General features: G+C 65.8%; 49 protein-coding genes (2 of these 49 only partly in view). 36 read left to right on the top strand and 13 right to left on the bottom strand.

Features of this window, described 5'->3' with window-relative positions:
• The 4 genes from HV681_RS22445 to HV681_RS22430 form a co-directional block, all read right to left on the bottom strand.
• Nucleotides 1–849 carry the 5' portion of an HlyD family secretion protein gene (locus tag HV681_RS22445; RefSeq protein WP_175125074.1) on the bottom strand. 345 nt of this gene lie to the left of the window's left edge, so 849 of the gene's 1194 nt are visible here — the first part of the coding sequence; the start codon lies at nucleotides 847–849; its stop codon lies beyond the left edge, outside the window.
• A 21-nt stretch (nucleotides 850–870) separates the two neighbouring features.
• Complete coding sequence (locus HV681_RS22440) at nucleotides 871–2286, bottom strand: efflux transporter outer membrane subunit (RefSeq protein ID WP_175125073.1); 1416 nt, start codon at nucleotides 2284–2286, stop codon at nucleotides 871–873.
• Between the two features lie 94 nt (nucleotides 2287–2380).
• Nucleotides 2381–2905 carry a MarR family winged helix-turn-helix transcriptional regulator gene (locus HV681_RS22435; RefSeq protein WP_175125093.1) on the bottom strand — a complete coding sequence of 175 codons (525 nt, stop codon included), beginning with the start codon at nucleotides 2903–2905 and terminating at the stop codon, nucleotides 2381–2383.
• Between the two features lie 31 nt (nucleotides 2906–2936).
• Entirely contained in the window at nucleotides 2937–3824 is an 888-nt protein-coding gene (locus tag HV681_RS22430) for a DMT family transporter (protein ID WP_175125072.1), read from the bottom strand.
• A gap of 69 nt (nucleotides 3825–3893) precedes the next feature.
• Here HV681_RS22430 and HV681_RS22425 point away from each other — a divergent pair, with 69 nt between their 5' ends.
• On the top strand, nucleotides 3894–4871 hold the full coding sequence (locus HV681_RS22425) for a DMT family transporter (RefSeq protein ID WP_175125071.1): 978 nt from the start codon (nucleotides 3894–3896) through the stop codon (nucleotides 4869–4871).
• A gap of 50 nt (nucleotides 4872–4921) precedes the next feature.
• Nucleotides 4922–5911 carry a quinone oxidoreductase family protein gene (locus HV681_RS22420; RefSeq protein ID WP_175125070.1) on the top strand — a complete coding sequence of 330 codons (990 nt, stop codon included), beginning with the start codon at nucleotides 4922–4924 and terminating at the stop codon, nucleotides 5909–5911.
• 114 nt (nucleotides 5912–6025) lie between these two features.
• Here HV681_RS22420 and HV681_RS22415 read toward each other — a convergent pair whose 3' ends face one another.
• Together HV681_RS22415 and glnE are read right to left on the bottom strand one after the other, a co-directional pair.
• The gene (locus HV681_RS22415; protein WP_063956977.1) at nucleotides 6026–6700 is read right to left on the bottom strand and encodes an epoxyqueuosine reductase QueH; all 675 of its coding nucleotides are present in this window, start codon (nucleotides 6698–6700) and stop codon (nucleotides 6026–6028) included.
• Nucleotides 6701–6748: 48 nt separating this feature from the next.
• The gene (gene glnE, locus HV681_RS22410; RefSeq protein WP_175125069.1) at nucleotides 6749–9544 is read right to left on the bottom strand and encodes a bifunctional [glutamate--ammonia ligase]-adenylyl-L-tyrosine phosphorylase/[glutamate--ammonia-ligase] adenylyltransferase; all 2796 of its coding nucleotides are present in this window, start codon (nucleotides 9542–9544) and stop codon (nucleotides 6749–6751) included.
• A 103-nt stretch (nucleotides 9545–9647) separates the two neighbouring features.
• Here glnE and HV681_RS22405 point away from each other — a divergent pair, with 103 nt between their 5' ends.
• Entirely contained in the window at nucleotides 9648–13280 is a 3633-nt protein-coding gene (locus HV681_RS22405; protein ID WP_175125068.1) for a YhdP family protein, read from the top strand.
• Nucleotides 13281–13343: 63 nt separating this feature from the next.
• Here HV681_RS22405 and rho read toward each other — a convergent pair whose 3' ends face one another.
• Both rho and trxA read right to left on the bottom strand, forming a co-directional pair.
• Nucleotides 13344–14603: a transcription termination factor Rho gene (gene rho, locus HV681_RS22400; protein ID WP_043541410.1), complete on the bottom strand. Its 1260-nt coding sequence runs from the start codon at nucleotides 14601–14603 to the stop codon at nucleotides 13344–13346.
• Nucleotides 14604–14719: 116 nt separating this feature from the next.
• Nucleotides 14720–15046: a thioredoxin TrxA gene (gene trxA / locus HV681_RS22395; RefSeq protein WP_006218534.1), complete on the bottom strand. Its 327-nt coding sequence runs from the start codon at nucleotides 15044–15046 to the stop codon at nucleotides 14720–14722.
• A gap of 323 nt (nucleotides 15047–15369) precedes the next feature.
• On the opposite strand from trxA, the gene parE reads away from it, so the two are divergent.
• The 4 genes from parE (at nucleotide 15370) to HV681_RS22375 (ending at nucleotide 21594) form a co-directional block, all read left to right on the top strand.
• Entirely contained in the window at nucleotides 15370–17331 is a 1962-nt protein-coding gene (parE, locus tag HV681_RS22390; RefSeq protein ID WP_175125067.1) for a DNA topoisomerase IV subunit B, read from the top strand.
• On the top strand, nucleotides 17331–17930 hold the full coding sequence (locus HV681_RS22385) for a YcxB family protein (protein ID WP_175125066.1): 600 nt from the start codon (nucleotides 17331–17333) through the stop codon (nucleotides 17928–17930). The genes parE and HV681_RS22385 overlap by 1 nt, the downstream gene beginning before the upstream one ends.
• A 45-nt stretch (nucleotides 17931–17975) precedes the next feature.
• Nucleotides 17976–20312 (top strand): DNA topoisomerase IV subunit A, encoded by a 2337-nt coding sequence (gene parC, locus HV681_RS22380; RefSeq protein WP_175125065.1) that lies wholly within the window; start codon nucleotides 17976–17978, stop codon nucleotides 20310–20312.
• A gap of 79 nt (nucleotides 20313–20391) precedes the next feature.
• Nucleotides 20392–21594, top strand: coding sequence for a DUF418 domain-containing protein (locus HV681_RS22375; protein ID WP_175125064.1), 1203 nt, complete (start codon nucleotides 20392–20394; stop codon nucleotides 21592–21594).
• 52 nt (nucleotides 21595–21646) lie between these two features.
• On the opposite strand, the gene HV681_RS22370 is transcribed toward HV681_RS22375, so the two are convergent.
• On the bottom strand, nucleotides 21647–22987 hold the full coding sequence (locus tag HV681_RS22370) for an aspartate aminotransferase family protein (RefSeq protein ID WP_175125063.1): 1341 nt from the start codon (nucleotides 22985–22987) through the stop codon (nucleotides 21647–21649).
• A gap of 47 nt (nucleotides 22988–23034) precedes the next feature.
• Nucleotides 23035–23967: a MurR/RpiR family transcriptional regulator gene (locus tag HV681_RS22365; protein ID WP_175125062.1), complete on the bottom strand. Its 933-nt coding sequence runs from the start codon at nucleotides 23965–23967 to the stop codon at nucleotides 23035–23037.
• 272 nt (nucleotides 23968–24239) lie between these two features.
• Here HV681_RS22365 and HV681_RS22360 point away from each other — a divergent pair, with 272 nt between their 5' ends.
• The 6 genes from HV681_RS22360 (at nucleotide 24240) to HV681_RS22335 (ending at nucleotide 29109) form a co-directional block, all read left to right on the top strand.
• Entirely contained in the window at nucleotides 24240–24788 is a 549-nt protein-coding gene (locus HV681_RS22360; protein ID WP_246282994.1) for a MarR family winged helix-turn-helix transcriptional regulator, read from the top strand.
• Nucleotides 24785–25345 carry a diaminobutyrate acetyltransferase gene (ectA, locus tag HV681_RS22355; protein ID WP_175125060.1) on the top strand — a complete coding sequence of 187 codons (561 nt, stop codon included), beginning with the start codon at nucleotides 24785–24787 and terminating at the stop codon, nucleotides 25343–25345. Before HV681_RS22360 ends, ectA begins: the two co-directional genes overlap by 4 nt.
• A gap of 124 nt (nucleotides 25346–25469) precedes the next feature.
• Nucleotides 25470–26777, top strand: coding sequence for a diaminobutyrate--2-oxoglutarate transaminase (gene ectB / locus HV681_RS22350; RefSeq protein ID WP_175125059.1), 1308 nt, complete (start codon nucleotides 25470–25472; stop codon nucleotides 26775–26777).
• A complete protein-coding gene (locus HV681_RS22345; protein WP_056571502.1) occupies nucleotides 26774–27172 on the top strand; it encodes an ectoine synthase in 399 nt (132 codons plus the stop codon). Before ectB ends, HV681_RS22345 begins: the two co-directional genes overlap by 4 nt.
• Before the next feature lie 15 nt (nucleotides 27173–27187).
• Nucleotides 27188–28114: an ectoine hydroxylase gene (thpD, locus tag HV681_RS22340; RefSeq protein ID WP_175125058.1), complete on the top strand. Its 927-nt coding sequence runs from the start codon at nucleotides 27188–27190 to the stop codon at nucleotides 28112–28114.
• Nucleotides 28115–28236: 122 nt separating this feature from the next.
• On the top strand, nucleotides 28237–29109 hold the full coding sequence (locus tag HV681_RS22335) for an MOSC domain-containing protein (RefSeq protein WP_175125057.1): 873 nt from the start codon (nucleotides 28237–28239) through the stop codon (nucleotides 29107–29109).
• A 67-nt stretch (nucleotides 29110–29176) separates the two neighbouring features.
• Here the strand turns inward: HV681_RS22335 and sugE are convergent, their stop codons facing one another.
• Nucleotides 29177–29494 carry a quaternary ammonium compound efflux SMR transporter SugE gene (gene sugE / locus HV681_RS22330; protein ID WP_175125056.1) on the bottom strand — a complete coding sequence of 106 codons (318 nt, stop codon included), beginning with the start codon at nucleotides 29492–29494 and terminating at the stop codon, nucleotides 29177–29179.
• 207 nt (nucleotides 29495–29701) lie between these two features.
• On the opposite strand from sugE, the gene panD reads away from it, so the two are divergent.
• The 14 genes from panD to HV681_RS22260 all read left to right on the top strand — a co-directional run bounded on the left by panD (nucleotide 29702) and on the right by HV681_RS22260 (nucleotide 46129).
• Nucleotides 29702–30070, top strand: coding sequence for an aspartate 1-decarboxylase (gene panD, locus HV681_RS22325; protein ID WP_039883066.1), 369 nt, complete (start codon nucleotides 29702–29704; stop codon nucleotides 30068–30070).
• A 69-nt stretch (nucleotides 30071–30139) separates the two neighbouring features.
• On the top strand, nucleotides 30140–31186 hold the full coding sequence (locus HV681_RS22320; protein ID WP_175125055.1) for a CDP-6-deoxy-delta-3,4-glucoseen reductase: 1047 nt from the start codon (nucleotides 30140–30142) through the stop codon (nucleotides 31184–31186).
• Nucleotides 31187–31313: 127 nt separating this feature from the next.
• The gene (locus tag HV681_RS22315) at nucleotides 31314–32570 is read left to right on the top strand and encodes a D-amino acid dehydrogenase (protein WP_175125054.1); all 1257 of its coding nucleotides are present in this window, start codon (nucleotides 31314–31316) and stop codon (nucleotides 32568–32570) included.
• Between the two features lie 4 nt (nucleotides 32571–32574).
• A complete protein-coding gene (locus tag HV681_RS22310) occupies nucleotides 32575–33915 on the top strand; it encodes an extracellular solute-binding protein (protein WP_175125053.1) in 1341 nt (446 codons plus the stop codon).
• A 211-nt stretch (nucleotides 33916–34126) separates the two neighbouring features.
• Nucleotides 34127–35038: a TrbG/VirB9 family P-type conjugative transfer protein gene (locus HV681_RS22305; protein ID WP_175125052.1), complete on the top strand. Its 912-nt coding sequence runs from the start codon at nucleotides 34127–34129 to the stop codon at nucleotides 35036–35038.
• Nucleotides 35035–36660 carry a hypothetical protein gene (locus HV681_RS22300; RefSeq protein WP_254595040.1) on the top strand — a complete coding sequence of 542 codons (1626 nt, stop codon included), beginning with the start codon at nucleotides 35035–35037 and terminating at the stop codon, nucleotides 36658–36660. The genes HV681_RS22305 and HV681_RS22300 overlap by 4 nt, the downstream gene beginning before the upstream one ends.
• Nucleotides 36661–36662: 2 nt before the next feature.
• Complete coding sequence (locus HV681_RS22295) at nucleotides 36663–38024, top strand: type IV pilus inner membrane component PilO (protein ID WP_254595039.1); 1362 nt, start codon at nucleotides 36663–36665, stop codon at nucleotides 38022–38024.
• A complete protein-coding gene (locus HV681_RS22290; protein ID WP_175125051.1) occupies nucleotides 38011–38505 on the top strand; it encodes a hypothetical protein in 495 nt (164 codons plus the stop codon). The genes HV681_RS22295 and HV681_RS22290 overlap by 14 nt, the downstream gene beginning before the upstream one ends.
• Nucleotides 38502–40277, top strand: coding sequence for an ATPase, T2SS/T4P/T4SS family (locus HV681_RS22285; RefSeq protein ID WP_239214630.1), 1776 nt, complete (start codon nucleotides 38502–38504; stop codon nucleotides 40275–40277). Before HV681_RS22290 ends, HV681_RS22285 begins: the two co-directional genes overlap by 4 nt.
• Nucleotides 40270–41406: a type II secretion system F family protein gene (locus tag HV681_RS22280; RefSeq protein WP_175125050.1), complete on the top strand. Its 1137-nt coding sequence runs from the start codon at nucleotides 40270–40272 to the stop codon at nucleotides 41404–41406. The genes HV681_RS22285 and HV681_RS22280 overlap by 8 nt, the downstream gene beginning before the upstream one ends.
• A 61-nt stretch (nucleotides 41407–41467) precedes the next feature.
• Complete coding sequence (locus tag HV681_RS22275; RefSeq protein ID WP_175125049.1) at nucleotides 41468–42085, top strand: type 4 pilus major pilin; 618 nt, start codon at nucleotides 41468–41470, stop codon at nucleotides 42083–42085.
• The gene (locus tag HV681_RS22270; protein WP_175125048.1) at nucleotides 42082–43155 is read left to right on the top strand and encodes a prepilin; all 1074 of its coding nucleotides are present in this window, start codon (nucleotides 42082–42084) and stop codon (nucleotides 43153–43155) included. The genes HV681_RS22275 and HV681_RS22270 overlap by 4 nt, the downstream gene beginning before the upstream one ends.
• Nucleotides 43156–43235: 80 nt before the next feature.
• Nucleotides 43236–45860 carry an alanine--tRNA ligase gene (alaS, locus tag HV681_RS22265; RefSeq protein WP_175125047.1) on the top strand — a complete coding sequence of 875 codons (2625 nt, stop codon included), beginning with the start codon at nucleotides 43236–43238 and terminating at the stop codon, nucleotides 45858–45860.
• Nucleotides 45860–46129 (top strand): sulfurtransferase TusA family protein, encoded by a 270-nt coding sequence (locus HV681_RS22260; protein ID WP_175125046.1) that lies wholly within the window; start codon nucleotides 45860–45862, stop codon nucleotides 46127–46129. Before alaS ends, HV681_RS22260 begins: the two co-directional genes overlap by 1 nt.
• Nucleotides 46130–46251: 122 nt before the next feature.
• Here the strand turns inward: HV681_RS22260 and HV681_RS22255 are convergent, their stop codons facing one another.
• On the bottom strand, nucleotides 46252–46833 hold the full coding sequence (locus HV681_RS22255) for a hypothetical protein (protein WP_175125045.1): 582 nt from the start codon (nucleotides 46831–46833) through the stop codon (nucleotides 46252–46254).
• A 481-nt stretch (nucleotides 46834–47314) separates the two neighbouring features.
• Here HV681_RS22255 and rpsP point away from each other — a divergent pair, with 481 nt between their 5' ends.
• The 8 genes from rpsP to HV681_RS22215 all read left to right on the top strand — a co-directional run bounded on the left by rpsP (nucleotide 47315) and on the right by HV681_RS22215 (nucleotide 53682).
• Nucleotides 47315–47575, top strand: coding sequence for a 30S ribosomal protein S16 (rpsP, locus tag HV681_RS22250; protein ID WP_008165084.1), 261 nt, complete (start codon nucleotides 47315–47317; stop codon nucleotides 47573–47575).
• Between the two features lie 126 nt (nucleotides 47576–47701).
• Complete coding sequence (gene rimM, locus HV681_RS22245; RefSeq protein ID WP_175125044.1) at nucleotides 47702–48319, top strand: ribosome maturation factor RimM; 618 nt, start codon at nucleotides 47702–47704, stop codon at nucleotides 48317–48319.
• On the top strand, nucleotides 48319–49221 hold the full coding sequence (gene trmD / locus HV681_RS22240; RefSeq protein WP_254595038.1) for a tRNA (guanosine(37)-N1)-methyltransferase TrmD: 903 nt from the start codon (nucleotides 48319–48321) through the stop codon (nucleotides 49219–49221). Before rimM ends, trmD begins: the two co-directional genes overlap by 1 nt.
• A 105-nt stretch (nucleotides 49222–49326) precedes the next feature.
• Nucleotides 49327–49998: a helix-turn-helix domain-containing protein gene (locus HV681_RS22235; RefSeq protein ID WP_175125043.1), complete on the top strand. Its 672-nt coding sequence runs from the start codon at nucleotides 49327–49329 to the stop codon at nucleotides 49996–49998.
• A 98-nt stretch (nucleotides 49999–50096) separates the two neighbouring features.
• Nucleotides 50097–50852 (top strand): ABC transporter substrate-binding protein, encoded by a 756-nt coding sequence (locus HV681_RS22230; protein ID WP_056571455.1) that lies wholly within the window; start codon nucleotides 50097–50099, stop codon nucleotides 50850–50852.
• 145 nt (nucleotides 50853–50997) lie between these two features.
• Nucleotides 50998–51651 (top strand): amino acid ABC transporter permease, encoded by a 654-nt coding sequence (locus HV681_RS22225; protein ID WP_175125042.1) that lies wholly within the window; start codon nucleotides 50998–51000, stop codon nucleotides 51649–51651.
• Nucleotides 51648–52379, top strand: a complete 732-nt coding sequence (locus HV681_RS22220; protein ID WP_175125041.1) for an amino acid ABC transporter ATP-binding protein — start codon at nucleotides 51648–51650, stop codon at nucleotides 52377–52379. Before HV681_RS22225 ends, HV681_RS22220 begins: the two co-directional genes overlap by 4 nt.
• A gap of 13 nt (nucleotides 52380–52392) precedes the next feature.
• Nucleotides 52393–53682, top strand: coding sequence for an NAD(P)/FAD-dependent oxidoreductase (locus tag HV681_RS22215; protein ID WP_175125040.1), 1290 nt, complete (start codon nucleotides 52393–52395; stop codon nucleotides 53680–53682).
• 98 nt (nucleotides 53683–53780) lie between these two features.
• Here HV681_RS22215 and HV681_RS22210 read toward each other — a convergent pair whose 3' ends face one another.
• Nucleotides 53781–56675 carry a valine--tRNA ligase gene (locus HV681_RS22210; protein ID WP_175125039.1) on the bottom strand — a complete coding sequence of 965 codons (2895 nt, stop codon included), beginning with the start codon at nucleotides 56673–56675 and terminating at the stop codon, nucleotides 53781–53783.
• A 321-nt stretch (nucleotides 56676–56996) separates the two neighbouring features.
• Here HV681_RS22210 and ndk point away from each other — a divergent pair, with 321 nt between their 5' ends.
• Nucleotides 56997–57175 carry the 5' end (the start) of a nucleoside-diphosphate kinase gene (gene ndk / locus HV681_RS22205; protein ID WP_175125038.1) on the top strand. The gene runs 247 nt beyond the window's last position, so only the first 179 of its 426 coding nucleotides appear in the window; it begins with the start codon at nucleotides 56997–56999; its stop codon lies off the right edge, out of view.

The raw sequence follows: 57175 nt of genomic DNA, 5'->3' as shown, positions 1-57175 counted from the left end.
ATCGGCCACCATCTTGACCGGCTGGCCGATGCGCATCTTGCGCAACTGGCCTTCCTTGAAGTTGGCCTCGACCCAGACCTGGTCCAGCGGCACCACGGTCATCAGCGCGGCGCCTGGGGCGACGCGCTGGCCGACCTGCGCGCTGCGACGCGCGATCACGCCGCCCACGGGGGCGGGCAGCACGGTGCGCGACTGCGCAAGCCAGGCGTTGCGCAGCTCGGCGGCCGCCTGGCGCACGTCGGGGTGATCGGCCACCGAGGTGCCTTGCGTCAGCGCCTGGTTGGTCGCCAGCTTGGCCTGCGCGGCGGCCAGTGCCGCCTTGGCTTGCGCAACGCCGGACTGCGCGGACTTGAGCGCGACCTCGGCGTGCAGGATTTCCTCGCCGCTGACGCCGCCCGACTTGGCGAGCTGCTGGCGGCGCTTCACGTCGCTCTGCGCGCGGGTCAGCTCAGCCTGGGCGCGCAGGATGTCGGCATTGCGCAGGTCGACGTCGGCCGCCAGCGCATCGTTCTGCACGTAGTAGGTCTGCACCTGGCGCACGGTCTGCGCCAGCTTGGCTTGCGCCTGCTGCAGGGCGACGTCGGTGTCGGCGGGGTCCAGGCGGACCAGCGGCTGGCCGGCGGTGACCGTTTCGGTGTCGTCGGCTTCGATGGCCACCACGGTGCCGGGCACCTGCGGTGTGATCTGCACCAGGTTGCCGTGCACGTAGGCATCGTCGGTGCTTTCAAAATGGGCGCCGAACAGCGCCCACCAGATGCCGTAGGCAATGCCGGCAACGATGAAAACGCCGGTCGCCGTCAGCAGGAGGCGTTTACGGGCGGGATGGGTGGTGGGAGTGGCAGCGTTCATGACGTCTGAATCCGGGATCGTTCAATGAATGGAGTTCGGGGCAGGCTCGGCCTGCGCCGCATAGCCGCCGCCCAGGGCGGTGGCAAGGTTGGCGTCGAGCTGATAGGCGCGGATGCGCAGGTCCGTTTCAAGACGGGCCTGCGTCAGCACGCCGGTCTGCGCGATCAACACGGTGATGTAGTTGCCCATGCCGGCCTTGTAGCGGTCGACGGCCAGGGCGTAGGCGGCCTCGATGGCCTCGCGCGCCTGGCGTTGCTGGGCCTTTTCCTGGTCCAGCAGGCGCAGGCCGTCCAGGGCGTCGGCGACCTGATGTGCGGCGTCCAGCACGGTCTGGTTGTAGTCCGACACCGCCAGGTCCGCATCGGCGCGGCGGCCCGCGAGATTGGCGTTGAGTTCTCCGCCGTGGAAGATGGGCAGCGTGATGGCCGGACCGATGCCGGCCATGCGGGCGTCGGCGCCCAGCAGGTTGCCGGTGCCGATCGCCTGAAAGCCGACGAACGCGGCGAGGTTCACGTTGGGATAGAACTCGGCCTTGGCCGTGTCGATGGCGTGGCGCGCCGCCTCGGCGCGCCAGCGGGCGGCCGTGACGTCGGGCCGGTGACCGAGCAGGTCGAGCGGAACACTGGCCGGGACCGCGCCGGCCGGTGCGGTCAGTGACACCTGAACCAGATCCTGTCCCCGCTGCGGGCCGGCGCCGGCCAAGGCGGCGACCTGGTTACGCAGTTGGGCGAGCGTGGTGTCGGTCTGGGTCAGTTCGACCTTGCCGGAGGCCAGCGACGACTCGGCCTGCTTGACTTCAACCTGCGTGTCCAGCCCGGCCGAGTAGCGGCCCTGGGTCAGCGACAGAACTTCAGCGCGCTGTGCGATCACGCGGTTCAGCACGTCGCGCTGGGCAAACGCGTTCTGCAGGTTCAGGTAGGCGCGCACGGTCGCGCTGGCGAGCAGGTTGCGCGCGGCTTGCGCGTCGGCGCTGGCGGCTTCCTGTTGCGACACGGCGGACTGCAGGCGCGAACGGTTCTTACCCCAGAAATCAAGCTCGTAGCTGAAGTCCAGCGCCAGCCGGTTGTCGCTGACGACGGAGCCGCCCAGCGGCGCCGGGTAGATGTAGTCCTTGGACAGGTGCTCGCGATTGAGGGTGTAGCCCGCGTCCACGCGCGGCAGCAGCGGCGCGCGCGCGATGCCGACGGCGGCGTTGGCCTTGGCCAGGCGCGCCTGCGCGGCGCTCATTGACGGACTGTTTGCCAGCGCTTCGGTCATCAGCGCGTTGAGCTGCGGGTCGCCGTAGCGTTCCCACCATTGGGCGGCGGGCCATTCGGTGGCTTGACCGGTCAGCCCGAGCTTGGCGGCATCAAGCGCGGCGACGGGCTTGGGCGCCGGCTCCATCAGCGCGCAACCGGCGAGGGCGAGCACCAATGCGGTAGATAAAAGGCGTTTCATCCTGACTGTTAGCTGAAAGTAATTGATTGATCTGTATTTGCCTAGGCAATGATTATGCCAAATAAAAACCCCGGCTCCAGCACGGGGCGTGGGGTCAGCGGTCGGCCGGGGAGCCGGACGCGGACCCGTTTGCGATCATTCGTCGCATGAAGTGCATGAGTTGCTTGACCTCGTCGGTCGAAAAGCCGCGCAGGTGATGATTGAGCGCGCGGGCAATGTTGGCGGGGATTTCGCGGGCCTTGGCCTCGCCCAGTTCGGTGAGCTCGATCTTGACGACGCGGCGGTCTTCCTGACTGCGGTTCCGGCGCAAGAGACCCTTGGCTTCCAGGCGATCCAGCGCACGCGTCATGGCGCCGGTGTCCATGTCGTTGAGCCGCGCCAGTTCGGCGGGCGTATCGGCACGGCCCAGAAACACCATGGCCAGCGGGCGCCATTGCATGGCGGTGAGGTCAAGCGGCGCCATCTCCTGGTCCAGCATGCGGTTCAGGGAGTGATAAGCCAGCTTGATGAGGTAGCCCGCGTTGTCTTCGGCCATGCAACGGGTGTCGTTGCGGTAATGGACCGGGGTGTCGGGCGACTCGGAGGATTCGGGCGTGGGCAGGGAAGGCGCGGCAGTCATGCGGCGCATTTTACTGCCTAGTCAGTTATTGTCAAGGCTGTATCTTTGCCGCGGGTTCGGCCACCGGCGCCTGCTTGCGCAGACCGGACCAGACGATGGCGGCCACGATCAGCGCAGCGCCGGCCAGCATGCGCGGCGTCGGCTCCTGGCTGAACAGCACCCAGGCGAAGGCAATGGCATAGACCGGTTCCAGCGCAATCACCAGCCCCGCGCTACGGGCGTTCAGCCGGGTCAGGCTGGAGACGAACAGGTAATGGGACAGCCCGGTGCAGAAGACGCCCAGCAACGCCAGCCAGAACCAGTCCAGCGCGGGCAGGGCAGGCAGTTGGCCGATCGCGAAGGGCACCATCACCAGCGCCACCACCACGTTCTGCCAGCAGGCCACCTGCATCGGATCCATGCCGGAGGCCGAGCGGCGGTTGCTCAAGGCCAGCAGCGCAAAGCTCAGGCCGGACAGCAGGCCCCACGCGAGTCCGATGGTGCCCTGGTCGGCCAGGTTGAACGAAGGCGTGACGAGCACCAGGCCGGCGGTCACCAGGCCCAACAGCAGCCATTCGGCAAGACGGACGCGCTCGCGGAAGATGAGGCCTTCGAACAGGGTGATGAAGGCGGGAAAACTGGCAAAGCCGAGCGTCGCGATGGCAATGCCGCCCACCTTCACGGAAATGAAGAACGTGACCCAGTGCGCCGCGAGCAGCGCGCCCGCGAGGACCAGCACGAACAGCTGCGCCGGGGTCAGCACGCCCAGCAGCGGCTTGCGGCGCATGCGCGCGAAGATGCCCAGCGCCACGACCGCGAACAGCGCCCGTCCCAGCGTGATGACGGCGGCGCTGGCCTGGATCAGTTCGCCGAACACGCCGGTCAGGCCGAATAGCACGGCGGCAATATGGATATAAGTGAGGGCGCGGTGTCGGGTCATGCTGCGAAGGAGGCGGTCTGCATCAGAGAAGGCGTGCAATTATTTTTGCGGTGAACTTAAAATCATCGCATGAATCGTATTGCCAAGCTTACGGCGCTCCCGCTGGCCTCCAGCCGCGCCGCCGGGATCGCCATGGCGGTGCTTGGCGCCATCCTCTTTTCCGCCAAGGCCATCGTCGTCAAGTTCACCTACCGCTACGGAATCGACGCGGTCACGCTGATCGCGTTTCGGATGCTGTTCGCGATGCCGTTCTTCGCGGTGGTGGCGTGGCGCCAGTCGCGCCGCGCGGCGCGGGGCGAGATCGTGGTGATGACCACCAAGGAACGCCTGCAGGTGTGCGTGCTTGGTCTTCTGGGCTATTACCTGTCCAGCTTCCTGGACTTCCTGGGGTTGCGCTACATCACCGCCAGCCTCGAACGCCTGATCCTGTTTCTGTCTCCCTCGCTCGTCGTGCTGCTGTCGGCCCTTTGGTTCAAGCGGCCGATCGAGCGCCGGCAATGGCTGGCCATGGTGCTGTCGTACGCCGGCGTGGTGCTGGTGTTTGCGCACGACCTGTCCTTCGGCGGAGGCGGCGAGGTGCTGTTAGGGTCTTTGTTCGTTTTCGGCTCGGCCGCAAGCTATTCTGTGTACCTGATTTGCTCCGGGGAACTGATCAAGCGGATCGGCCCGACGCGGCTGGTGGCGTATGCCATGCTGGTGTCGTGCGTGGCCTGCATCATCCAGTTCTTTGTCGTGCACCCGCCGTCGATGCTGATCCAGCCCGCCGCGGTCTATGGCTATTCCATCATTCACGCCACGCTGAACACGGTGGTGCCGGTATTCATGCTGATGTGGGCAGTGTCGCTGATTGGCGCACCCACTGCTTCGCTGCTGGGCATGGTGGGACCGGTGTCGGTGCTGTTCCTGGCCTCGTGGTTCCTGGACGAGCCCATCACCGTGTGGCAGATGGGCGGAACCGTCCTGGTGCTGGCGGGGGTGTTTGCGTTGATGGGGGGCGGCGCCATGCGCACGCCGCCCGCGCAGGACGACAGGCAATCCACGCGGTGAAGTCTGCATTTTTGGTCAATTCGCATTATTTCCAATGAAAGGAGGCCAGCATGGCCAGCAATCTCGTCAAGGCAATTCGTATCGAGCAGCACGGTGGTCCTGAAGTTTTGAAGCTGGTTGAGGTGGAAGTGCCGCCGCCGGCCGCCAACGAAGTCACGATCGAGCAGCACGCTGCCGGTCTGAACTTCATCGATATCTATTTCCGCACGGGCTTGTATCCGCATCCGCTGCCGCACGGCCTGGGTTTCGAGGGCGCCGGCGTGGTGACCGCCGTGGGCGCCGACGTCAAGCACCTGAAGAAGGGCGACCGCGTGGCCTATGGCCAGAGCCCCATCGGCGCCTATGCCAAGGCTCGCAACGTGCCGGCCCTGCAGGTCGTCAAGGTGCCCAAGGGCATTGAATTCGATGAAGCGGCCGCGCTGATGCTCAAGGGCCTGACGGTGCAGTACCTGTTCCGCCAGACGTACCGCCTGCAGGGCGGCGAGACCATCCTGTTCCATGCCGCGGCTGGCGGTGTCGGGCTGATCGCTTGCCAATGGGCCAAGGCGCTCGGCGTCAAGCTGATCGGCACGGTCTCCAGCCCGGAAAAGGCGGAACTGGCGCGCGAGAACGGCGCCTGGGAAACCATTGATTATTCGCGTGAAAACGTGGTCGAGCGCGTGCTGGAACTGACGGGCGGCAAGAAGGTGCCCGTGGTGTACGACGGCGTGGGCAAGGACACGTGGGAAACCTCGCTGGACTGCATCGAGCCGCGCGGTTTGATGGTCAGCTTCGGCAACGCCTCGGGGCCGGTGGCAGGCGTGAACCTGGCCGTCCTGAATCAGAAGGGCAGCCTGTACGTGACGCGCCCCTCGCTGGGCATCCACGTGAACACGCTGGAAAAGCTGCAGTCGGCCTCCGAAGAACTGTTCGACCTCGTGCTCAAGAAGAAGATCAAGGTCCGCATCGACCAGCGCTACACGCTGGAGCAGGCGGGCGAGGCGCAGACGGCGCTGGCTTCGCGCAAGACGACGGGCGCGACGGTGCTGACGCTGGACTGATCGCAACACAAAGCATTGCGGCGCCCCGTGGGGCGCCGCAGCGGGCCTGGAGGACGCGCGATGCGCGGACTGCCAGGCTTTTTTATGGGCGGTGCAGAGCGCACCGCCCGCTGATCAGAGATTTTCTTCGTTGATCAGGTCTTCCTTGCCGTAGAACTTGACGCCGATGTGAATGCGTTCGCGGCCCTGCGAGCGGCGATGGCGGTTGGTATCGCGCAGCGAGTAGACGCAGCCGCAGTATTCCTGCTGGTAGAAGTTCTCGCGCTTGCTGATTTCGATCATGCGCGCCGAACCGCCGCCCTTGCGCCAGTTGTAGGTCCAGTAGATCAGGTCGTCGTAGCGCGCGGCGGCGCGTTCGCCGCAGCCGTTGATCTGGTTCATGTCCTTCCAGCGCGAGATCCCGAGCGAGCTGGTGATGGTGTCAAAGCCATGCTCGTGCGCGTAAAGCGCGGTGCGCTCGAAGCGCATGTCGAAGCAGGCCGTGCAGCGCTCGCCGCGCTCGGGCGCGTCTTCCATGCCCTTGACGCGTTCGAACCAGTTGTCCATGTCGTAGTCGGCGTCGATGAATTCGATGCCGTGCTGCTCGGCGAAGCGGATGTTCTCCTGCTTGCGGATTTCGTACTCTTTGACCGGATGGATGTTCGGGTTGTAGAAGTAGATCGCGTAATCGATCCCGGAGGCCGTCATGGCCTCCATGACCTCGCCGGAACAGGGCGCGCAACACGAATGCATCAGCACCTTGCTGCGGCCAGCGGGCAGGTCGAGTTTGGGGCGGACGAGTTCAGACATGGCGGTCAGGCAAAAGCGGAAAAACCCTTATTTTACGACGAGTTGCCATCAGCCTAGCACCGTCGTCCAGAGCTCGCGGACCGCGGCCCGTTCTGACTGCAACTGGTCGGGCGCCACGCGGGCCTTTTCCACGCCCTGAAGACGCAATTGGTGCTGGACGCGCCGAAGCGTGCGGTAGGCGTCGCCCGACCGCGCCGCCAGGTCCGGCGGGATCAGCCCGGCTTCGCCGGCCAGGCGCAATAGCGCGATGTTGCCCAGGTTGCGCACCAGCACCGGATGCGTGCCCGCGTGGCACAGCACCAGGTACTGCGTCACGAATTCCACGTCGACCATGCCGCCGCGATCGTGCTTCAGATCGAAGCGGTCGGTGGTGTTGGGATGGCCGGCATTGATCTTTTCGCGCATCGCCAGCACCTCGTTGCGCAACGCGGCCGTGTCGCGCGGCGCCACCAGGATGTCCTCGCGGATCTTCTCAAAGCGCTCGCCCAGGTTGGCGTCGCCCGCCGCGAAACGCGCCCGGGTCAGCGCCTGGTGTTCCCACGCCCAGGCGTGCTTGTGCTGGTATTGCTCGAAGGCCTCCAGCGAGACCGCCAGCAGCCCCGCGTCGCCGTCGGGCCGCAGGCGCAGGTCGGTTTCGTACAACCGGCCCGAGGACGTCATGGTCGACAGCCAGGACGACATGCGCCGGCCCAGCTTGGCGTAGACCTCCGCCGCGTCGTCGCGCGGGTCGTCGAACAGGAACACCAGGTCAAGATCGGACGCATAGCCCAGTTCCTTGCCGCCCAGCTTGCCGTACGCGATGACGGCAAAGTGCGGCTCGGCGCCCGGGACCTTGTTCACGAGCGGCCAGGCGCGACGGATGGTTTCGGTAAGCAGCAGGTCGGCCAGCGCGGACAACTGGTCGGCCAGCTTTTCGACGGTGAGCTCGCCCTCCAGATCCTGCGCCAGCAATTGGAAGCTGGCCTGGCGCTGCACGTCGCGCATCAGGTTCATCTGGCGTTCGACGTCCGGATCGCCGTCCGGCAGGCGGCAGGCGTCCATATCTGCGGTGAGCTGCCGGGCAATCTGGCCGAAGTCTAGCGGCTCGAAGAGCGTGCGCCAGTCGATCAGGCTGTCGAGCAGCAGCGGATGCTGCGTCAGGTACTGCGCGGCCCACGGACTGGCGGCCACCATGCGCGCCACGCGCGCCAGCGTGTCCGGGTATTCGGCGAGCAAGGCAAGGTACGCGCTGCGTTGCGCAATCTTTTCGATCAGGTCGAACAGGCGCACCGCCGCTTCATGTGGCGCCGGCGTCTGCAGCGCCGCGCGCAGGGCGGCCGGCAGCAGGACCTCCATACGGCGGCGGCTGCTTTCCGGCAGGCTGCGCACGCGATGGCTGCCCGATAGCGTCTCGGCGCGGCGCAGCAGATCGTCTGCATCGTTGCCGAACGCCTGGCGGATCTGCTCGCTCAGTTCGCATTCGCTGTCAGGCTCGGGCTGGCTGGACGGCGTGGCGTCTGCGGTGGCGTCCGGGGCGGTGGCGGGTGCAGCTTCTTCCTCGCCCATGCCGACCATGCGGAAGACGTTGCGGAAGGTCTGCGACACGAACTCGCGGTGTGCCGCCAAGGTGTTTTCAAAGTCTTCGGCGGTCATCCCCAGCGCCGCGGCCAGGGCGGCGCGCAGGTCGGGGTCGCCGGGCAAGAGGTGGGTCTGCTCGTCTTCGCGATACTGCAGCGCATGCTCGGTGCGGCGCAGGAAACGATAGGCCTCTTCCAGCCGGCGGGCATCGTCCTCGGGGATCAGACCCGCCACGCACTCGGCATGCAGCGCTTCGAGCAGCCCCCGCTTTTGCAGCGCCGGCATGCGGCCGCCGCGAATCAATTGCGCAAGCTGCACCACGAACTCGATCTCGCGGATGCCGCCGTCGCCCAGCTTGATGTTGTTGGCGCTGTCGATGCCATTGCGCGCCGACGCGCGGCGCTGCCAGTCCTGGCGGATGCGCTCGCGCAGCGCGCGCAGCGCGGCCAGCGCGTCAAAATCGAAATACTTGCGGTAGACGAAGGGCACGCGCAGGCTTTCCAGTTGCCGGGCCTGCGCGGCGCTGTCGCTGTCTTCGAACGCCTGCGCGGGCATCAGCCGCGCTTTCAGCCAGGCATAGCGCTCCCATTCGCGGCCCTGGCCGATCAGGTAGTGCTCCAGGGCATCCAGGCTCCAGGCCAGCGGACCGGCGTCGCCGTCCGGGCGCAGGCGCAGGTCGGTGCGGAACACCTGGCCGTTGGCGTCCACCTCGGACAGTACCGGCATCATGCGGCGGGTCAGGCGCCCGTAGAACTCGTGATGGCTGATGCGGCGCGGGCCGTCGGTTTCGCCTTCTTCGCCGTACAGCATGATGAGGTCGATGTCGGACGAGACGTTCAGCTCGCAGCCGCCGAGCTTGCCCATGCCGACGATCAGCATCTCCTGCGGTTTGCCGGTGGCCGGGTCGCGCGGCATGCCGTGCACGGCCGACAGTTCCGCCGCCACGCTGCGGTAGGCGGCAGCCACTGCCATGTCCGCCAGCGTGGTCATGGCGCCCACCACCTCTTCAAGCGGCGCTTGCCCGGTCAGGTCGCGCACGATCAGCACGCTGAAGACGCGTTCGCGCAGCTTTCGCAGCACCATGCGGCAGACGTCCACCGGCAAGGCGGCGGAGGCGGCCGAGGCGGGGCCGGCCAGTTCGTTCTGCCATTGCGCCATCAGGTCGGGTGTCACCGGGTGTTTCACGGCCTCGTCCAACCAGGCGGCCAGGTCCGGGTGGGCGTCCAGGCGGCGGCGCAGATGGCCGGACCAGGCGAGGGCGGGAGCGATCAAGGATGGTTTCGACATGGTGCAAAGGGCGGCAGACGGATGGACGTGTTTCAGGTATAAGTGGGGACGATACTGCAAGACATCTCCTCCTGCCCACTGATCCGTGTCTGTTCCAAAAAAAGTGCTCCGCAGCCTGTTCTGGGCCGCGCTGACCGTCTATGGCGTCGTCGCCATCGGGTTTCTGGGCGTGCGCTACTGGGTCCTCCCGCGGGTGGATCAGTGGCGCCCTCAGATCGAAGCCTACGCCAGCCAGGCGTTGGGCGCCCGCGTTACGATCGGCGCGATCAAGGCGAACTGGCAAGGGCTCAATCCCAGGCTCGATCTCGCTGCCGTCCAGGTCTACGACGACGAGGCCGATCCGGTATTGAGCCTGCCGTCCGTGTCCGCGGTCGTGGCATGGCGCAGCCTGCTGTCGCTGTCGCCCACGCTGGTGCGGCTGCGGCTGGAAAAGCCGGAACTCACGCTGCGGCGGGACGCGTCCAATCATCTGTGGGTCGCCGGTCAGGACATCGACCTGAATGCGAGCGACCATGCCTCCGATCTCAATCATCCGGGCCTGCGATGGCTGGCGGCGCAGCGCGAGCTGCTGGTCAGCGACGCCACGCTGCGCTGGCAGGACGAATTGCGCCAGGCGCCGGAACTGACACTGGAAGGCGTCGACTTCCTGGTGCGCAATGGCAGCCTGTCGCACCGGTTCGTGCTGCAGGCCTCCGCAGGGCCCGCGCTGGCGCATAAGCTGGAACTGCGCGGGGAATTCAACCGTGGACTGTTTGGCGTCGACGCCAAAAAGCCCGCCAACTGGAGCGGCCAGATTTTTGCGCAGGCCGACGACGTGGAGCCGCAGGCCTGGGCGCCGTGGATCGACGTGCCCGCAGTCGCCGGCCGGCTGGCGGCTCGGGCGTGGTGGCAATTGGATCATGGCAAGTTCACCGAACTGACCAGCGATGTCGCCGTGCGCGGCGTGTCCTGGATTTCGGCGCCGGACGGCCCCGCTGTCCAGAGCGGCTCGGGGCAGTTGCGCTTTTCCGTGTGGCCTGGCGATTACGTGAAGATCGAAGGCGTGCCGCTGGGGCGCAGCAAGGGCGCGCCTGACGTGGCCGTCAAGGGCGCGGTGCATCAGCTGCGCGTGACGCTGCCCGGCGTCTTCGAGACGCCGACGCTACGGGCCGACGACCTGGAGCTCGATGCCCAGGTCAAGGGGCCGGATCCGGCGCATTGGTTCGTGGACGTGGCGCAGTTGCGCCTTGCCAATGAAGACCTGGAAGCACGTCTGCAAGGCCAATGGCGGCCCGAAGGCAAGACCGCGGCGGGCAGCGTCGACGTGCGCGGCACGATGGTCCGCGGGTCGATGTCGGCCATTCACCGGTATCTGCCGCTCGAAGTGAATGCGGACGCCCGCGAATGGCTGGCGACCGGCCTGCCCGCCGGGCAGATGCATTCGGCGGCCATCACGCTCAAGGGCGATCTGGACGACTTTCCGTATGGCGCACCGGGCTCGACCGGCGAGTTCGTCATCGCCGGCAACTATTCCGGCGCCAAGGTCGATTACGCGCCGGCGCGCAAACACCACAAGGGCTGGCCGATGCTGGAAAACCTGTCGGGCAGTTTTCGCATCGACAAGGTGAGCCTCGCGCTGGATAGCGCCGGCGGCGCTGTGGCCCATACCGGGCAGGGACATACCGTCACGCTGGGCAAGGTGAAAGCCGCCATTCCGAACATGGAGCACGACTCGCAGCTTCGCGTCACCGGCGACACCTCCGGGCCGGTGGCGGCGTACCTGGCGCTGGCGGCGAATTCTCCGCTGGGCGAGCTGCTGGACGGGGCGCTGGACGAGGCCCACGGCACCGGCGACTGGCGCATGCCGCTCGATCTGACCGTGCCGCTGCTCAACACCGATGACACACAAGTGGTGGGGCGCATCAAGTTCTCGGACAATTCGTTCAGCTTCATGCCCGAGATCCCGGTGCTCAGCCAGATCCACGGTGATCTGGAATTCTCGGAAAAAGGCGTGCAGACCAAGGGCATCCGCGCGCAGTTCCTGGGCGGCCCCGTCAACATCTACGGCACGCTGGCGCAAGGCACGGACGCGCTGCGTTTTGACGGCACGCTATCGGGGCCCGGCCTGTCGCAGTTGAGCCGCGCGCCGTCGATGTCGCGCTTTACCGGCCGTGCGGCGTACAAGGGCCGGCTGATCTACCTGAAGGGCGGTGCGATCGACATCTCGGCCGAGTCCGACCTGGTCGGCATGGCGATCGACATGCCCGCGCCGGCCGGCAAGCCCGCCAAGTCCGCGCAGCTGTTGAAGCTGCAATGGTCGCCGGCACAGGACCGCGGCGCGCGCGACCGGCGCTGGCTCACGGCCAGCCTGGGCGACAACGTGAATGCGTTGTTCGAGCGGGACCCGGCCGATGGCTCGTCGTCGTATTTTTCGCGCGGGGCGCTGGGCGTCGGGCGGCCAGCCAGCCTGCCGGAACGCGGGCTGAGCCTGAACGCCAGCCTGCCCGAGCTGGACATGGACGGCTGGGAAAAGGTTTCGGACGGATTCGACGAGCCGCCCGTCAAGGGCAGGCCGCCCGCCAAGCCCATCCTGCCGCAGCCCGAGCGCATCAGCCTGGCGGCCGGCGTGCTGCACGCCAGCGGTTTCACCTTCAATGACCTGACGCTGTACGCCACGCGTCCCGCGCCGGCGCGCTGGCGCGTCGAACTGGAATCGCGGCAGGCGGCGGGCACGCTGGAGTGGCGTGAGGCGCAGGGCGCCATCGCCGGCCAGATCACCGCTCGCCTGAAACATCTGTCGATCGCGGGCGAGGGCGACGCCAACCAGGCCGACAAGGCGCTGGCGTCCGGCAACGATCTGTCCGACATCCCCGCCATCGACCTGCAAGCCAACCAGTTCATGCTGTACGGCAAGAACCTGGGGGCGCTTCAGGTCACGGGCACCAATCTGGAACGCGGACGGCAGTGGCGGCTGGACAAGCTGTCCATCACCAACGATTCGGCGGCCCTGAACGCCACGGGGAGTTGGGGGCTGGAAGGTCCGAACCGCGGCCTGACCGTCGACGCGTTGCTGAAGCTGGAAAACGTCGGTGACTTCATGGGCCGGATCGGCTTCGAGAACGTGGTGTCCAACGGCAAGGGAACGATCCAGGGCAAGGCGACCTGGCGCAATCTGCCGTGGACACACAACATTGCCGACGTGGTGGGGGACGTGGTCGTCAGCCTGGACAACGGCCGCTTCATGCACGTGAATTCCCGCACCGCGCGCCTCTTGGAGTTGCTGTCGCTGCAATCGCTGCAGCGGTTGGCACGGCTGGACGTCAATCCCACCAACCTGCTGCGCGACGGCTTTCCGTTCGACACCATTCGCGGGAACGTGAAGGTGGCTGACGGCATGCTGACCACCGAAGGCTACAAGATCAACGGGCCGGTCGCGGCCATCGTCCTGGCCGGAGGCGTGAACCTCGTCAAGGAACGCTGGGACATGAAAGCGGTGGTGATTCCGAATCTGGACGCCAGCGGCGCGGCGATGGTCACCGCACTGGCGGTCAATCCGCTGATCGGCCTGGGCGCTTTTGTCACGCAATGGCTGCTCAAGCAGCCGCTCGCCCGCGCAATGACCATGGAATACGCCGTCACAGGCAGCTGGGACGATCCCAGCATCGAGCCAATCGAAGCCGGCAAGGAACCGGCCAAGCAGACGCCGCGCCCCGCGAATGCCACGCCGCGCCGGATGCCGGAATTCATCGAACATTGAACCGCCGCCCATGAAAAAAGCCGCCCTTGGCAAGGGCGGCTTTCTTTGGCGCGGACGTTCCGCTTACTTCTTCTTCATCATGTCGAAGAATTCGGCGTTGGTCTTGGTGGCGCGCATCTTGTCCAGGATGAATTCCATGGACTGGACTTCGTCCATGTCGTGGATGAACTTGCGCAGCACCCACACCTTCTGCAGCAGGTCCGGGGCGATCAGCAGCTCTTCGCGGCGGGTGCCCGACTTGTTCAGGTTGATGGACGGGTAGACGCGCTTTTCTGCGAGGCGGCGCTCGAGGTGGACTTCGGAGTTGCCGGTGCCCTTGAATTCTTCATAGATGACTTCATCCATGCGGCTGCCGGTTTCGATCAGCGCGGTGCCCAGGATGGTCAGCGAGCCGCCTTCTTCCAGGTTGCGCGCCGCGCCGAAGAAACGCTTGGGGCGTTGCAGGGCGTTGGCGTCCACACCGCCGGTCAGCACCTTGCCGGAAGCCGGCACGACGGTGTTGTAGGCGCGGGCCAGACGGGTGATCGAGTCCAGCAGGATCACGACGTCCTTCTTCATTTCGACCAGGCGCTTGGCCTTTTCGATGACCATTTCGGCCACTTGCACGTGACGCGTGGCGGGCTCGTCGAAGGTCGACGCCACCACTTCACCGCGCACGGTGCGCTGCATTTCGGTCACTTCTTCCGGGCGTTCGTCGACCAGCAGGACGATCATGACCGCGTCGGGATAGTTGGTGGTGATGGCATGCGCGATGTGCTGCATCATCACCGTCTTGCCGGACTTCGGGCTGGCGACGATCAGGCCGCGCTGGCCCATGCCGATGGGGGCGAAGACGTCGAGGATCCGGCCGGTGAGGTTTTCCTCGCTCTTGATGTCGCGTTCCAGGCGGATGACGCGGTTCGGATGCAGCGGCGTCAGGTTCTCGAACATGATGCGATGCTTGATCGCCTCAGGGGCCACGCCGTTGACCTTGTCCACCTTCACCAGGGCAAAGTAGCGCTCGCCATCCTTGGGGGTGCGCACTTCGCCTTCGATGGAATCGCCGGTGTGCAGATTGAAACGGCGGATCTGCGACGGAGAAATATAGATGTCGTCGGTGCTGGCCAGATACGAGGTTTCCGGCGAACGCAGGAAACCAAAGCCGTCGGGCAGGACTTCAAGAACGCCGTCGCCGAAGATCTGCTCGCCCTGCTTGGCGCGCCGCTTCATGATGGCGAACATCAGTTCCTGCTTGCGCAGGCGGTTGGCGTTCTCGATTTCCAGGCCAGCGGCCATTTCGAGCAGCTGCGAGACGTGCAGCGCCTTCAGTTCGTTGAGGTGCATCGCGGTGAGTGTTGGGGGAAAAGTAAAGGAGGGTCTGGCGGCGTGCCACGGACGGGCTCGCGCGGTACTGAATGAGCGCCGCCTATGCGGCGGCGCCCTCGTTTACAGCACGCGATTTACAACGCGCCGTCCAGGAATGCGGTGAGTTGCGACTTCGACAGCGCGCCAACTTTGGTGGCGGCAGCCTGGCCGTCTTTAAAGAGCATAAGGGTCGGAATGCCGCGGATGCCGTACTTGGTGGCGGTGCCCTGGTTCTCGTCCACGTTCAGCTTGGCGATCGTCAGACGGCCAGCGTATTCGGTGGCGACTTCTTCCAGGATCGGGGCGATCATCTTGCAGGGGCCACACCAGGCAGCCCAGTAGTCCACCAGCACCGGCTGGCCGGATTTCAACACATCGGCATCGAAGCTGGCGTCACTGACGTTCTTGATTTGGTCGCTCATGATGGTGATTCTCGGTTCGGCAGCAAAAGGCGCGTGAAAACGCGCCTTGCCTTGTTCTTGTTTGTGGAATGGACTCAAGCATACCACTGTCAATAACAACAGGCATACCACTGTTAATAACAACAGGGTTTGCAGGTTTTTGTGTAGGATGTTGCGGCGCAGCTGTCGCGGTCCGGGAAGTCAAAGCCCGGATCGGCGGTTGTGACTGTCATCATCCTACCGAAATCGGACCTGGTCAGGTCGTGCGCATCCCACCCGGAGCCGCGCAGAATCTAGGCTTATCCGTAAAATGTCGGTTTTTTTCCACAGATGTTGGGGATAACTTGGCCACTCCACGTTACAACGAGGCGTCCATCCGCGTCCTGAAGGGGCTGGAACCCGTGCGGCAGCGCCCGGGCATGTACACCCGCACCGAAAACCCCCTGCACGTCGTGCAGGAGGTCATTGATAACGCCGCAGACGAGGCCCTGGCCGGCTACGGCAAACAGATCCAGGTCACGCTGCATGCAGATGGCAGCGTGTCCGTCGAGGACGATGGCCGCGGCATTCCCGTCGGCCTGCACCCCGAAGAAAACGCGCCCGTCGTCGAACTCGTGTTCACGCGCCTGCATGCGGGCGGCAAGTTCGACAAGGCGGGCGGCGGCGCCTACGCCTTCTCGGGCGGCCTGCACGGCGTCGGCGTGTCCGTCACCAACGCGCTCGCCACCCGCCTGGAAGTCATCGTCTGGCGCGACAACGCCGTGAGCCGCCTGGTGTTCAAGGGCGGCGACGTCGCCGAACCCCTGGCGCCCTACGATCAGGGCGGCCGCAAGAAGTCCGGCACACGCGTGCGCGTCTGGCCGGACGCCAAATACTTCGACAGCCCTAATATCCCGCTGGGCGAGCTGACGCATCTGCTGCGCAGCAAGGCCGTGCTGCTGCCGGGCGTGAAGGTCACGCTCGTCAACGAGAAAACCAACGACACCAAGACCTGGCAGTATCAGGACGGCCTGCGCGGCTACCTGGCCGAGGCCCTGGCGGGCGCCGAACTGATGGTGCCGTTCTTCGAAGGCGAACAGTACGCGGGCGCCGACCACGAAAACTTCGCCGAAGGCGAGGGCGCCCAATGGGTGGTGGCCTGGACCGACGACGGCAACGCGGTACGCGAGTCCTACGTCAACCTCATTCCCACGCCGGCCGGCGGCACGCATGAGTCCGGCCTGCGCGAAGGCCTGTTCGGCGCGGTCAAGGGCTTTGCCGAACTGCACAGCCTGCTGCCCAAGGGCGTGAAGCTGCTTCCCGAAGACGTGTTCGCCCGCGCCAGCTTCGTGCTGTCGGCCAAGGTGCTGGACCCGCAATTCCAGGGCCAGATCAAGGAACGCCTGAACAGCCGCGACGCCGTGCGGCTGGTGGGCGGTTTTTCCAAGAGCGCGCTCGACCTCTGGCTGCACAGCAACGTCGAATACGGCAAGAAGCTCGCGGAACTGGCCATCCGGCAGGCGCAGGCTCGCCAGCGTTCGGCCCAGAAGGTCGAAAAGCGCAAGAGTTCCGGCGTGGCGGTGCTGCCCGGCAAATTGACTGACTGCGAGTCCAGCGACGCCACGCGCACTGAAGTGTTCCTGGTCGAGGGCGACTCGGCCGGCGGCTCGGCCAAGATGGGCCGCGACAAGGAATTCCAGGCCATCCTGCCGCTGCGCGGCAAGGTGCTCAATTCCTGGGAAGTCGACCGCGACCGTCTTTTTGCCAACAACGAGATCCACGACATTTCCGTGGCCATCGGCGTCGACCCTCACGGTCCCAACGATACGCCCGACCTGTCCGGCCTGCGCTACGGCCGCATCTGCATCCTGTCGGACGCTGACGTCGACGGCTCCCACATCCAGGTGCTGCTGCTGACGCTGTTCTACCGGCATTTCCCCAAGCTCGTCGAGGCTGGCAACGTGTACGTCGCCAAGCCGCCGCTGTTCCGCCTGGATGTGCCCGCGCAGGGCAAGCGTCCCGCGCGCAAGATCTACTGTCTTGATGAAGGCGAACTCGAGGCCGCGCAGGACAAGCTGCGCAAGGAAGGCGTGCGCGAAGGCGCGTGGGCCGTCAGCCGGTTCAAGGGCCTGGGCGAAATGAACCCCGAGCAACTGTGGGAAACCACCATGAACCCGGACACGCGCCGCCTGCTGCCCGTGGGCTACGGCGACCAGACGCCCGACGACACCACCCGCATGTTCGACATGCTGATGGGCAAGGGCGAGTCCTCGCAACGCCGCGCGTGGATCGAAGAAAAGGGCAACCTGGCGGAGCTCGACATCTGATGACGCCGTCCGCGCCCGGGCAAGCCCGCATGGTCGTCGACCTGACCGCCGACGACTACGCGGATTTTGCCGCCTATGTGTACAAACGGCCGGAACTTCGCCGCCGCCGCTACCGGTCTCATTTGCGCTTCGGCATCCTGATGATCGTCGCGCTGCTTGCGTACCTGATCTGGCAGACCTGGGACGGCAAGGGACCCAATTGGGGCGCGATCCTGCCGGTGTATTTCCAGGGGCTAGCGGTCGGGCTGGGCATCCTCGCGCTGCTGGCCCTGGCCTACGAATACGTGCTGCCCGGACTCGTGCGGATGAACACGCGCCGCATGCTGGCCAAGCAGCCGGACACTCTGTATCTGGGTCGGCACGAACTTGATTTCGGCCCCGACGGCGTCACCGACAGCACCGCCTCTGCTTCCGGGCAGATGGCGTGGACCGACGTGCGGCGGGTCGAAGAAACCCCCGAACATCTCTACGTCATCCTCGGCACCCTGCAGGGCGTGATCATCCCCAAGCGCGGGCAGGACGCCGCCACGCTGCAAGCCGTGCGCGCCCAGATCCGCGCGCACGTTGCCGACACCCAGCTCATGGCCCCGTCCGCCTGAGGCGCATTGACGCCGTTTCGATGAATTTGTTTACCTGAAACCATCATGACCGACAGCAATCAACCAGGCCTGTTTGACTCCAACCCGCCCGGCGGCGATGGCGACGGTGACGGCAACGCCGCCATCACGCTGGCGCGCTACGCGGAACAGGCCTATCTGGACTACGCGGTTTCCGTGGTGCGCGGCCGCGCGCTGCCCGACGTGGGCGACGGGCAGAAGCCCGTTCAGCGCCGCATCCTGTTTGCGATGCAGGCGATGGGGCTGGGCTCCGGCGCCAAACCCGTCAAATCCGCGCGCGTCGTGGGCGACGTGCTGGGTAAATACCATCCGCATGGCGATCAGGCCGCGTACGACGCCATGGTCCGCATGGCGCAGGACTTCTCGCTGCGCTATCCCTTGATCGACGGCCAGGGCAACTTCGGTTCGCGCGACGGCGATAACGCCGCCGCCATGCGTTACACGGAAGCGCGGCTCACGCCCATTGCCAAGCTGCTGCTCGACGAGCTGGACGAGGGCACCGTCGATTTCGTGCCCAACTACGACGGCAGCCAGCAAGAGCCGCAGATGCTGCCGGCGCGGCTGCCCGTGATGCTGCTGAACGGCGCGTCGGGCATCGCGGTCGGCATGGCCACTGAGATTCCGCCGCACAACCTGCGCGAAGTCGCCCAGGCCTGCGTGGCGCTCATCAAGCAGCCGCAGTTGCCGGACGAGGAGCTGTACGCCATGATCCCCGGCCCGGACTTCGCGGGCGGCGGACAGATCATCACCCCGGCTGCCGATATCGCGCAGATCTACGGAGGGGGCCGCGGCTCGCTCAAGGTGCGCGCGCGCTGGCAGTTTGAAGAACTGGCGCGCGGCCAGTGGCAACTGGTCGTCAACGAGCTGCCCCCGGGCACGTCCGGCCAGAAGGTGCTGGAAGAAATCGAGGAAATCACCAATCCCAAGGTCAAGACGGGCAAGAAGAGCCTGACGCCCGAGCAGACGCAGGCCAAGGCCGTGATGCTGAACCTGCTGGATGCCGTGCGCGACGAATCCGGCAAGGACGCCGCGGTGCGTCTGGTCTTCGAACCCAAGACTTCGCGGGTGGACCGCGACGAGTTTGTCAACACGCTGCTGGCGCAGACCAGCATGGAAGGCAGCGCCAGCGTCAACCTGGTGTGCATCGGCACCGACGGCCGGCCGCGCCAGAAGGGCCTGCGCGACATCCTGGTCGAGTGGCTGGCATTCCGCACCAACACCGTCGTGCGCCGCACGCGCTTCCGCCTGGATAAGGTCATCGACCGCATCCATGTGCTGGAAGGCCGCATGGTCGTCTACCTGAACGTGGACGAGGTCATCCAGACCATCCGCGAATCCGACGAGCCCCGCGCCGCCCTGATGGAACGCTTCAAGCTGTCCGAGCGCCAGGCCGAAGACATCCTGGAAATGCGCCTGCGCCAATTGGCGCGCCTGGAAGGCTTCAAGATCGAGCAGGAACTGGCCGACAAGCGCAAGGAGCAGATCTCGCTGCAGGAGCTGCTGGACAACCCCACGACGCTCAAGCGCCTGCTGATCAAGGAAATCGAAGCCGACGCCAAGCAATATGGCGACGAGCGCCGCACCCTGATCGAAACCGCCGAGCGCGCCGTGCTGGAAACCAAGGTGCTGGACGAGCCGGTCACCGTGGTCGTGTCGCAGAAGGGCTGGCTGCGCGCGCGTCAGGGCCACGGCCATGACGCTTCGCAATTCGGCTTCAAGCAGGGCGACGACCTGTACGGCGCCTTCGAATGCCGCACCACCGACACGCTGATCGCGGTCGGCGACAACGGGCGGGTCTACTCGGTGCCGGTGTCCGGACTGCCGTCGGCGCGTGGCGACGGCCAGCCGGTCACCACGATGATCGACCTGGAATCCGGCACGCGCATCGTCCATACGATCGCTGCCTCGGCCGACAGCCGCTGGCTGCTGGCAACCCGCGGCGGTTATGGCTTCGCGGCCAAGCTGTCCGACATGGTCAGCCGCCAGCGCGCGGGCAAGCAGTTCATCACGCTGGAAACGGGCGACGAACTGCTGCGTCCGGTGCCGCTGTTTGCGGGCGCCCAGCAACTGGCGCTGCTGTCGCAAAAGGGCAAGTTCCTGGTCTTCGGCCTGGACGAGGTCAAGTCGCTGTCGGGCGGCGGACGCGGCACCATCCTGATGGGACTGGACGGTGCGGACAAGCTCGACCAGACCGTGCCGATCGGCCCGAAGGGCTTGCGCGCCACCGGCATCTACCGCAACAAGATGACCGAGGACATCCTGGCGGGTGCGGACCTGGCCGTCTACGTCGGCAAGCGGGCCCGCAAGGGCCGCGCGCTGGACGTGCGGCCCAAGCAGCCGTTGCTGTCGCCGGTGCTGGGTTGACGCCTGCGCGCCGCCTGATGCCGAAAACGCACGGCGGCGCGCGCCACTTGCGCCGCCGGGTTGTCTTCCAGGGGCCCGCATGAGCATCGACCTCGCCGAGCGGCCGCGCCTTGCGCACGTCGATGCCCTGCGCGGCTTCGCGCTCTTCGGCATCCTGGTCGTCAATATCAACGTCTTCGCCTTCCCGTTCTATGGCGGGGGCGTGCCGGATCCGGTGTATTCCAGCCCCTTGGACGTGACGGTCCGCTGGCTGGTCGCCTGGTTGTTCGAAACCAAGTTCTACCTGCTGTTTTCCTTCCTGTTCGGCTACAGCTTCACGCTGCAGATGTCGGCGGCCGAGCGCGCCGACGCGGCCTTCGCGCCGCGCTTTCTGCGCCGGCTATTGGGACTGGCGGCCTTGGGCATGGCGCACGCCATCCTGTTCTACCAGGGCGACATCCTGGTCACCTACGCCTTGTTGGGTCTTGCGCTGCTGTTATGCCGGCGCATGGACCCGGGCCGGGCGCTGCGTGTTGCCCTGTGGCTGATCGCGCTGGCGTCGGCGGTGTGGGGGATTCTGGGCGCGTTGAGCTTTCTGGACCCCGTTCCGGCCGGCTACGCGCTGCAATACAAGGCCGACGCGCTGGCCTCCATCGAGGCGTACCGCGGCACCGTGAGCACCACGATCGCGCAGCACATCAAGGAACTCACCGAAGCCATCTGGTTCACGGTGCTGTTCGTGCAAGGGCCGTTCGTCTTCGCCATGTTCCTGGCCGGGTACGCGTTGGGGCGGCGCAATGCGCTTGCGGATCCCTGGCGCTCGCGCCGCGCCCTCGGATTGTTGTGCGCGTTGGGCGTCCTGCCCGGACTGGCAGGCGCCGCGGCGTATGCCACCAGCGCATTGCCGCAGGCGCGCGTGATGTGGGAATTGCCGGGCCTGGCCGTGGGCCTGTTCACCGCGCCGCTCCTGAGCCTGTCGTACGGGGCGGCGTTCCTGCTGGCGCTCCGCACGGGGCCGGGCGAGCGCCTTGGGGTCTGGCTGGCGCCGGCGGGGCGGATGGCGCTGAGCAATTACCTGATGCAGTCGGTCGTGTGCGCATTTCTCTTCACGGCGTGGGGCCTGCGGCTGTTCGCCGCCGTGACGCCTCTGGCCGCGTTTCTGATTGCGGTGGCCATCTTTGCCGCCCAGTTGCCGTTGTCTGCCTGGTGGCTGCGGCATCACGCCTATGGACCCGTGGAATGGTTCCTGCGCGCGCTCACCATCGGCGCGCGCCCGCCCTGGCGGCGGGCCGGCGCAGGCTGATCAGGCGGCGCGGGGCGGAGGATCGCCGCCCGGCGGCCGTTGCGGTGGACGCCTAACCCCGCGTCTGCGCGATCGCGGCGTCGATGGCGCCGGTCAGCCGTTCCGTCAGTTGATCCAGTTCGTCGTCGGAAATGATGAAGGGCGGCGCGAGCAGGACGTGATCGCCCTGTCGTCCATCGAGAGTGCCGCCCATCGGATACACCATCAAACCCCGCGCCATCGCCTCGCGCTTGATCCGCGCATGCAGCGTCAATTCGGGATCGAAGGGCTGCTTGCTGGCGCGGTCCTGAACCAGCTCCACGCCCATGAAGAGACCCCGGCCGCGGATGTCGCCCACATGAGGGTGTTCGCCCAGCGCCGCGTGCAGACGCTGCGCCAGGCCTGCGCCCTGAACCCGCACGCGCTCAAGCAGCCCGTCGCGCCGGATCACGTCCTGCACTGCCAGCGAGGCCGCGCACGCCAGCGCGTGGCCAAGATACGTGTGGCCATGCTGGAAAAAGCCGCTGCCTTGCTGCATGGCCTGCACGATGTGCTGTTGCGCCATGACTGCCCCGATGGGTTGATAGCCGCCGCCCAGCCCCTTGGCGATGGTGATGAGATCCGGCGTCACGCCTTCCTGTTCGACGGCGTATAGCGTGCCGGTCCGGCCCATGCCGCACATCACTTCGTCGGCGATGAACAGGACGCCGTGGCGGTCGCAGACCTCGCGGATGCGGCGGAAGTACCCCGGCACGGCAGTCACCGCGCCAGACGTCGCGCCCACCACCGGCTCGGCCACGAATGCCATGACGGAGTCGGGGCCGAGGCGCAGGATGGCCGTGTCCAGTTCCTCTGCAAGCCGCTCGCCGTATTGTTCGGCGGTTTCGTCGCTGCGTTGGTCGCGGTAGGCATAGCACGGCGAGACGTGCTCGACCTCGATCAACAGCGGCGCGAACTGTGCGCGCCGCCAGGCATTGCCGCCGACCGCCAGCGCGCCGAGCGTATTGCCGTGATAGCTCTGCCGCCGCGCGATGATGTGGCGGCGCTGTGGCTGACCGATTTCGACGAAATACTGGCGCGCCATCTTGAGCGCCGCTTCCACCGCTTCCGACCCGCCCGACACGAAGTACGCATGGGAGGTGCCGGCGGGCGCGTCCGCCACCAGGCGGGCCGCCAGCTTTTCAGCGACCTCGGTGGTGAAGAAGCTGGTGTGGGCATAGGCCAGCGCGTCGATCTGCGCGTGCAGGGCCGCCTGGACCTCCGGATGATTGTGGCCCAGGCAGGACACGGCCGCGCCGCCTGAGCCGTCCAGATACGCGCGGCCCGCGCTGTCATGGATCCAGACGCCCTGGCCGCGCACGGCGACGGGGGGCGTATGGCGAAGGGAGCGATGCAGGATGTGGGTTTGGCTCATGCTGCGGGTTCCTGGGTCAGGTTGAGGGTGGCATTGGCTTGGGCGCCTCAGCCGTGGCGGCGCGCGGGGGCGCCGGTCCAATAGACGTTGTCAGTGCGCAGGCGCTGCTCGACTTCGGCCAGCCGGTCCAGCACCGCTTCGCCGCCGAGGGCCGTCAGCCGTGCGATCAGGTGTTCGGCCAGCCCAAGCAGACCGGCGGTCGTGTGGAAGAACGAGCCCGGCCCCTGGCGCGCCGGCCGGGCTTGCACGCCATCGCGGTCGGACGGGGCGAAGCGCAGCGTGTGGCGGGCGTCCCCGGCAAGCGGCGACAGCGGGTCGTCGGTCAGCGCCACCACGGCCACGCCGCGCCGCGCGGCCTGGCGCGCCAGATCCACGGTGGCGGCGGGGTAGGGGGCCTGCGAGATGACGATCAGCGCATCGCCCGCGCCCAGGTTGTCGATCTGCTCGGCCGGCGCGCCGCCCAGCCCGTCGATCAGGACACTGTTGCGCCGCACGAGCTGATAGGCGTAGCGCATTTGGAATGCAATGCCGAAGGCTGAGCGCGTGCCCAGGAAACCAACCTGATGTGCGTCCAAAAGGGTTTGCACGGTGGCGTCGAACGTTGCGGGCGGGTTCAGCGCGCAGACCGAGGAAATGGCCTGGACCTGATACCCGGTCAATGCATCGTGGCCGGGTTGGGCGGACGCGCCCGCCGCAGCCTGCAGGGCAGCGGCGCGGTCGCGCAGGCCCGGCTCGCCCTGTGCGGCCAGCGCCTGCTGGAACGGCTGACGGAAATCCTCGTAGCTGCCATAGCCCAACGCGCGAGCCAGGCGCAACATTGTGGCGGGCGCCACACCGAGCGTCTGCGCCTGCCGGCGCATCGACCAGAGTCCCACCTGCGCGGGATTCGCCACGACCCAGCGCGCCGCCCGTTGCAATTCGGGCGGCAGTTGTTCCAGCTTTGCCTGGAGGGTGGCGAGCAGGGAAGCGGGCAAGGACATGTTGGCAGGGGCGGATAAACGGTAAAAACATATGATAAATAAAACATCATGAACAAAACATATGTTTTTTGTTTAGGCCAGCCAGCAGGCGGATGCCGCTCACAGCCCCCGGCACAGCGGAAACAGCGTGCTGACAAGTCCATTCATACTCCGGTCATCCTCGCCAAATCCGCGTTCATTTATTTACATCGTGCCCGGGTTTTTGTTTGACTCGAATAAATCGGGCGCATATGATTCGTGTAGAAATGATTTTGCCCGAACCATCTGTATCCATGACTGACGCCGCGAAAACCGAAACCACTCAGCAGTACGACCTGCGCATTTTGCGAGCCCTGCGCCGCATCACGCGTTCGATCGCGCTGCATTCGCGCCAGTTGTCCGCGGTCAGTCACATCACTGCGCCGCAGTTGATGTGCCTGCGCACCGTGATCGCCAACGGTCCGATGACCGCCACCGCGATCAGCCGCGAGATGCACGTCAGTCCCAGTACGGTGGTCGGCATCCTGGATCGCCTGGAAGACAAGGCGCTCATCCGCCGCGAGCGGGGCCGTGAAGACCGCCGCATCGTGTTCGTCACCGCCACCGAGGCGGGACAGGAATTGGCGCAAGGCGCGCCGTCGCCGCTGCAAAAGCATCTGGCTGACGCGCTCAATGCCTTGCCGGAATTGGAACAGGCCACCATCACCCTGTCCCTGGAGCGCATCGTGACGCTCATGGAACAGGACGGTCAGGCCGCAGTCGACACGCATGGAGACGTGTCGTCGCCCATCCTTGAAGTGCCCACGGGCGGGGCACCCCCAGAATCGGGAATCGTTGCATGAAGAAAAACGAACTGGACTCCCCCATACTCTCAAGTGCCGTGGCGCCGGCGGTCAGCGCGCAGACCCATACCATGCGTCTGCCCGACCGCAAAGACGGCGCCGCGATCCACCGCCTCATTTCCGAGTGCCCGCCGCTCGACCTGAATTCCCTCTACGCGTACCTGCTCCTGTGCGAGCACTTCCGCGACACCTGCGTCCTGGCTGAAAGCGCCGGGGGACGCATCAATGGTTTCATCTCCGCATATGTGGACCCGTCCCGCCCCGACGTCCTGTTCGTCTGGCAGGTTGCGGTGCACGCCCGCGCTCGCGGCCAACGCCTTGGCCGCGCCATGCTCCGGGAACTCTTGCAGCGCAAGGGCCTGGCGCATGTCCGCTATCTTGAAACCACGGTGGGGCCTGACAACCAGGCTTCGCGCCGCACCTTCGCCGGCCTGGCCGCCGAAGTAGGCGCCCACGTTTCCGAACAGCCGTTCTTCGACCGGCAACTCTTCGGCGGCGCGGACCATGACGACGAGATGCTGTTAAGGATAGGTCCGTTCGCCTTGCCGTCCCCATAGGGACGCCAAAGGCCTGACGGTCTTATCGATTTACCGGGATGGTTCGAACTGTCCAGGTGCGCCCGCCGCACCTGGCGGGATCAGGCCGTCCGTCAATTAATGAGTTGAAAAGGGAGGATTAATCATGGACTTGAAGATCTTTGACCGCATGGAGTCTGAAGTGCGGGGCTACATCAGGTCGTTTCCCGTGATATTCAATCAGGCCCGTGGCTCGACGCTCATCGATGAAGATGGCACCGAATACATCGACTTCTTCAGCGGCGCAGGCACGCTGAACTACGGCCACAACAATCCTGTTCTCAAGGAAAAGCTGCTGGAGTATGTGCAGGCGGACGGCGTCGTCCACGGCCTGGACATGGCCACCAGCGCGAAGAAGCGTTTCCTGGAGACGGTGGATCGCGTGCTGCTCAAGCCGCGCAACTGGCAGTACACGCTGCAATTCACCGGCCCGACCGGCACCAATGCCGTCGAAGCCGCGCTGAAGATCGCGCGCCAGGTGAAGGGCCGTCCCAACGTGATCTCGTTCACGCACGGCTTTCACGGCGTGAGCGGCGGCTCGCTGGCCGCGACGGCCAACATGAAGTTCCGTGACGCCGCCGGCTACGCGCTCGGCAACACGACCTTCATGCCCTACGACGGCTACTTCGGTCCGGACGTGGACACCATGGCGTACATGGAACGCATGCTGGAAGACCCGAGCAGCGGCATGGACAAGCCGGCCGCCGTCATCGTGGAAACGGTGCAAGGCGAAGGCGGCGTCAATGTGGCCACGCTGCGCTGGCTCAAAGAGCTGGAAAAACTGTGCAAGCGCCACGACATGCTGCTGATCGTGGACGACATCCAGGTCGGCTGCGGCCGCACGGGCACGTTCTTCAGCTTCGAAACCGCCGGCATCCGCCCCGACATCATCACGCTGTCCAAGTCGCTATCCGGCTTTGGCCTGCCGATGTCGCTGGTGCTGATGAAGCCCGAACTGGACATCTGGAAGCCCGGCGCGCACAGCGGCACCTTCCGCGGCAACAACCTGGCGTTCGTCACCGCGACGCAGGCGCTGGAAACCTACTGGACCAACGCCGCATTCACGGCCGACATCCAGCGCAAGGAACGCCTGGTCGGCGACTGGCTTGAAAACCTGGTGCACAGCTATCCCAACGCCGGCCTGTCGGCGCGAGGCCGCGGCCTGATCCAGGGCCTCGTGTCCAACGGCAATCCGGCGCTGTCCAACCGCATCGCCCAATGCGCTTTCAAGAAGGGCGTCGTGATCGAAACGTCGGGCGCGCACGATGAAGTGCTGAAGTTGCTGCCCGCGCTGACGATCGAGGAAGACCTGCTGGCCAAGGGCCTGGATCTGATCGAGGCCAGCGTGGCCGAAGCGCTGGCCGATGAGGGGCAGTCTGCCCGCATCCTGAAATTTGGAGGAAAACGTCAATGATCGTACGTAATGTCAAAGATGTGATCGGCACTGCCGACGAAGTCCGCACCGACACCTGGGTCAGCCGCCGCGTGCTGCTGAAGAAGGATGGCATGGGCTTTTCATTCCACGAGACCACCATTTTCCCGGGCGGCCGCACGCACATCCACTACAAGAACCATCTTGAGGCGGTGTGGTGCATCGAGGGCGACGGTTCGATCGAGACCATTGCCGACGGCAAGAAATACGACCTGGGCCCCGGCGTGGTCTACGCGCTGAACGAAAACGACGAGCACTGGCTGTGCGGCGGCAAGGAGCCGCTGCGCGTCATCTGCGTCTTCAATCCGCCGCTGACCGGCCAGGAAGTGCACGACAAGGAAGGTGTCTACGCGCTGCCCGATGCGGTCGCGGCCTGATAAAAGGAGGTTCGCATGATCTCACCCGCGCAGGATCCGTACGCCTCCCGTACGGATCGCAGTTCCGCCATCATTTCCCGCCAGGATCCGGTTGTCTATGAAGACGGCAAGTATGCCAACGCCCTGAGCGAAGAGCAGGTCGGCCAGTACGACCGCAACGGCTTCCTGCTGCTGGAAAACCTGTTCACGGAGGCCGAGGTGCGTGCGCTGTCGGCCGAGGTCGAGCGCATGACGCGCGACCCGTCCATCGTCCGCCGCGAAGAGGCCATCACCGAGCCGGGCAGCAACGCCGTGCGTTCCATCTTCATGGTGCACGTGCTCAATCCGATGCTGGCACGGCTGGTGCGCGATCCGCGCCTGGTCAACGTGGCACGTCAGATTCTCGGCTCCGAGGTCTACATCCACCAGTCGCGTGCCAATATGAAGCCGGGCTTCAAGGGCAAGGAGTTCTACTGGCACTCCGACTTTGAAACCTGGCACGTCGAAGACGGCATGCCGTCGATGCGTGCGCTCAGCTGCTCGGTGCTGCTGACCGACAACAACGAGTGCAACGGCCCGCTGATGCTGGTGCCCGGCTCGCATCGGCAGTTCATTTCGTGCGTCGGCGAGACGCCGAACGAGCACTACAAGCAGTCGCTGAAGAAACAGGAATACGGCGTGCCGGATCCTGTCAGCCTGCAATTGCTGGTGGAGCAGGGCGGCATCAGCACGATGACGGCCAAGGCCGGCTCGGTGGTGTTCTTCGACTGCAACACGATGCACGGCTCGAACAGCAACATCTCGCCGTGGCCCCGCGCCAATGTCTTCATGGTCTACAACAGCATGGAGAACACCCTGAACCCGCCCAAGTACGGGCTGACCCCGCGTCCCGAGCACATCGCGACGCGCAAGGGATTCAAGGCGGTCACGCCGCTGGACACCTTGAAGCTGGTCGGCGGCTGAGCAACCGCCACCTCATCTGGCCCGGGCTAGTCCCGGGCTTTTTTTGTCGCTTTCGGGCGGTCCGGCGCGCCGCATTTCTTGTATTCTCTGCGGCATTCGCCACTCGTTGAGCCATCGCCGCCATGTCCGCCCGCATCCTCAGCCTGCATATCTACCCCGTCAAATCCTGCGCGGGCATCGATCTGACCGAATCTCCCATCGATCGGGCGGGCCTCGCGCATGACCGGCGCTGGATGGTGGTGGACGCCGCGGGCCAGTTCATGACGCAACGGCAATGGCCGGCCATGGCGCTCATCCGCACGGCGCTCACTGCTGACGCGCTGCGGCTGTCGGCGCCTGGCATGGCTGACCTGGATATCGCGTTGGACGGATCGGGTCTGCACGGCGACGCCCTCACGGTCGGCGTCTGGGCCGACACCACCACGGCCCGGCGCGAAAGCGAAGCGGCCGCCCAATGGCTGACCCAGTTCCTGCAAACGCCGTGCGGCCTGCTCAAGGTGGACGCCGCGGCGCGCCGCGACGCCAAGCCCGACTGGGTGTCGCGCTGGGTCGATGCGCACCCGGACCTGGCCGACGCCTTCGTGGGCGAGCACTGCTTCGGATTTGCCGACGGGTTCCCGCTGCTGATCGCCAACCAGGCGTCGCTGGACGACCTGAATGCCCGCCTGCAGGCCAAGGGCGCCGACGCGGTGCCCATGGACCGGTTCCGTCCCAATATCGTGGTCGAGGGCGAATGGGAAGCCTTCGAAGAAGACCACACCGCCATGATTTCGGCGGCCGGGGTGCGGATGGCGTTCGTCAAGCCGTGCACGCGTTGCTCGATTCCGGACATCGATCAGCGCACGGCCAAGCAGTACGAGGAACCGGGCCGTACGCTGGCGGGTTACCGCAATCTGGACATCGGCGTGGTGTTCGGCCAGAACGCCATCCTGGATGCGCCGGCGGGGGCGCGGCTCAAGGTGGGCGACGCCGTCGAGATTGAACTGGATTTCTGACGCGCCGCCCTAACGGGGCTGGGGTCTCATTTGGCCCCTAAGCCTTAAGCCCAGCCCGGCCGGAGCCTTACGGCGTGGAAAGCTTCAGGCCCACGAGGCCCAGCACGATCAACGCGACGCTGGCTATTCGCAGCCAGCTCGCCGACTCCCCGAACAGCACGATGCCGGCCACAAAGGCGCCAATCGTGCCGATACCCACCCACACGGCGTAGGCCGTGCCCAGCGGCAGGGTTTTCATGGCCAGGGCCAGCAGCCAGAAACTGACCAGCATGCCGCCCACCGTAACGATGGAGGGGCCAAGCCGGGTGAATCCGTGCGTGTATTTCAGGCCGACGGCCCAGACGATTTCAAATAGGCCAGCCAATACCAGGATGATCCAGGTCATTCACGACTCCCATGTTGCGTTGCCGGCAAGGCGCCGGCATAAATGGGGTCGTCCCCGGAAAACGCGCCAGCCGTTTGACTGTGCGCAGCAACGGGCCGTCCCGCTGCGGCAAAAATTATAGAATACCGGCTTTCGACGGCAAATCCGGATGCCGGGCATCAACCTTGCAACACTTCGCGGTCCGGGCCGCGAAACCAGGAATTTTTTATGCAACGCATCATGCTGCGGGCAAAGCTGCACCGCGTCACGGTCACCGAAGCCGACCTTCACTACGAAGGATCTTGCGGCATCGACGAAGACCTCCTCGACGCTGCCGGCATGCGCGAGTTCGAACGCATCGAACTCTACAACGTGACTAACGGTGAACGCTTCGACACCTACATCATCAAGGCGGCCCGCGGCAGCGGCGCCATCTCGCTGAACGGCGCGGCTGCGCGCCGGGCCCAGGTGGGCGACCTGCTCATCATCTGCACGTACGGTCCGATGTCCGAAGAAGATTCGGCCAAGCACAAGCCCCAGGTGGTGCTCGTGGACGACGCCAACCGCGTCAAGGAAATCCGCAAGTTCCCGGCATGACGCCGGGCCGGGCGGAGCGCCTTCCCGGCACAGCCGGATAGCGCTTCGTCGCCTCTGAACCGTTTCATCATGAGCTTCCAGGTCATCATCCAACCCAGCAAGCATCAATTCCCGGTCGAGCCCGGCCAGACCGTGCTCGACGCCGCGTTGGCGGCGGGCATCGTCCTGCCTTACAGCTGTCGCAACGGCGCGTGCTCCACCTGCAAGGGCAAAGTGGTGTCCGGGGAGTTCGACGCCGGCCAGTACCCCGCGCAGATCCTGTCGCCGGAAGAACTGGCCGACGGCTACACGCTGTTCTGCCAGGCCCGGCCGGAATCCGACCTCGTGGTCGAATCCACCGAGGTCCGGCTGGCCAGCGACATCCAGATTCGCAAGCTGCCGTCGCGCGTCCAGACCATGGAACGCGTCGCGCCGGACGTCACGGTCCTCAAGCTGCAATTGCCGGCTTCCGAACAGTTCCGCTACTACGCCGGCCAGTACGTCGAAATCATTCTGAAGGACGGCCGCCGCCGCAGCTATTCGATGGCTGGCGCGCCGCACACCGGCAGCCCGCTGGAGCTGCACATCCGGCACATGCCGGGGGGCCTCTTTACCGATCACGTGTTCGGCGCCGGCGACACGCAGATGAAGGAACGCGAGATCCTGCGCCTGGAAGGGCCCTTCGGATCGTTCTTCCTGCGCGAAGACAGCGACAAGCCGATCGTTCTGCTGGCCAGCGGCACGGGCTTCGCGCCCGTCAAGGCGATCGTCGAACACATGATCCACAAGAACATCAACCGTCCGGTCGCGCTGTACTGGGGCGGCCGCCGTCCGCAAGACCTCTACATGGACGCGCTGGCGCAGTCGTGGTCCGCGCAACTGCCGAACTTCCGCTACGTGCCGGTGGTGTCCAATTCGCTGCAGGAAGACAACTGGACCGGCCGCGCCGGCTTCGTCCACGAAGCCGTGATGCACGACATCGCGGATCTTTCCGGGCACCAGGTCTATGCCTGCGGCACGCCGCTGATGGTCGATGCGGCCCGCCGCGAGTTCAGCGCCCAGAACGGTCTGCCGCCGGAAGAGTTCTACGCGGACGCCTTCACGTCCGAGGCCGATCTGGCGAAGGCCGGGTCTTAAGTAATATGTTTTTTTATTACTTAGGCGGCTGCAAAGCGGCAAGGTAAACTGCTTTGGCAGCGGCCTGCCGGGGGTACGCGGACATCGGGTCCGCGCACGCAACCGGCATGCAAGGAGCGATGCGGGCATGAAAGTAGCGGTATTGGGTAGCGGCATTATCGGCATCTCCAGCGCCTGGTGGCTAAGCCAGGCGGGTCATGACGTCGTGGTCATAGACCGCTGCACCGGTCCCGCGCAGGAAACCAGCCTTGCCAATGGCGCGCAGATTTCCGTCTCCTACGCCGAGCCCTGGGCCAATCCCCAGGCGCCGATGAAGCTGCTCAAGTGGATGTTCCGCGACGACGCGCCGCTGCTGTTCCGTCCGCAACTGGACTGGCGGCAGTGGATGTGGGGCCTGGCATTCCTGCGCGAATGCATGCCTGGCCGGCTGGCCCCCAACATCCGCGCCATGGTGCGCATGGCCGAATACAGCCGCGCCACCCTGCGCGGCATGCGCGCCGAACTCGGCATCCAGTACGACCACCTGGAACGCGGCATCCTGAATTTCTACCGCGATCCCCACGAATTCGAAAACTCCCAGCGTGCCGCCGGCCTGATGCGCGACTTCGGCGTCGAGCGCCGCGTCGTGAACACCGACGAAGTCATCGCCATCGAGCCCGCGCTGGCGCCGCATCGCGCCACGATCGTGGGCGGCGACTACACGCCCGAGGACGAAAGCGGGGACGTGCACCTCTTTACCGTCGCGTTGGCCGAACACTGCGCCCGCGCGGGCGTCGAATTCCAGTACAACACGCGTGCCACCCGGCTCCTGACGCAGGGCGGCGCGGTCACGGGCATCGAACTCATCCAGCCCGACGGCCGCTATGCCACGCTGTCGGCCGACGCCTATGTGGTCGCCATGGGCAGCTTCAGCCCCGCGATGCTGCGTCCCCTCGGCATTCCGTGCAACGTGTATCCGGCAAAGGGCTATTCGGCCACGTTCCCGGTGCGCAATCCGGGTGCGACCCCCACCGTCAGCCTGACGGACAGCAGCCACAAGATTGTCTTTTCGCGGCTGGGCGACCGGCTGCGCATGGCAGGTACGGCGGAACTTTCCGGCTATTCGCGCAGCCTGAATACCGGCCGTTGCGAGGCCCTGACCCGCCTTGCCAAAGAACTCTTTCCCGACGCGCTCGATTTCGAGCGCGTCAGCTATTGGTCGGGCCTGCGCCCGTCCACTCCCTCGAACGTGCCCATCATCGGCCGCAGCCGTATTCCGAATTTGTATATCAATACCGGACACGGTACGCTTGGCTGGACGATGGGTGTTGGCTCGGGCCGGGCATTGGCCGATCTGCTCAGTGGACGGCGGCCAGAACCGGAATTCCCTTTTCTTGGTCTGTGAACCTATGAAGAAACTGCAATTGGCGGGCGTTGCCCGCGCGATGTTCGCCAGCCGGCGTGCATGGGTGTTTGGCGCCGCGATGGCGATGGCCGGCGTGGCAAACGCCGCACCCGTCGAAATCCAGGTCTGGCACACCCTGACAGATGCAAACAAGGCCGAGTTCGAAAAGCTCGCCAAGCAATACAACAAGGAGCAGGACGACGTCAAAGTGACGCTGCGCGGCTTCGCGTCGCCGACTGCCCTGGAACAAGAGGCGGTGTCCGCGGTCAAGGCCAAGAAGGGCCCGAACCTGCTGCAACTGTCCGATAACCACTCGCCCGAAGTCGTGGCCCAGCACAAAGCCGTGCTGCCGCTCTACGAACTGCTGGCCAAGTATCCGATCAAGGACTTGAACTGGTTCGTGCCGGCCACCAGCAGCTTCACCCGCGACAGCAAGGGCCGCCTGCTGGCTTTCCCCTGGATGGCCGAAGTGCCGGTGATGTTCTACAACACCGCCGCCTACAAGAAGGCTGGTCTCGATCCCAACAAGCCGGCGCGCACCTGGACCGCGCTGCAGGCCGAACTCCTGAAGCTGCGCGACGTGGCCGATATCGACTGCCCGTACGCATCCAGCGATCAGGTCGCGGTCCACCTCGAGAACCTGGCGCCGGTCAACAACCAGCTGTTCACCAGCAACAACAACGGCCTGGACGCGGTCACCAAGAAATCCGCCGCGCCCGCCATGCAGTTCGACACGCTGTACATGCGCCACATCTCGCTGATGGTCAGCTGGAAGCGCTCGCTGCTGTTTACGGCGTATTCCGGCGACAACGCCTCCGACAAGCTGTTCGCCAAGGGCGAATGCGCCGTGCTGACGGCCAATTCGGGCGCGCTCGGCCAGTTCCTCGCCACCAAGTCGCTGTCCTTCGGCGTCTCGCCGCTGCCGTACTACGAGCAAGCCACGAAGGAGGGCGGCAAGCCCTTCGTCAGCGGTTCGGCGTTGTGGGCGCTTGAAGGCCATCCGCAGGCCCAGGAAAAGGCCACCGCGCAGTTCCTGGCGTGGCTGTCCAAGCCGGTGGTCGCCGCCGAATGGCATCAGCGCACGGGTTACCTGCCGCTGACCGAAGCCGCCTTCCGTGCCTCGGACGTGTCGTTCTACAGCAAGATCCCGGGCGCGCAGGCGTTCGTGGCTTCGATGAGCGCCAAGCCCGTCCAGAACGCACGCGGTTTCCGCATGGCCAACTACGAGCGCATCGAACCCGTGCTGAACAAGGAACTCACCGATGCCTTCGATGGCAAGGTGCCTCCCGTTTCTGCGCTGAACAACGCCGCCGCGCAGGCGCGCACCATTGCCACGCAGCGCTGATCGCGCCGCATAGCGGCGCGCTCTCGCAGCGCCGCGCAGCAGAAGAAAGCCTGGTCTACGGACCAGGCTTTTTTGTTGTCCGGATTCGTCGCGCGCGCGGGGTGGATGAATCCATCCGTCCGTACATGCCAGTCTGGCGGCGCCTCCGGCGCTCGGCCACCATGCCGTTCAAGCGTGTCGCTTCCGATGCGCGCTTTGTTCGCGGTGAGGCATGGTACGAATCTTCTTTCTGGCGGCCGGGCTGTCTTGCCTGGGCGCATGCACGTGGTCGGGCCCGGGCTCAGGCCGAGACACAACCTCCTGGCAGGCGGCCAAGCCGTTCTCGCAAGGGTTCCGCTTCGACTGGCAACTATCCGGCGATCCCGCCGTCGCGCCGCTGCAGGTCTTCGACGACGGGCGCGAGACCTGGCTGCAATTCCAGCCGGGCCAGCCGTTGCCGGCCATCTTCGGTGCAGGCGATGGCGGCGAACTCCCGTTGCCTTATGTGCGCCGCGACCCTTACGTCGTGGTCGCCGGTGCATGGAAAGCACTGCGCTTTCGCGGCGGCAGGCTGACTGCTCGGGCGCAGCGGGCGCATGGTGCGGCGGACATTCCGTCGCCCTTGACCCAATCCGCCTCGCGTATGGTGCAGACCCCGGCAACTGCCCTAGACGCATCGCAGCGTCCGAGGGCGGATTTCACCTCGCACACCAAGCTCGTCGACGATTCGGCTCCGCGCTCGGATGGGGCCGCGCTGGCCGGCACAGAAGCGTCGAACCGTCATGCCGCGCAGTCCGCCACGCTTGCGGGCGCAACGTCCACCGACACGCACGTTGATGCGCAGGCTGCCCCGTTTCGAGCCGCGCCACCCGACGCCACGCTGCGCGCGGTGCTGGCGCGCTGGGCCGGCGCGTCGGGCTGGACGTTCGAACCACAGCATTGGGCCGTAGACGTCGATATCCCGCTGGCGGCCACGGCCGAATTCTCCGGCGACTTCAAAACGGCAGTGCGTGGGCTGCTCGGGGCCACCGAACTGGCCGACCGTCCGTTGCAACCCTGCTTCTATGGCAACCGCGTCCTGCGCGTCGTGCCGCTTGCGCAATCGTGCTCGCGGGCGGCCACGCCCAAAGGAGCCGCGGCATGAAGTTCCTTTCGTTAGCTTGCGCCACGCGCGTTCCGGCAACCAGAACGTTCGCCTGCACGGTGCTCTCGTGCGTGCTCGCTGGCTGCTCGGTGTCCGAGCAGGTCACGATCATGCAACGCGCGGCCAGCGGCCGGCATGCGGACGCCGCCACCCGCCATCAGGCCTTTGCGGACGGTTTGTCTGATCGGCAGGCTCGCATCGCCGCGCAGGAAGTCTCCACGCCCTGGCTGGCGGGCAAGCCGCAACCGCTCGCGCGCGAGGTCGCGCTGCCGCCGGCATTACGCGAAAACGTCAAAACCACGCTCATGCTGGCCGACGACGCAGACCTTTCCACGCTGGCGCAGCGCCTGACCGCCGCCACGGGCATTGCGGTTCGAGTGCGTCCCGACGCTTTGCTTCCCCCCGACCAATTCCTGCCGCGTCTTGCCGTCAGCGGCGCGGTGGCTCTCGCCGCACCGGCGCGCATTGAAGTGCGGGCGGATCCTCAGCCGCTCGCCGATCTGCTCGACGCGCTGGCCGCGCGCTTTTCGGTGCACTGGCGCTACGAACACAACGCGCTCGAGTTCTACCGCACCGAAACGCGCGTCTTCGATCTGCGCGCCCTGACGCTCGCCAGCAAGGTCGACGTGCGGCTCGGCCGCTCAGGCAGCGCAGAAGGCGAGGGCTTCGAAAGCACCTCCAACACGACGCTGGCCGCGGGCGAACACAACGCGCTGGCCATCCTGCGCGCAAACGTTCTGCCTTTCCTCACTCGATCCGGCGTTATTGCAGAGCCGGTGGAAGGCGCAGCCACGTTGGTCGTAACAGATACGCCGGACGCACTGGACCGGGTCGCACGCTATCTGGAACGCGAGAACAAGGCGTTGACCCGCCGTGTCCGCCTGCTTTTCGAGGAAATCACCTTTATCGCCAACACGGAAGCCACGGGGGGGCTCGACTGGAATGCCCTTTATGCAGCCGCAGGCGCCACGGCGCGGCTGGCCGTGCCTGGCGTGCCGGCCACCGGCGCAGGGTTGCTTCAAGCCGCATCGAGCGCGGGACCATTCCAGGGCTCGCAGGCCATCGTGTCCGCCCTCAGTGCGATGGGCGCGGTCGTGCGGCACAGCAAGATTCCGGTTCTCACCTTGAACCGCCGGCCGGTCTCGCATGCCGTCAGGACTACGTTCTCCTACATTGATCGCGTGCAGAGCACTGCCATGCCCGGCATGACCGCCACTGGCGCGAACGGATCGCTGCCTGCCGTCTCGATCAGCCAAAAAGAAGAAACCGTCGGCTCGTTCCTGACCCTGGTGCCGGACATCCAGGAAGACGGGCAGATCCTGCTTTCCATCGCGTATGACAACGCGGTCGCGCAGCCCCTGAAAACAATCACCTTCGGCGAAAGCGCCAATCAGGTGCAAGTGCAGCAGATCACGGTCGATGGCAGCGGCACGGTACAGCAGATCGAACTGCGGCCGGGGCAGCCCATGATTGTGGCCGGCTTTGACCGCACGCAGGACCAGCACGACCGCCAACGGCTGGCGCCCGGACTGCCGCTGCTTGCGGGCGGCCTGGATCGCGCCGCCACTGAACGCCACACGACGCTGATACTCGTGACGGCTCAGGTCGAGGAAGGGTACTGATCGTGAACCGGGCCCCTCAACTCCTGCTGATCGACTGCCCGGGCGCCGAACGAACGCTGGCGTTCGGCTTGCGCTGGTTCGCGCTTATCGGTTCCAACGTCCCCAAGCTCGCGCGGTCGCGCGGACGGCGCCTGCGGGCCACGCATTACGTGGTGGGCGGATCGCCCGCCATGGTCGCGGGCTATGGACGCACCCGCGCCGGACTCCGGGGTGCGCGATTCATGCGCCGCGCCGGCGCACCGGCCGCGGTGCCGCCGCAATCGGCCGCGCAGTTGTTCGCCTTGCTGCACCCCGAGGGCGGTCATAGCCTGGTTCGGCTGCCGGACGGGCGCCATTGGCTTGTCGCCGCGCACGGCGGCGCTGTCCTCTCGCAGACCGACCGGGTGTTCGGTTCGCTTGACGAAGCCCAGCAGGAACAGCGGGCGCTGCTCGCGCAGCGTCCGTCCCTGGCGGAGCGCGCGCCGGACCAGGTGTGGTCCGCGTTGATTCAGGCCGTGGATGCCGGCGCCGCGCTTACCGCGCTGCCTTCGCGTTGGGCCGAGCTGCCCGTCGCATTGCGTCTCTTTCTGGCGTGCGTCGGGCTTGCCGCGGCAGCGCCGCCGCTGTGGAACGCCGGCGCCAGCACGTTCTCGAAAAGACAGGCAGCGCCGCCGCAGCCCGTTGCCGTTCGGGACCCGGTGGCCGATGCCTACGAGGCGATGATGCGCGCCACCACAGTCCAGCCGGCGACGGAGCTGACGCGCCTGCTCGCAAGCGTGGCGGCGCTGCCGGTGCAGGTGCAGGGCTGGGCGTTGCGCCGCGCGCACTGCGACGCTGGCGCGCAGCATTGGAATTGCGCGGCCGTGTACGCCCGCGTTCACCCATTGGCCACGAACCATGGCCTGCACGCATTGTTGCCAGTGGGCTGGCAGGTGTCGTTCAAGCCGCTCGAGGAAGCCACGCTGGCATGGCGCCTGGCGTCCGAGCCGATCCGGATTGCCGACATGACGTTGCCTTCGTCGCTGTACGTCGACACGCGGGTGGCTGGCGGACTGCAAGGACTACGCCCAGCATTCGCTTCCGTCGCGCTGTCGCATTCCGTGCCGCTCCTGCCGCATGGGCAGCGCCAGCCTGCGGCTCAGCAGCCGGCGGCCAGGCAGGCGAGCGCAGGGCAATCCAATCCCGCGCGGACGGGCATGCCCGTCGTGCGGCGGCGCAGTCTGGCCTTGCATGGGCCATTGCGGTCCATGGCGTTGATGCCGGGGCCGGTATCCGCGGCACGCTGGTCGCGCCTTGTGGTGACCGTGCAGCCGCAACCGCGGCCCAGCCTCGTGGCCAGTGCGCTAGTGGCCGAATTGCAGGGAGAACTTTATGAACAGGAATGAGCTTTGCATCCCGCGCTGGTGCGTAGCCCGGCGAACGATTGCCGGTATCGCACTGAGCGCCGCGGTGGTATCGGCAGGCCATGCGCAAGGCGTAGATCCGGCGTCCGCGCCGCAACCTTGGCCCGAGGTCGAAACCGTACGCACGTTGCTGCGCGCGGACGCGGCGGCCGCGATGTCCGACTGCCAAATCCCGGGTCTTTGCACGATGAACGAAGGGAAAGGCCTGATGGCGTCGCCCGCGGGACGCGCGTCGGACAACATACGCGTGACCGCAATTTTCGGCACAGCGAGCCGCTTGAACGTTGACATCGTCGTCAATGGCACGCTGCAGCGCTATCGGGCTGGCCGCGCCGATCCCGTGGCAGGAGGCAGTCTGGCCGCGCCGTATCGTCTGCTGGCCATCGACGGCGCCTGCGTCCGCGTGCAGCGCGACGGCCGCGACCAGACCGCGTGCCTAGACGCCGGGGGCGGACACCCATGATGACGCAGACCCAGCCCATCGCGGACACGCTCGTTCGCCCGCCCGAGCTGCATACGCCCGAAGACGTCGCTGGCATGGATCCCGCCTTTGTGCGCGCTCTGAGCCGTCAGTTTGATCTGGCGGCGCTGGCCGGACGCTTGTGCCCGGTCCTGCTCGAGGGCGGCCTGGCCGCGATCTTTGCCGTCAAGGAATACACCGTCGGCGATCAGATCGACGAGGTCGAGCGCATGGTGAAGGCGGCTGGCTATCGCATGGCAAGTCCCGCGCGATACGTCGTCCCGGCGCCGCTCCTGCTGATGATCGCGCGCGGCCAGTACACGGCGCCCAGTCCCGGGCGCTCAGCGCGGGCCAACCCGGCCGAACGCGCCTCGGCGCTCGCCGCCCTGTTTCTCGACATCGTCCGCTGGGGCGTGGTCCAAGGCGCCAGCGACGTCCACATCAACGTGGACCAGCGGCGCGACGCCAGCGAAATTCGCTACACCATCCACGGCGAGTACGTCGGCTCCGACCGGTTCGCCGGCCTTTCCAGCGCCACGCTGCTCGAAGTCCTTGCCGTCGCGTGGATGGACGTACGCGGCGGCAATGGCGCCGTGTTCGATCCGGCGCTCGAGCAGCAGGGGCGCATTTCGCTGACCGTGGACGCGGCGCCCATCGTGCTGCGCTGGGCGTCGCTGGCGGCGGACGCGGGGCCTTCCGTGTGCCTGCGGATCTTGCGGTTGGATGCAACCGTCAACGGCGACCTCCTGGCCTTGGGATACCTGCCCGGCCAGGCCGAAACCCTGTTGCGGGTGCGTGAGCGCGAGGGTGGGGCCATCGTGCTGGCGGGCGTGGTCGGCTCGGGCAAGTCCACCACCATCGCCGCGCTGATGCGCGGCATCGCGCCCACGCGCAAGGTCATCACGCTTGAAGACCCGGTGGAATACCACATTGGCAACGCGTTGCAGAACACGCTGACGGGCGCGCTGGCGGACGCGGCGTGGCCGACGCTGGACGCCAAGCTCAAGACCATCAAGCGCTCGGCGATGAACGACCTGCTGATCGGCGAGATCCGCGACACGCAGACCGGCCGCGCGTTCATGGATCTCGCCAGTTCCGGCGTCAGCCTGTACGCCACGACACACGCCGGATCGGCCGCGATGATTCCCGAGCGCCTGGCGTCCGACGCCATCGGCGTGTCACGCGAATTTCTTGCGTCGCCCGGCATCCTGAAGCTCTTGATCTATCAGACGCTGCTGCCACGCCTGTGCCCCGGCTGCGCGTTGCCCGTCGACAGCCTGTGGTCGGGCGTCCACGCTCGGCATGCGCAAGCATGGGACTGGCGCGGCTGGGTGCTGGGCATGCAAGACGCGTTCGATCTGCACGCCGAGTCGCTCCGGGTCAGAAACGAAGCAGGCTGCCCCGCGTGCCGCCGCGATCACATGCCGGAATTGAACGGAACGGCGGGGCGCAGCGTTGCCGCCGAAATGATCGAACCCGATCGCGTGCCGGACTTTCTAGACCAAGTGCGGCAGCGCGACAACCGCGCACTGAAGCAACAGTTCCAGCCTGCCACGCGCAGTGCGTGGCGAGACGCCGGCACGCGCGGCGCGCGGGCGCTGGATTGCGCGCTGTATCGGACGAGCCTGGGAGAGATCGATCCGCGCACGCTGTTGCGCCGGTTCGAATTGCCCATCGTGCCCAGCCTGCACACGGGATCGGCCGCTCCGCTACAGCCCGCGGCGCTTGCGCAGGAGGCCGGCACGGCCCGCTCTGAAGGAGCGCACCATGGCTGATCTCGCGTTGCCGGCATCGCGCGGGTCCCTGCGGTCAGCAGGTACACGCCAGCTGCGGCTAGACGCGCTGCGCTTTCGGCCGCAGCGCGCGGATTATTACGAATATCTGGCGGATGTCGTCGAAGGCACGCAAGGCCGAAAGAGCCTGCGCGACATCTTCGAGGACGACGCCAGCCGGTACGGGCCCGAGACGGTGCGCGGCCGCCTCTGTCAGCACTGGGCTGCCGCGTATCTGGGCGCCGGCGGGGACCTGGGCGTCGCCTGGTCCGACACGCTGCCGCACGACGAATGCCTGCTGCTCAGTTGCGTGCAGGAAGAAGGCGGCGATCTGCCCGCGGCGCTGCGCGACCTGGCGCGCGCCGTCCGCCTGGCGTCCGAGGCTTGGTCGGCATTGCTGTCGGCAGCCGCCACGGGCGTCGTTGCCGCCTTGGTGGCCTTCGCGTTGCTGTGCGCCATTCCGTTCTTCAGCGTGCCACGGCTGCAGCAGGTCTTTCAGGCCGTGCCCGCCGAAGACTATGCGTCGCTCACGCGCTGGCTGTTCGCTTTGGCGGGCGGTTTGAAGCAGTGGCTTGCGCTGTGGGTCGTCCTGATATTTGGCGTGGTCATGCTCGCCCTCTGGTCGCTGGCGAACTTCACCGGCGATCTTCGCGCCATGCTCGACCGTTGGCTGCTCTGGCGGCTGTATCGCGATTTCCAGGCCATCCGCTTTCTGTCGCTGCTGGCCGTGCTCATCCGGCAGCACGGCGCGGCCGACACGCGATTGCGCCGCGCGCTGGCCGTGCAGGCGCGCGACGCCTCGCCGTGGCTGCTCTCGCATCTGCACGCCATGCTTGGCCGCATCGACGCAGGCGCCAGCGGCGCAGAAATCTTCGGCACCGGACTGCTGGACTCCCAAACGTGGTGGTACATGGCGGACCTGATGGACGCGCTCGGCGTCGAGCCGGGCCTGGCCCGCGTGCGCCAGCGCGTCGAGGTCCGCCTGTTGGCCCGGGTGCGGCGCCAGGCGCTCGTGCTGCGCTGGTGCTTGCTGATCCTTTCCCTCGCCACGGTGCTGGGCATCACGCTGTGGCATTACGCGGTGATAGACGAGCTGCGCCAGGCACTGACCAATTTCTATGCCAGCCAGTAGTGCTCCGCGGGTTGGCGGCAACGGCGCGGCTCGCCGCGCACTTTAATCAATGAGGATATTCATGAACGCAGTCAGTCTGTCCCGATCCCTTGGTGCGAACCAGCGTGGATTTTCCTTGATGGAAGTGTCCATCGTCACGGCCATCGTCCTGCTCATCGCCATCGTCGGCATCCCTGCCATTGGCGGGTATGTCATTGAAAACAAAGTGCCGAAGGTCGGCGAGGAATTGCAGCGGTTCATCGCCAGCATGAAGATCAACGCGCAAGGCGGTGGCGTGACACCGTACACGGGGCTGGACACCGGCGCCCTGGCCAACGCGCTGCGCGACTCCACGGTGCTCTCGGTGCAGGGCGCGGGCGCCGCGGCGAGCGTGGCGCACGGCCTGGGCGGCTCCGGCATCGGCGGCAGCGGCGTAGTGCAGGTCGAGCCCGCGTCCGTCGACGGCGCGGGGATGGGCTCGGCGTTCACGCTCACGCTCACCAATGTCAGCCACGCAGCCTGCCCAGCGCTCGCGTCCGTGCTTCAACGCGTGTCGGAAATCATCTCCATCAGCGGCAGCAGCGGCGCCAAGGTCGTCAAGGATTCCATCACCAATCCCGCGACGCCATACCGCGCCGCGCAGGCCCAGGCGCAGTGCAGCCAGGGCGACGTAAACACTTTTGTCTTCACTGCACGATGAGCGCGCACCGGGAGGTCCGGCTTTTCCCGGCGGGGCGTCAGCGTCCGTTGGTGTGCCAGCAGGCAGGCTTTTCTCTCATCGGCCTGGCGCTGGCGCTGGCTATCACCACGGCCATCGCCATCTGGGCATCCAACGCGGTCGTCCACGGCATCGAGGCATCTGCCGCCCGTTCAACGGGCGTCTGGCTGACGCAGATCCGGCTGGCGGTGACGGATGTGCTGTCCCGGCACTCCGAGGCGCTGACCAAGGGGGAGCCTCCTCAGGACAGCCAGGGCCAGCCGCTGTTCGGCGATGCGCTGCGGCCCACGCTTTCCGAGCTTCGGGTGCAAGGCCACCTGCCTGCGGACTTTCCCGACCGGTCGGCGCTGGGTTTCGGCGCGGACATCCGGCTCCTGCGCAGCCAGGCCTGTCCCGACGAGCCTTGCCGGATCGACGGCGTCGTCGCTGCCGACAAACCTTTGCTGAAAAAGGGGACGCAATTGCCGGACGAGGTCGCCATGGCTTCGGTCATCGCGTCCGCGGGCGGCTATGGCGGGGCCGTATGGCCGCAAGCGCCGTTCCAGTTGCGAGGCGCCGCCTATGCGTTTCCCAACCCGCCGGCGGCCGACGCGCTCGCGTATCCGCCTGGCACGCTTGCCCTGTGGGCGGGCGCTGGCGCCGGGCAGCCTGACATGAGCGGCTATGTGAAGATGCGCGACACCCGCGATCCGGATCTGCAAGGCAATCTGTCTGTCGCAGGCAACGTGGACGCCGGTGGTTACGTCACCGTCGGAGCCCGGGAGATCCCAGGCCATGCCTGCGGCGTTTCAGGCGGAACGCTGGCCACCTCGGCCGCCGGTCAGCTGCTTTCCTGCGAATCCGGCATCTGGACGCAGGCAAGCGGAGGCTTTGGGGGCGCCTACAGCACCAACTATCCGCTCGGCTGCTTCCATTACACGGGCTTGTCTACGGCCAATCCTCGCACGGGCCAGTGTTCCTGCCCGCCCGGCTACGCCGAGGTCATCGTGTCCGCCGGCGGGAAATGGACGGAAACCGAGGGTTGGACCACGGGTTTCGTCTGCGTCCGATGATGGCCATTCCGCCCATATCCCGCGTATCCCCGCCAACCCTCTATAATTGGCGATTCGCCCTAAATTCTGCTTCATCCACGATGAAATCCTCCGAGATTCGCCAGCAGTTCCTGCAATTCTTCAAGTCCAAGGGACACACCATTGTTCCCTCGTCGTCGCTCGTCCCGGGCAACGACCCGACCCTGCTCTTCACCAATTCGGGCATGGTCCAGTTCAAGGACGTCTTCACGGGCAAGGAATCGCGGTCGTACACGCGAGCCACCTCGTCGCAGCGCAGTGTGCGCGCCGGGGGCAAGCACAACGACCTGGAGAACGTGGGCTACACCGCCCGCCACCACACGTTCTTCGAAATGCTGGGCAATTTCAGCTTTGGCGACTACTTCAAGCGCGACGCCATCCAGTACGCCTGGGAGCTGCTGACGCAGGTCTACAAGCTGCCGGCGGAAAAGCTCTGGGTGACGGTCTACCAGGAAGACGACGAGGCCTACGATATCTGGGCCAAGGAAGTGGGCGTGCCGACCGAGCGCATCATCCGCATCGGCGACAACAAGGGCGCACGCTACGCGTCCGACAACTTCTGGCAGATGGCGGACACCGGCCCCTGCGGTCCGTGCTCCGAAATCTTCTTTGACCACGGCCCCGAGATCTGGGGCGGCCCCCCGGGATCCCCCGAAGAAGACGGCGACCGCTACATCGAAATCTGGAACCTGGTGTTCATGCAATTCGAACGCGATGCCGCCGGCAACATGCCGCGCCTGCCGCGTCCCTGTGTCGACACGGGCATGGGTCTGGAACGCATCGCCGCCGTCCTGCAGCATGTGCATTCCAACTACGAAATCGATCTCTTCCAGCACCTGATCGCCGCCGCCGCGCGCGAAACCGGCATCAAGGACCTCAAAGACAACTCGCTCAAGGTCATCGCCGACCACATCCGCGCCTGCTCGTTCCTCATCGTCGACGGCGTGATCCCCAGCAACGAAGGCCGCGGCTACGTGCTGCGCCGCATCGTGCGCCGCGCGCTGCGCCACGGCTACAAGCTGGGCCAGACCAAACCCTTCTTCCATCGCCTGGTGCCGGATCTCGTCGCCGAAATGGGCGAGGCCTACCCGGAACTGGCCGCCGCCGCGGATCGCGTGGCCCAGGTCCTCAAGCAGGAAGAAGAACGCTTCGGCGAAACCCTCGAACACGGCATGCGCATCCTGGACACCGCCTTGGCCAACGTGCCCAAGGGCGGCGTGCTGGACGGCACCACGCTGTTCACGCTGTACGACACCTACGGCTTCCCGGTCGACCTCACGGCCGACATCTGCCGTGAACGCGAAGTCGAAGTCGACATGGCCGGCTTTGAAGTCGCCATGGAACGCCAGCGTGACCAGGCCCGCGCGGCCGGCAAGTTCAAGATGGCCGAAGGCCTCAGCTACGAAGGCGCCGAAACGCGTTTCGAAGGCTACGAAAAGCTTGAGCTGGACAACGTCAAGGTCACGGCCCTGTACGTGGACGGCACGCAGGTGCAGGAAGTCAAGGCCGGCCAAAGCGCCGTCGTCGTGCTGGACGCCACCCCGTTCTATGCGGAGTCGGGCGGCCAGGTCGGCGATACCGGTCTGCTGGAAGCCGATGGCGTGCGCTTTGCCGTCGCCGACACCCTCAAGATCCAGTCCGGCGTGTTCGGCCATCACGGCACGTTGGAGTCCGGCTCGCTGGCCGTCGGCGACACGCTGCTGGCCCGCGTGGACGCCGTCCGCCGCGCCCGCACGGTGCGCAACCACTCGGCCACGCACCTGATGCACAAGGCGTTGCGCCAAGTGCTTGGCGCGCACGTGCAGCAGCGCGGCTCGCTCGTCGATCCCGACAAGACCCGTTTCGACTTCGCGCAGGATGCCCCGCTGACGGCTGAGCAGATCGCCCGCGTCGAAGCCATCGTCAACGCCGAAGTCCTGGCCAACCATCCCACCGTTGCCCAGGTCATGGGCTACGACGATGCGGTCAAGGGCGGCGCCATGGCGCTGTTCGGTGAAAAATACGGCGACACCGTGCGAGTGCTCGACATCGGCTTCTCGCGCGAACTCTGCGGAGGCACGCACGTCACCCGCACGGGCGACATTGGCCTGTTCAAGATCGTGTCCGAAGGCGGCGTGGCCGCGGGCGTCCGCCGCATCGAAGCCATCACTGGCGACAACGCGCTGGCCTGGGTGCAGAACCAGAACGCCTTGCTGACCCAGGTGGCCGGCATGCTGCGCAGCACCCCGGCCGATCTGCCGGCGCGCATTGCGCAGGTGCAGGACCAGGTCAAGACGCTCGAAAAGGAACTGGAGCAGTCGCGCAACAAGCTCGCGGCCAGCGCCGGCAATGACCTGGCCTCCAGCGCCGCGGTCGACGTCAAGGGCATCAAGGTTCTGGCGGCCAGCATCGGCGACGTCGATCCCAAGGCGCTGCGCGGCATGGTCGACAACCTGAAAGATCGCCTGAAGCCTGCTGTCGTGCTGCTGGCCACCGGCTCGGCCGATGGCAAGATCAGCGTGGTCGGTGGCGTCACCGCCGACCTGACCGACCGCATCAAGGCGGGCGATCTGGTGGGCTTTGTGGCCAGCCAGGTGGGCGGCAAGGGCGGTGGCCGTCCCGACATGGCCATGGGCGGCGGCACGGATATCGCTGCGCTGCCCGCAGCCATCGCTGGCGTGCAGAAGTGGGTGGACGAGCGCCTCTGATGAGCGACGTCGATTCCCGTCTCGATGCCGGCGCCGAGGCGCCGGTGTTCGACCAAGACGTCGATGCCAGCGGGCTCACGTGCCCCTTGCCCATCCTGCGCGCCAAGAAGGCGCTTGCAACGATGGAAAGCGGGCAGGTCGTGCGCGTCATCACGACGGACCGCAATGCGATCCGCGATTTTCAGGCGTTTGCGCGTCAGACCGGCAATGCGCTGGTCGCGCAGCAAGAGGCCGACGGTCGCTGCGTGCATTTCCTGCGCCGGCGCTAGCCGGGCGGGCATTCGCTTCATGAACAAGGCCCGCTTGAAAGCGGGCCTTGTTCTTTGCGGGCGTCAGTTTGGCGAATTTTTTTGCCTTTTTGGGGCGGCCCTTTATACCGGCGTGTCCTTGCCTACCTGTGAATGGCCGCGGCGACCGCCTGCGTGATCGTGAAGTCCACCAGATCACCTTCCTTCAACTGCTGAAGTTTTGCGCGCAGCGCCGGATCCCTGACCTGGATGGTGCGCCTGCCGCCTTGGGGGCCCTTCAGGATCACCAGGTTTGCGCTCCGGTTGATGTGCCAGATCTCGGCCGTGATCGTGGTCTGCCGGCCCACTGCGCCGCCGGGCATCGCGCCCTTGGCTGACCGTGTCGCGGCGGTCTCGGTCACGACTTCGGGCGCACCGGAACCGGCGGGACGCACGTCCACGGCCACCGACTCGTAATAGTCCAGCGTCAGCGTGTCGCCCGCTTTGATCTGCTTGAAGTTGCGGATGTCCGGTCCGGCCACGATGTCCACGGTATTGCCGTCGGCGCCGCGCAGGGTGATGGTCCGGCTGGCCTGGTCCACCGCCGTCACCTGGCCGGAGGCCGTCGTCAGTGCCGCCCCGATCACGCGCGCGGGCGCCTCGGTGGGTAACGCCAGCGCTCCCGCCAGCAATCCCGCCATCGCCAGGCGCGCAACGGGTGAGAAGACTGATTTTTGGTTCTTCATGGTTTGCACACTCCAGTTAAACGACTTTTTGTGGGGAAAAGCGGAGTCAGGCAGGGGCGCGGCAACGCAGCCTGGATCTTCCGGGCGCTTGCAGCAAAGTCGGGGTGGCAGGAGGAGGCTGCCGCTTCATGGCGGCCAGCAAGGGCAGGGCGTAGCGTATTGCGCGGGTCGACATGAAATCCGATCTCTCCAATCAGATTGCTCTTCAGACGCACCAACTGCTCAAACGCATGACAACCGGGGTAGGCCGCAGATGAAGGTACCGGCGAAACTGCGCACACGAAGGCGAGTGCAACCACGACCGGGCCACCTGCAGATCGAGCCGCAGCAGGGCTGGGCTCGTGCTTGTAGAATACCCGGATGTGGTGTTTTAGGATACAAATCGCACCGCATCACAGATTCTTCGGCACTCGCATTTGCCAGCAGGCTCCTTTCAGTGCTAGAATTTCCCGTTTTTCACAACTAATTCAAGGGATTACCTATGGTGGTGATTCGCCTGGCCCGCGGTGGGTCCAAGAAGCGTCCGTTCTACAACCTGGTGGCCACCGATTCGCGTAACCGTCGCGACGGCCGTTTTATCGAGCGCGTGGGTTTTTACAACCCCGTGGCTAGCGAAGGCACGGAAAACCTGCGCATTGCGCTGGATCGCGTGCAGTACTGGACCGGCACCGGCGCGCAACTGTCGCCCGCCGTCGAGCGTCTGGTCAAGGAATACTCGGCCAAGGTTTCCGCCGCGGCCTAATTGCCCGCGACGCACATCCTTAGCTGATTCTGGAGCAGCAGGTTTTCCACGCTTAGAGCCTCGCGCTTGAAAGCGGATATTCCTGGCTGCTTCATTGCTATCCAAGCCTGATAAAGAGCACGATAAATGCCTGATGCCGCAACCTCAAACGCGGCGCCTACGGATTTGGTCGAGCTGGGCCGCATCACTGCAGCCTACGGTGTGAAAGGCTGGGTTAAAGTGCAGCCGCATTCGGCCAACGCCGAAGTGCTGCTCTCAGCGTCTCAATGGTGGTTGACTCGCCCTGTGCCTGAATTGGCGCGGGGCGCTGTCGCGTCTGCGCCTGTCGCATTCAAGATCTTGCAAGTTCGTTCGCAGGGAGCCACCGTGGTGGCGCAACTGCAGGGCATCACGGATCGCGACCAGGCCGAAGCGTTGCGCGGACATACCGTGCAAGCGCCGCGCGGATCATTTCCCGCGCCCGAGGAAGACGAATACTACTGGGTCGATCTTATTGGTTGCGCGCTGTACTCCAGCGCCAACGGCGAACCCGCCCGAATTGGCGTGGTCAGCGAGGTCCTCGACAACGGCGCTCACGCCGTGTTGAAGGTCCTGCTGCAGAAGGGTGAAGGCGAAAGCCCCGAACCCGTCCTGGACGCCAAGGGCCGACCCGCCGAAATGCTTGTACCGTTCGTACGCGCGCATATCCACGCCGTTGATCTGGCTGCCCGCCGCATCGACAGCGACTGGCCCGCGGATTTTTGATGCGTATCGACGTCGTTACGCTATTTCCCGAAATGTTCGGGGTGGTGCGCGACCTCGGCGTCACCGGCCGGGCCCACGCCCAGGGCCGGTGGCAGCTCCATGCCTGGAATCCCCGCGATTTCACGCATGACGTACACCGCACCGTGGACGACCGCCCCTATGGCGGCGGCCCAGGAATGGTGATGATGCCGGGCCCGTTGGAAGCCGCCGTCAATGCCGCCCAGCAGGCGCGCGCCGGACAGGGCCTGGGTCCCGCCCCGGTGGCGCTGCTTGCGCCGGTCGGCCGGCGCTATGACCAGGCCGGCGCCGAAGCCTTGGCCGCCAGCGATGGCCTCATTCTCATCTGCGGCCGCTACGAAGGTGTGGACCAGCGCTTCATTGATCGCTGCGTCACGCAGGAAATCTCGCTCGGCGACTTCGTCCTCTCCGGTGGTGAAATCGCGGCGCTTGCCGTGATCGATGCCGCCGTGCGTCTTTTGCCAGGCGTGCTCAACGACGGCGATTCCGCCCTGCAGGATTCCTTCAACGACACCTTGTCCGGCCTGCTGGACAGCCCGCACTACACGCGCCCGGAGGTCTACGAGGGCGAAGCGGTGCCGGCGCCGCTGCTAAGCGGCCATCACGCCAATATCGCGCGCTGGCGGCGCGAGCGGTCGCTGGCGTTGACTGCCGCACGCCGGCCCGAACTCATCGAATCCGCGCGCGCGAAAGGCTGGCTGAGCAAGCTGGACGAGCGCTATCTGGCGGAGTTGGCCGGCACGCCGTTGCCTGCGGAGCCGGGCACAAGACGCCGGCGCCCGCGCAAGCCCGCCGCGGATGCCGCGCCCACGGGGCAGAACCAGCCCGACACCACCCCGGATTCCAGCCCCGATCCCAAGCCCAATCCGTCCGACGTCTCCTGACTGTCGCGCCGGCCCGCCACGCCCACAACGCTAGGGAAGTCCCTGGATTGTGGGCGTTTTTGCGGCTCCTTAGTATTGAAAATTACATGCACATGAAATTTTCATATGAGCCGCTCTGCCGCCGTTCGCCGTGCCAGCGCAGCACCCTCGTCGCCCGCCCACGCGCAGCGGCCGGAGTCGGCCGTCGATCTGTGGCTGGGTCAGCAGTTGCGTCAATTGCGCAAGCAACAGGGAAGGTCGCTGGCTGACGTCGCCCGGGCCTGCGGCATGTCGCTCGGCCTGCTCAGCCAGATCGAAAGAGGGCTGAGCTCGGCCTCCGTCAAAGTCCTACATCTCCTGGCGCGCGAGTTCCGCGTGTCGGTCAATGCGTTGTTGCGCAACGCCGAGCATACCGGCGGCGAAGAGGATGGCCGCGTGGCCCGCGCGGGCACGCACCGCCATATCGACTTGAAGGAAACGGGCATCAGCAAAGAGATGTTCACGCCCTCGGCCTGCCGCAGCATGGACCTGTGCCGCGCATCCATCGCGCCCGGCGGCTCCACCGGCACCGAGCTCTTCGTGACGGGGCAGGGCGAGCAGATCGGCCTGGTGCTCACGGGCGTGCTCGAACTGTGGGTGGGCGACCGCGTCATTCGCCTGCAAGCGGGCGACAGCTTCTGCTACGCCAGCAGCACGCCGCGCCGCTGGTGCAATCCGGGAACGCAGACGACCGAGGTCATCTGGGCCATCTCCAACATCACTCAAGCCGCGGAGGAGAACACGCCACAAGCGCCCTGAGCGCGCAGCACCCAAGCGGCGGAACGCGCGGGGAGCGTGCCGCTACACCGGACGCGTCACGCGCGGCCCGGCCTTCTTTGCCACGATGAGGATATGTCATGAAATTCAAGACTCTTGTTGTCTCTGTATTCGCAGCATTGTCCATGGCGGCGGGCGCCCAAGCCCAGACGGTATTGAAGGTGGGGTCCACGCCCACCGGCAGCCCATTCACCTTTCTCGATACCAAGACGAACAGCATCGAGGGCGTGATGGTCGATATCGTGAAAGCGGTGGGCAAGGAGGCCGGGTTCTCGGTGCAGATAGAGCCCATGGCGTTTTCCGCACTGATCGGATCGCTGACATCCAAGCGCATCGACATCGTGTCGGCGGCGATGTTCATCACGCCGCAGCGCCAACAGGTGGTGAGCTTTTCCGAGCCCGTCTATCGCTACGGCGAGGGCCTCATGGTGCTCAAGACCGACAACAAGGAATACAAGTCCTTCGCCGACATGAAGGGCATGACCGTCGGTGTGCAGGTCGGCACGGCCTTTGTCGAGCCCATTCAAAAGAGCGGCGTCTTCAAGGAAGTGAAGCTTTACGACAACCCGCCAGACATGATGCGCGACGCCAACGCCGGCCGCATCCAGGGCGGCTTCATGGACTATCCCATCGCTGCGTACGTCCTGTCGCAGGGCAACTATCCCAACCTGAAGATGGCGCAGTCGTACCAGCCGACGATCATGGGAAGCCTTGGGCTTGCCACGCGCAAGGACGACACCGAGCTGCTTGATCGGATCAACAAGGCGCTGGCCAAGCTGAAAGCCGACGGCGCCATCGACGCGATCCTGAAGAAGTGGGGTCTGGGCGGCGCGTGATGCCGGTCGGGCCGACTCAGTTCAGGCATTTGCAGCATCCCGCCGGCGCGTTCGGTCGCGTCGGCGGACGCAGCGCATCCGCGGCACTTCTCTGGCCGTTTCCCAAGCGGTCATCGCGGGCTGTCTTCTTGGAGTGGGTGGACTCATGACGGAATTCTTGAAAGACGCGGCAGAGTTCATGCCGATCCTGCTGGAGGGCGCCAAGCTCACCATTCTGGTCACGCTGGGTTCCCTTGCGCTGTCCACGGTACTGGGCCTGGTATGGGCGTTGATGCGGGTGTCCGGCAACAAATATCTGTCGGGCTTCAGCGCGGGCCTTGTCAATCTGCTGCGCGGCATTCCGATCATCGTGCTGCTCTTCTACATCTACTTCGTGATGCCGGACATGGGCGTGTCGCTGAGCGCTGTGCATGCGGCCATCATCGGCCTGGGCATCGCCTATTCGGCCTATCAGGCGGAGAACTTCCGTGCGGGCATCCAGGCGATCGACCGAGGGCAGATCGAGGCGGCGATGGCCATGGGCATGGGTTGGGGCCTCACGATGCGGCGCGTCGTGCTGCCGCAGGCCGTAAAGATCGTCCTGCCGCCGTACGGCAACATCATGATCATGATGCTGAAGGACTCGTCGCAGGCGTCCACCATCACCGTCGCCGAGCTGGCGCTGCAAGGCAAGCTCATCGCCGTATCCACCTTCAAGAACGCCACGGTGTTCACACTGGTGGCGCTGATGTACCTGGTGATGTGCGTGCCGCTCATCCTGCTGGTGCGGCATCTGGAAAAGCGGAGCGCCATCAAATGATCAGCCTGCAAGGCGTAAGGAAGAGCTTTGGTCCGCTTGAGGTCCTGAAAGGCATCGACGCCGAAGTCGGGCAGGGCGAGGTCGTGTGTGTGGTGGGTCCGTCCGGCTCGGGCAAGTCGACCATCCTGCGGTGCATCAACGGACTGGAACGCTACAACGCCGGTCGCATCACCGTGGACGGCGAGCTCGTCGATTGCGACGCGCCTTCCATCGTGTCGATCCGCACGCAGGTGGCGATGGTGTTCCAGCGCTTTAACCTGTTTCCGCATCGCACGGCGCTGGAAAACGTCATCGAAGGCCCGATCTTCGTGAAGAAGGAACCTCGCGCCCTGGCGGTGGAGCGCGGCCGCGAATTGCTGGCCAGCGTGGGGCTGGCGGACAAGGAGCACGCGCATCCGAACCAGCTATCCGGCGGACAGCAGCAGCGCGTGGCGATCGCGCGGGCGCTCGCGATGCAACCCAAGGCGATCCTGTTCGACGAGCCCACCTCGGCGCTCGATCCCGAACTGGTCGGCGATGTGCTGGGCGTCATGCGCAAGCTGGCCGAGGCCGGCATGACGATGGTCGTCGTCACCCACGAAATGAGCTTTGCGCGCGAGGTCGCCGACCGCGTCATGTTTTTCGACGGCGGGGTCATGGTGGAGCAGGGCGCCGCCCGCGAAGTGCTGAATCATCCGCAGCATCCGCGCACGCAGGACTTCCTGCGGCGCGTGCTGCATCCCATGTAAGGAAGGAAGCCCCATGCAGCCAGCGCCGTTTCCGCTTTCCCCGTCACTGTGGGCGGCCACCGCGGCGCCGCCGCCGCCCACCGGGCCGCTGGACGCGTCGGCGCAGGCCGACGTCGCCGTGATCGGCGGCGGCTATGCCGGCTTGTCCACCGCGTTGCACCTGGCCGAGCGCGGTGTGAAGGTCGTACTGCTGGAGGCGCGCGAGATTGGCTTCGGCGGATCGGGCCGCAACGGCGGTCAGGTCATTCCCGGTTTGAAGTACGACCCGGAGGATCTGATTTCGATGTTCGGCCCCGAGCGCGGGGAGCGGCTGACACGGTTTGCCGGCGCGACGGCGGACGTGGTTTTTGACCTGATCGAACGGCATGCGATGGACGTGCCGCGCGTGCGCGCCGGATGGATCCAGGGCGCGCACACGCCGCAGGCGCTGCGCATCGCGCAAGGCCGCGCGGCGCAATGGGCGCGCCTTGGTGTGGACGCCCAGCCGCTCGACCGCGCGCAGGTCGCGCGCCTGATCGGCACGGACAAATACCTGGGCGGATGGGTCGACCGGCGGGCAGGGGCGGTGCAGCCGCTGAGTTACGCGCGGGGCCTGGCGCGCGCTGCGCTGAATGCGGGCGCGACGCTGCACACCGACACGCCCGTCACCGGTCTGAGGCGTGACGGCGGCAAGTGGACGGTGTCCACGGCTCGCGGTCCCTCGGTCAGCGCCGATCGCGTGGTGATGTGCACCAATGCCTACGGCGGCGATCTGTGGCCCGGTCTCAAGCCGTCCATCATCGACGCCAACACGTTCCAGGTGGCAACCGCGCCGCTGCCGGACCGCATCCGCGCGGGCATATTCCCCGAGGGCCACGTCACCTCCGACACGCGCAACCTGTTGCTGTACTTTCGTCTGGATCACCAGGGCCGCTTGCTGATGGGTGGCCGCGGCCCCTTCCGCGAGCCCAAGGGCGAGTCGGACTGGGCGCATCTTGAGCGCGTGATGTTGAAGATGTTTCCACAGGTCGCGGGCACGCCCTTTGAATTCCGCTGGTGCGGCCGGGTTGCAGTCACGCGCGACTATCTGCCGCATCTGCATGCGCCGCAGCCCGGGTTGCTGGTGGACATCGGCTGTCAGGGCCGCGGCGTCGGCTTGCAGACCTGCATGGGCGCGGCCATGGCCGAATATGTCGCCACCGGCGATGCCAATGCGTTGCCCGTGCCGCTGTCGCCGATCGTGCCGTTTCCGCTGTATCCGCTCCGCCGCCTGTACGTCAATGCAGTGGTGAGCTGGTACCGCATGACGGACGGCGGGGTTTGAAGAACGGCCGCGTCCGCGACCCGATCCCCGCCAAACCCCAAAAACAAAAACCCCGGAACGGTGTCCGGGGTTTCTGGGCTTCACATCAGGCGCTGGGATCAGTCGCCCAGCTTGGCGCGCTGCTCCTGCACCTTCTGCAGGGTTTCGCTGAACTGCGCCATGCGGGCTTTTTCCTGTTCGACGACGGCGGCGGGGGCGCGCTCGACGAAGCTGGCGTTGGACAGCTTGCCCTTGGCCTTGGCGATTTCACCGGCCAGACGGGCGATTTCCTTGTCCAGGCGCACGCGCTCGGCGGCTACGTCGACTTCAACGTGCAGCATCAGGCGGCTGCTGCCCACGACCTGCACGGGCGCACCGGCGTCGGGCAGCACGTCCAGCACGTCGACCTGGCTCAGCTTGGCCAGCGCGGCCAGGTACGGCGCGTTGCGCGTCAGCATCGGCGCGTCGCCCTGGGCGCACAGCGGCACCTTCTGGGCGGGCGACAGGCTCATCTCGCCGCGCAGCGCGCGCACCGCTTCGACCTGAGCCTTCAGTTCGGCCACGTCGGCTTCGGCGGCGGCGTCCACCGCATCCGGGTTGGCCTTCGGGTAGGGCTGCACGCTGACGCTGGCGGCAACGCCTTCCTTGCGCTTGCCGGCCACGACAGACACCTTCTGCCACAGCTCTTCCGTGATGAACGGGATGATCGGGTGGGCCAGGCGCAGCACGCATTCCAGGACGCGGATCAGGGTGCGGCGGGTGCCCAGTTGCTGGGCCGGCGTGCCGGTCTGGATCTGCACCTTGGCCAGTTCCAGATACCAGTCGCAGTATTCGTCCCACACGTAGCGATAGAGCGCGTTGGCGATGTTGTCGAAACGGTAGTCGGCAAAACCGCGCGCCACGTCGGCTTCCAGCGTCTGCATCTGGCTGATGATCCAGCGGTCCACGAAGGACAGCTCGCCGGCATCCGGCACTGTCAGGTCATGGCCTTCGGTGTTCATCAGCACGAAGCGCGTGGCGTTCCAGAGCTTGTTGCAGAAATTGCGGTAGCCCTCGCAACGCTTCAGGTCGAAGTTGATGTTGCGGCCCAGCGTGGCGTAGGCCGCCATGGTGAAGCGCAGCGCGTCGGTGCCGTAGGCGGGGATGCCGTCCGGGTACTGGCGGCGCGTAGCCTTTTCGATCGCGCCGGCCTGCTTCGGGTTCATCAGGCCGTAGGTGCGCTTGGCGACCAGGCCGTCCAGGTCGATGCCGTCGATCAGGTCCACAGGGTCCAGCGTGTTGCCCTTGGACTTGCTCATCTTCTGGCCGTCGGCGTCGCGGATGAGACCGTGCACGTAGACGTGCTTGAACGGGATCTGGCCGGTCAGGTGCGTGGTCAGCATGACCATGCGCGCCACCCAGAAGAAGATGATGTCAAAGCCCGTGACCAGGACGCTGGAGGGCAGGTAACGCTGCAGGTCCGGCGTGTTTTCCGGCCAGCCCAGCGTCGTGAAAGGCACCAGGCCCGACGAGAACCACGTGTCCAGCACGTCGGGATCGCGCGTGAGCGGACCCGTGACGCCAGCGGCGCGCGCCTGTTCGATCGCGCCGGCTTCGTCGTGGGCGACGAACACCTGGCCGTCTTCCGAGTACCAGGCCGGAATCTGGTGGCCCCACCAGAGCTGGCGCGAAATGCACCAGTCCTGGATGTTGTTGAGCCACTGGTTGTAGATGGTGGTCCAGTTGTCCGGGTAGAACTGGATGCGGCCGTCGGCCACGACTTCCAGCGCAACCTCGGTGATGCTCTTGCCCGGGTTCAGCGTGCCTTCCGGCGCGGGCTTGCTCATGGCAACGAACCACTGGTCGGTCAGCATGGGCTCGAGCACGACGCCGGTGCGGTCGCCCTTGGGCTGCATCATCTTGTGCGGCTCGACCTTGACCAGATAGCCCTCGGTCTCCAGTTGCGCAACAACGGCCTTGCGGGCCTCGTAGCGTTCCATGCCCTGGAACTGCTGGGGACCGTTTTCGTTGATGTGCGCGTCCAGCGTGAAGATCACGATCAGCGGCAGATCGTGACGCATCGCGCAGGCGTAGTCGTTGAAGTCGTGAGCGCCCGTGATCTTCACGCAGCCCGTGCCGAATTCGGGGTCGACGAAGTCGTCGGCAATGATGGGAATGTTGCGGTCGCAAAGCGGCAGTTCGACCTGCTTGCCCACCAGGTGCTTGTAGCGGGGATCGTCGGGATGCACGCACAGCGCGCCGTCGGCCAGCATGGTTTCCGGACGGGTCGTGGCGATGGTCATGCCGCGCAGGGTGACGGTCTGGCCATCCTTGTCGACGATGGTCTGCGGGCCGTCAACGAACGGGTACAGGATGTGCCACATGTGGCCATCGGTCTCTTCGGACTGCACTTCCAGGTCGGACACGGCCGTGAGCAGCTTGGGATCCCAGTTGACCAGGCGCTTGCCGCGATAGATCAGTCCCTGTTTATGCAGACGGACAAAGGTTTCCACCACGCCGCGCGACATGCGGTCGTCCATGGTGAAGTATTCGCGCGGCCAGTCGGCCGAGGCGCCCAGGCGGCGCACCTGTCCGGTGATGGCGCTGCCCGACTTTTCCTTCCATTCCCACACTTTCTCGACGAACTTCTCGCGGCCCAGGTCGTGGCGCGAAACCTTTTGGGCGTCGAGCTGTCTTTCAACGACGATCTGCGTGGCGATGCCGGCGTGGTCGGTGCCGGGGATGAACACGGTGTCGTCGCCCGACATGCGGTGGTAGCGCACCAGCCCGTCCATGATGGTCTGGTTGAACGCGTGGCCCATGTGCAGCGTGCCCGTGACGTTGGGCGGCGGGAACTGGACGACGTACGGCTGGCTTTCCGTCCCCGTTTCCACATGCTGGCCCGCGGCGAAGTACCCGCGCTTGTCCCACTCGGCATACCAGCGGGATTCCAGTTCGGAGGGTTCGAAGCTCTTCGAGAGTTCCGGGGTTTCGCCGGCGATGGGCGCGGCGTTCGGGGGAGCAGCTTGAGTCATTACTAAGTTCCGGCAGACAGGGGCGCCCGGGTAGGGAGCGGGCAGCAAACCGCTCATTTTAAGATGTATTGCGGTCTTCTCGGCGTGTTAGAATGCCGGGTTGCTGTAAACCTTTTAGAAGTCCCTGAATTCATTGAGGATTCCTTCGGAAATGCGTGCAGAATCATAGGATTCGCGTGCAACCGGAATCCCGCTTGCATTCCAGGATGCGTCCGACAGGTCGGCAGTGTCGAATCCTGTTTTGGCGGTGGTTCAGAACGGCCCGAGCCCCGCCAAGCAATTAACTAGAAACCCGTCAGAAATCAGTTTTCGGAGTCTTTTATGTCCATCCAACGCACCCTCTCGATCATCAAGCCCGACGCCGTCGCCAAGAACGTGATCGGCCAGATCGTCGGCCGTTTCGAGCAAGCCGGCCTGAAGGTCATCGCCGCCCGCCTGACCCAACTGTCGCGCGCCGACGCCGAGCGTTTCTACGCCGTGCACGCCGCCCGTCCCTTCTT

The organism is Achromobacter animicus (assembly GCF_902859585.1).
In the GTDB taxonomy this organism is placed as follows: domain Bacteria; phylum Pseudomonadota; class Gammaproteobacteria; order Burkholderiales; family Burkholderiaceae_B; genus Achromobacter; species Achromobacter animicus.
The sequence above is the reverse complement of the archived record's forward strand: the minus strand, read 5'-3'. Positions and strand labels throughout refer to the sequence as shown.

Excerpts from the sequence above, each read along its gene's own strand:
- HV681_RS22440 (WP_175125073.1), bottom strand. The coding sequence starts at position 2,286 with ATGAAACGCCTTTTATCTACCGCATTGGTGCTCGCCCTCGCCGGTTGC.
- HV681_RS22435 (WP_175125093.1), bottom strand. The coding sequence starts at position 2,905 with ATGACTGCCGCGCCTTCCCTGCCCACGCCCGAATCCTCCGAGTCGCCC.
- HV681_RS22430 (WP_175125072.1), bottom strand. The coding sequence starts at position 3,824 with ATGACCCGACACCGCGCCCTCACTTATATCCATATTGCCGCCGTGCTA.
- HV681_RS22425 (WP_175125071.1), top strand. The coding sequence starts at position 3,894 with ATGAATCGTATTGCCAAGCTTACGGCGCTCCCGCTGGCCTCCAGCCGC.
- HV681_RS22420 (WP_175125070.1), top strand. The coding sequence starts at position 4,922 with ATGGCCAGCAATCTCGTCAAGGCAATTCGTATCGAGCAGCACGGTGGT.
- HV681_RS22415 (WP_063956977.1), bottom strand. The coding sequence starts at position 6,700 with ATGTCTGAACTCGTCCGCCCCAAACTCGACCTGCCCGCTGGCCGCAGC.
- glnE (WP_175125069.1), bottom strand. The coding sequence starts at position 9,544 with ATGTCGAAACCATCCTTGATCGCTCCCGCCCTCGCCTGGTCCGGCCAT.
- rho (WP_043541410.1), bottom strand. The coding sequence starts at position 14,603 with ATGCACCTCAACGAACTGAAGGCGCTGCACGTCTCGCAGCTGCTCGAA.
- trxA (WP_006218534.1), bottom strand. The coding sequence starts at position 15,046 with ATGAGCGACCAAATCAAGAACGTCAGTGACGCCAGCTTCGATGCCGAT.
- HV681_RS22385 (WP_175125066.1), top strand. The coding sequence starts at position 17,331 with ATGACGCCGTCCGCGCCCGGGCAAGCCCGCATGGTCGTCGACCTGACC.
- parC (WP_175125065.1), top strand. The coding sequence starts at position 17,976 with ATGACCGACAGCAATCAACCAGGCCTGTTTGACTCCAACCCGCCCGGC.
- HV681_RS22375 (WP_175125064.1), top strand. The coding sequence starts at position 20,392 with ATGAGCATCGACCTCGCCGAGCGGCCGCGCCTTGCGCACGTCGATGCC.
- HV681_RS22370 (WP_175125063.1), bottom strand. The coding sequence starts at position 22,987 with ATGAGCCAAACCCACATCCTGCATCGCTCCCTTCGCCATACGCCCCCC.
- HV681_RS22365 (WP_175125062.1), bottom strand. The coding sequence starts at position 23,967 with ATGTCCTTGCCCGCTTCCCTGCTCGCCACCCTCCAGGCAAAGCTGGAA.
- HV681_RS22360 (WP_246282994.1), top strand. The coding sequence starts at position 24,240 with ATGACTGACGCCGCGAAAACCGAAACCACTCAGCAGTACGACCTGCGC.
- ectA (WP_175125060.1), top strand. The coding sequence starts at position 24,785 with ATGAAGAAAAACGAACTGGACTCCCCCATACTCTCAAGTGCCGTGGCG.
- ectB (WP_175125059.1), top strand. The coding sequence starts at position 25,470 with ATGGACTTGAAGATCTTTGACCGCATGGAGTCTGAAGTGCGGGGCTAC.
- HV681_RS22345 (WP_056571502.1), top strand. The coding sequence starts at position 26,774 with ATGATCGTACGTAATGTCAAAGATGTGATCGGCACTGCCGACGAAGTC.
- thpD (WP_175125058.1), top strand. The coding sequence starts at position 27,188 with ATGATCTCACCCGCGCAGGATCCGTACGCCTCCCGTACGGATCGCAGT.
- HV681_RS22335 (WP_175125057.1), top strand. The coding sequence starts at position 28,237 with ATGTCCGCCCGCATCCTCAGCCTGCATATCTACCCCGTCAAATCCTGC.
- sugE (WP_175125056.1), bottom strand. The coding sequence starts at position 29,494 with ATGACCTGGATCATCCTGGTATTGGCTGGCCTATTTGAAATCGTCTGG.
- panD (WP_039883066.1), top strand. The coding sequence starts at position 29,702 with ATGCAACGCATCATGCTGCGGGCAAAGCTGCACCGCGTCACGGTCACC.
- HV681_RS22320 (WP_175125055.1), top strand. The coding sequence starts at position 30,140 with ATGAGCTTCCAGGTCATCATCCAACCCAGCAAGCATCAATTCCCGGTC.
- HV681_RS22315 (WP_175125054.1), top strand. The coding sequence starts at position 31,314 with ATGAAAGTAGCGGTATTGGGTAGCGGCATTATCGGCATCTCCAGCGCC.
- HV681_RS22310 (WP_175125053.1), top strand. The coding sequence starts at position 32,575 with ATGAAGAAACTGCAATTGGCGGGCGTTGCCCGCGCGATGTTCGCCAGC.
- HV681_RS22305 (WP_175125052.1), top strand. The coding sequence starts at position 34,127 with ATGGTACGAATCTTCTTTCTGGCGGCCGGGCTGTCTTGCCTGGGCGCA.
- HV681_RS22300 (WP_254595040.1), top strand. The coding sequence starts at position 35,035 with ATGAAGTTCCTTTCGTTAGCTTGCGCCACGCGCGTTCCGGCAACCAGA.
- HV681_RS22290 (WP_175125051.1), top strand. The coding sequence starts at position 38,011 with ATGAACAGGAATGAGCTTTGCATCCCGCGCTGGTGCGTAGCCCGGCGA.
- HV681_RS22285 (WP_239214630.1), top strand. The coding sequence starts at position 38,502 with ATGATGACGCAGACCCAGCCCATCGCGGACACGCTCGTTCGCCCGCCC.
- HV681_RS22280 (WP_175125050.1), top strand. The coding sequence starts at position 40,270 with ATGGCTGATCTCGCGTTGCCGGCATCGCGCGGGTCCCTGCGGTCAGCA.
- HV681_RS22275 (WP_175125049.1), top strand. The coding sequence starts at position 41,468 with ATGAACGCAGTCAGTCTGTCCCGATCCCTTGGTGCGAACCAGCGTGGA.
- HV681_RS22270 (WP_175125048.1), top strand. The coding sequence starts at position 42,082 with ATGAGCGCGCACCGGGAGGTCCGGCTTTTCCCGGCGGGGCGTCAGCGT.
- alaS (WP_175125047.1), top strand. The coding sequence starts at position 43,236 with ATGAAATCCTCCGAGATTCGCCAGCAGTTCCTGCAATTCTTCAAGTCC.
- HV681_RS22260 (WP_175125046.1), top strand. The coding sequence starts at position 45,860 with ATGAGCGACGTCGATTCCCGTCTCGATGCCGGCGCCGAGGCGCCGGTG.
- HV681_RS22255 (WP_175125045.1), bottom strand. The coding sequence starts at position 46,833 with ATGAAGAACCAAAAATCAGTCTTCTCACCCGTTGCGCGCCTGGCGATG.
- rpsP (WP_008165084.1), top strand. The coding sequence starts at position 47,315 with ATGGTGGTGATTCGCCTGGCCCGCGGTGGGTCCAAGAAGCGTCCGTTC.
- rimM (WP_175125044.1), top strand. The coding sequence starts at position 47,702 with ATGCCTGATGCCGCAACCTCAAACGCGGCGCCTACGGATTTGGTCGAG.
- trmD (WP_254595038.1), top strand. The coding sequence starts at position 48,319 with ATGCGTATCGACGTCGTTACGCTATTTCCCGAAATGTTCGGGGTGGTG.
- HV681_RS22235 (WP_175125043.1), top strand. The coding sequence starts at position 49,327 with ATGAGCCGCTCTGCCGCCGTTCGCCGTGCCAGCGCAGCACCCTCGTCG.
- HV681_RS22230 (WP_056571455.1), top strand. The coding sequence starts at position 50,097 with ATGAAATTCAAGACTCTTGTTGTCTCTGTATTCGCAGCATTGTCCATG.
- HV681_RS22225 (WP_175125042.1), top strand. The coding sequence starts at position 50,998 with ATGACGGAATTCTTGAAAGACGCGGCAGAGTTCATGCCGATCCTGCTG.
- HV681_RS22220 (WP_175125041.1), top strand. The coding sequence starts at position 51,648 with ATGATCAGCCTGCAAGGCGTAAGGAAGAGCTTTGGTCCGCTTGAGGTC.
- HV681_RS22215 (WP_175125040.1), top strand. The coding sequence starts at position 52,393 with ATGCAGCCAGCGCCGTTTCCGCTTTCCCCGTCACTGTGGGCGGCCACC.
- HV681_RS22210 (WP_175125039.1), bottom strand. The coding sequence starts at position 56,675 with ATGACTCAAGCTGCTCCCCCGAACGCCGCGCCCATCGCCGGCGAAACC.